39 protein-coding genes are annotated in these 41,065 nt (G+C 30.3%); 7 read left to right on the forward strand and 32 right to left on the reverse strand.

Going from position 1 to position 41,065, the window contains the following annotated elements; genetic code table 11:
- The 3 genes from RR409_RS15685 to RR409_RS15695 all read right to left on the reverse strand — a co-directional run.
- A partial coding sequence (locus RR409_RS15685) for an amidohydrolase family protein (RefSeq protein ID WP_332558714.1) occupies nt 1-1,262 on the reverse strand: 1,262 nt, incomplete at its 3' end.
- Between the two features lie 11 nt (nt 1,263-1,273).
- Nucleotides 1,274-1,705 carry a hypothetical protein gene (locus RR409_RS15690; RefSeq protein WP_332558715.1) on the reverse strand — a complete coding sequence of 144 codons (432 nt, stop codon included), beginning with the start codon at nt 1,703-1,705 and terminating at the stop codon, nt 1,274-1,276.
- Between the two features lie 256 nt (nt 1,706-1,961).
- A complete protein-coding gene (locus RR409_RS15695; protein WP_332558716.1) occupies nt 1,962-2,678 on the reverse strand; it encodes a ribonuclease H-like domain-containing protein in 717 nt (238 codons plus the stop codon).
- Nucleotides 2,679-3,064: 386 nt separating this feature from the next.
- On the opposite strand from RR409_RS15695, the gene RR409_RS15700 reads away from it, so the two are divergent.
- The 3 genes from RR409_RS15700 (at nt 3,065) to RR409_RS15710 (ending at nt 5,363) form a co-directional block, all read left to right on the forward strand.
- Entirely contained in the window at nt 3,065-3,292 is a 228-nt protein-coding gene (locus RR409_RS15700) for a ferrous iron transport protein A (protein ID WP_332558717.1), read from the forward strand.
- A gap of 2 nt (nt 3,293-3,294) precedes the next feature.
- The gene (feoB, locus tag RR409_RS15705; protein ID WP_332558718.1) at nt 3,295-5,070 is read left to right on the forward strand and encodes a ferrous iron transport protein B; all 1,776 of its coding nucleotides are present in this window, start codon (nt 3,295-3,297) and stop codon (nt 5,068-5,070) included.
- A 155-nt stretch (nt 5,071-5,225) separates the two neighbouring features.
- A complete protein-coding gene (locus tag RR409_RS15710) occupies nt 5,226-5,363 on the forward strand; it encodes a FeoB-associated Cys-rich membrane protein (RefSeq protein ID WP_332558719.1) in 138 nt (45 codons plus the stop codon).
- A 27-nt stretch (nt 5,364-5,390) separates the two neighbouring features.
- Here RR409_RS15710 and argS read toward each other — a convergent pair whose 3' ends face one another.
- The 3 genes from argS to RR409_RS15725 form a co-directional block, all read right to left on the reverse strand.
- Complete coding sequence (gene argS, locus RR409_RS15715) at nt 5,391-7,082, reverse strand: arginine--tRNA ligase (protein ID WP_332558720.1); 1,692 nt, start codon at nt 7,080-7,082, stop codon at nt 5,391-5,393.
- A 708-nt stretch (nt 7,083-7,790) separates the two neighbouring features.
- Complete coding sequence (locus RR409_RS15720; RefSeq protein ID WP_332558721.1) at nt 7,791-9,407, reverse strand: ATP-binding cassette domain-containing protein; 1,617 nt, start codon at nt 9,405-9,407, stop codon at nt 7,791-7,793.
- Nucleotides 9,408-9,676: 269 nt separating this feature from the next.
- The gene (locus RR409_RS15725; RefSeq protein WP_332558722.1) at nt 9,677-11,038 is read right to left on the reverse strand and encodes a DEAD/DEAH box helicase; all 1,362 of its coding nucleotides are present in this window, start codon (nt 11,036-11,038) and stop codon (nt 9,677-9,679) included.
- Nucleotides 11,039-11,352: 314 nt separating this feature from the next.
- On the opposite strand from RR409_RS15725, the gene lexA reads away from it, so the two are divergent.
- Nucleotides 11,353-11,952, forward strand: a complete 600-nt coding sequence (gene lexA, locus RR409_RS15730) for a transcriptional repressor LexA (RefSeq protein WP_332558751.1) — start codon at nt 11,353-11,355, stop codon at nt 11,950-11,952.
- Nucleotides 11,953-12,277: 325 nt separating this feature from the next.
- Here lexA and RR409_RS15735 read toward each other — a convergent pair whose 3' ends face one another.
- The 6 genes from RR409_RS15735 to miaB all read right to left on the reverse strand — a co-directional run bounded on the left by RR409_RS15735 (nt 12,278) and on the right by miaB (nt 21,114).
- Entirely contained in the window at nt 12,278-13,561 is a 1,284-nt protein-coding gene (locus tag RR409_RS15735) for a methionine gamma-lyase family protein (RefSeq protein WP_332558723.1), read from the reverse strand.
- A gap of 123 nt (nt 13,562-13,684) precedes the next feature.
- Complete coding sequence (gene hfq / locus RR409_RS15740; RefSeq protein ID WP_332558724.1) at nt 13,685-13,945, reverse strand: RNA chaperone Hfq; 261 nt, start codon at nt 13,943-13,945, stop codon at nt 13,685-13,687.
- Between the two features lie 69 nt (nt 13,946-14,014).
- Nucleotides 14,015-14,962 carry a tRNA (adenosine(37)-N6)-dimethylallyltransferase MiaA gene (gene miaA, locus RR409_RS15745; protein ID WP_332558725.1) on the reverse strand — a complete coding sequence of 316 codons (948 nt, stop codon included), beginning with the start codon at nt 14,960-14,962 and terminating at the stop codon, nt 14,015-14,017.
- A 19-nt stretch (nt 14,963-14,981) separates the two neighbouring features.
- Nucleotides 14,982-16,877, reverse strand: coding sequence for a DNA mismatch repair endonuclease MutL (mutL, locus tag RR409_RS15750; RefSeq protein ID WP_332558726.1), 1,896 nt, complete (start codon nt 16,875-16,877; stop codon nt 14,982-14,984).
- A 22-nt stretch (nt 16,878-16,899) separates the two neighbouring features.
- Entirely contained in the window at nt 16,900-19,605 is a 2,706-nt protein-coding gene (mutS, locus tag RR409_RS15755) for a DNA mismatch repair protein MutS (protein ID WP_332558727.1), read from the reverse strand.
- Nucleotides 19,606-19,770: 165 nt separating this feature from the next.
- Nucleotides 19,771-21,114, reverse strand: a complete 1,344-nt coding sequence (gene miaB / locus RR409_RS15760; protein ID WP_332558728.1) for a tRNA (N6-isopentenyl adenosine(37)-C2)-methylthiotransferase MiaB — start codon at nt 21,112-21,114, stop codon at nt 19,771-19,773.
- A gap of 421 nt (nt 21,115-21,535) precedes the next feature.
- Here miaB and RR409_RS15765 point away from each other — a divergent pair, with 421 nt between their 5' ends.
- Entirely contained in the window at nt 21,536-21,697 is a 162-nt protein-coding gene (locus RR409_RS15765) for a hypothetical protein (protein WP_332558729.1), read from the forward strand.
- 19 nt (nt 21,698-21,716) lie between these two features.
- The gene (locus RR409_RS15770) at nt 21,717-22,913 is read left to right on the forward strand and encodes a pyridoxal phosphate-dependent aminotransferase (RefSeq protein ID WP_332558730.1); all 1,197 of its coding nucleotides are present in this window, start codon (nt 21,717-21,719) and stop codon (nt 22,911-22,913) included.
- A 90-nt stretch (nt 22,914-23,003) separates the two neighbouring features.
- Here RR409_RS15770 and RR409_RS15775 read toward each other — a convergent pair whose 3' ends face one another.
- From RR409_RS15775 to RR409_RS15825, 11 genes are all read right to left on the reverse strand, one after another.
- Nucleotides 23,004-23,864 (reverse strand): GNAT family N-acetyltransferase, encoded by an 861-nt coding sequence (locus RR409_RS15775; protein WP_332558731.1) that lies wholly within the window; start codon nt 23,862-23,864, stop codon nt 23,004-23,006.
- Nucleotides 23,865-24,059: 195 nt separating this feature from the next.
- Nucleotides 24,060-24,440: an adenosylmethionine decarboxylase gene (gene speD / locus RR409_RS15780; RefSeq protein WP_332558752.1), complete on the reverse strand. Its 381-nt coding sequence runs from the start codon at nt 24,438-24,440 to the stop codon at nt 24,060-24,062.
- Between the two features lie 337 nt (nt 24,441-24,777).
- On the reverse strand, nt 24,778-26,700 hold the full coding sequence (locus RR409_RS15785) for a bifunctional 4-hydroxy-3-methylbut-2-enyl diphosphate reductase/30S ribosomal protein S1 (protein ID WP_332558732.1): 1,923 nt from the start codon (nt 26,698-26,700) through the stop codon (nt 24,778-24,780).
- A gap of 25 nt (nt 26,701-26,725) precedes the next feature.
- The gene (cmk, locus tag RR409_RS15790) at nt 26,726-27,388 is read right to left on the reverse strand and encodes a (d)CMP kinase (RefSeq protein WP_332558733.1); all 663 of its coding nucleotides are present in this window, start codon (nt 27,386-27,388) and stop codon (nt 26,726-26,728) included.
- Nucleotides 27,389-27,561: 173 nt separating this feature from the next.
- Nucleotides 27,562-27,915, reverse strand: coding sequence for a chorismate mutase (aroH, locus tag RR409_RS15795; protein ID WP_332558734.1), 354 nt, complete (start codon nt 27,913-27,915; stop codon nt 27,562-27,564).
- 1 nt (nt 27,916) lies between these two features.
- Nucleotides 27,917-29,140 carry an NAD(P)/FAD-dependent oxidoreductase gene (locus RR409_RS15800; protein WP_332558735.1) on the reverse strand — a complete coding sequence of 408 codons (1,224 nt, stop codon included), beginning with the start codon at nt 29,138-29,140 and terminating at the stop codon, nt 27,917-27,919.
- Nucleotides 29,141-29,430: 290 nt separating this feature from the next.
- Nucleotides 29,431-30,783, reverse strand: coding sequence for an NADP-specific glutamate dehydrogenase (gdhA, locus tag RR409_RS15805; protein ID WP_332558736.1), 1,353 nt, complete (start codon nt 30,781-30,783; stop codon nt 29,431-29,433).
- Between the two features lie 210 nt (nt 30,784-30,993).
- Nucleotides 30,994-31,878: a MurR/RpiR family transcriptional regulator gene (locus RR409_RS15810; protein WP_332558737.1), complete on the reverse strand. Its 885-nt coding sequence runs from the start codon at nt 31,876-31,878 to the stop codon at nt 30,994-30,996.
- 120 nt (nt 31,879-31,998) lie between these two features.
- Nucleotides 31,999-32,178, reverse strand: coding sequence for a DUF4264 family protein (locus RR409_RS15815; protein WP_332558738.1), 180 nt, complete (start codon nt 32,176-32,178; stop codon nt 31,999-32,001).
- A gap of 41 nt (nt 32,179-32,219) precedes the next feature.
- Nucleotides 32,220-32,762 (reverse strand): class I SAM-dependent methyltransferase, encoded by a 543-nt coding sequence (locus RR409_RS15820; RefSeq protein ID WP_332558739.1) that lies wholly within the window; start codon nt 32,760-32,762, stop codon nt 32,220-32,222.
- Complete coding sequence (locus tag RR409_RS15825; RefSeq protein WP_332558740.1) at nt 32,755-33,480, reverse strand: pseudouridine synthase; 726 nt, start codon at nt 33,478-33,480, stop codon at nt 32,755-32,757. The genes RR409_RS15820 and RR409_RS15825 overlap by 8 nt, the downstream gene beginning before the upstream one ends.
- Before the next feature lie 387 nt (nt 33,481-33,867).
- On the opposite strand from RR409_RS15825, the gene RR409_RS15830 reads away from it, so the two are divergent.
- Nucleotides 33,868-34,863 carry a sulfide/dihydroorotate dehydrogenase-like FAD/NAD-binding protein gene (locus tag RR409_RS15830; RefSeq protein ID WP_332558741.1) on the forward strand — a complete coding sequence of 332 codons (996 nt, stop codon included), beginning with the start codon at nt 33,868-33,870 and terminating at the stop codon, nt 34,861-34,863.
- A gap of 313 nt (nt 34,864-35,176) precedes the next feature.
- Here RR409_RS15830 and RR409_RS15835 read toward each other — a convergent pair whose 3' ends face one another.
- The 9 genes from RR409_RS15835 to RR409_RS15875 all read right to left on the reverse strand — a co-directional run.
- Nucleotides 35,177-35,317 (reverse strand): aspartyl-phosphate phosphatase Spo0E family protein, encoded by a 141-nt coding sequence (locus RR409_RS15835; protein WP_332558742.1) that lies wholly within the window; start codon nt 35,315-35,317, stop codon nt 35,177-35,179.
- 109 nt (nt 35,318-35,426) lie between these two features.
- Complete coding sequence (locus RR409_RS15840) at nt 35,427-35,594, reverse strand: hypothetical protein (RefSeq protein ID WP_332558743.1); 168 nt, start codon at nt 35,592-35,594, stop codon at nt 35,427-35,429.
- Nucleotides 35,595-35,866: 272 nt separating this feature from the next.
- Nucleotides 35,867-37,738: a S8 family serine peptidase gene (locus tag RR409_RS15845; RefSeq protein WP_332558744.1), complete on the reverse strand. Its 1,872-nt coding sequence runs from the start codon at nt 37,736-37,738 to the stop codon at nt 35,867-35,869.
- Between the two features lie 130 nt (nt 37,739-37,868).
- Nucleotides 37,869-38,648, reverse strand: coding sequence for an N-acetylmuramoyl-L-alanine amidase (locus tag RR409_RS15850; protein ID WP_332558745.1), 780 nt, complete (start codon nt 38,646-38,648; stop codon nt 37,869-37,871).
- A gap of 2 nt (nt 38,649-38,650) precedes the next feature.
- The gene (locus tag RR409_RS15855) at nt 38,651-38,827 is read right to left on the reverse strand and encodes a hypothetical protein (protein ID WP_332558746.1); all 177 of its coding nucleotides are present in this window, start codon (nt 38,825-38,827) and stop codon (nt 38,651-38,653) included.
- Nucleotides 38,828-38,840: 13 nt separating this feature from the next.
- Entirely contained in the window at nt 38,841-39,038 is a 198-nt protein-coding gene (locus RR409_RS15860) for a hemolysin XhlA (protein WP_332558747.1), read from the reverse strand.
- A 97-nt stretch (nt 39,039-39,135) separates the two neighbouring features.
- The gene (locus RR409_RS15865; RefSeq protein ID WP_332558748.1) at nt 39,136-39,864 is read right to left on the reverse strand and encodes a nuclease-related domain-containing protein; all 729 of its coding nucleotides are present in this window, start codon (nt 39,862-39,864) and stop codon (nt 39,136-39,138) included.
- Nucleotides 39,865-40,156: 292 nt separating this feature from the next.
- Entirely contained in the window at nt 40,157-40,600 is a 444-nt protein-coding gene (locus tag RR409_RS15870) for a GNAT family N-acetyltransferase (RefSeq protein ID WP_332558749.1), read from the reverse strand.
- 130 nt (nt 40,601-40,730) lie between these two features.
- Nucleotides 40,731-41,065, reverse strand: a 335-nt coding sequence (locus tag RR409_RS15875; protein WP_332558750.1) for a DUF6273 domain-containing protein, incomplete at its 5' end; no start/stop codon positions are given.

Genomic DNA, 41,065 nt, shown 5'->3' on the forward strand with positions numbered 1-41,065 from the left:
AAAACTCCTATTTTTAAAATATCTTTACCATTTAATTCTTTAATCACAGAATCTTCAAGAACTGCTTCTCTAAGAACTTTTATAGTTTCAAGAGACTGAGGTTTGCATTTTATCACATTTATATTTCTACCATCACATTTAATTTTGAAGCTATCTTCAGAAACAAAATCCATATTAATGGAATTTTTCACTTTAAAGGAACTTTTCTTAGTATTTTTAATAACTTCAATATCCATTCCGTTTTTTATTACTTTTACTATATCTACCATCTTTAGATTCTCAATAACTACTAAATCACCTTTATATCCAGGAGCTATAGCCCCTCTATCTTTTAATCCAAAACATTGTGCAGCATTGTAACTAGAAATAGTGAAAGCCTTAATTGGATCCAATCCCTCCCTCATAGCAATCCTTAAGGAATTGTTAATTGAACCTTCTTCCATTAAATCTTCTAAATGTCTATCATCAGTACAAAATAAAAATCTATTATAATTATCATTATTCACAGCTTTAATTAAGGAAGTAAGATTTTTAGCTGCAGAGCCTTCTCGAATGATAACGTACATTCCTTTTTTTACTTTTTCAAGAGCTTCCTCCGGTGTAGAACATTCATGGTCCGTTTTTATTCCAGCAGTTAGGTAAGCATTTAGGGATAAGTCATGTATAGATGGCGCATGTCCATCAATATTTTTATTACTAGACATAAGGATTTTTTTTAGCATATCTTCATTTCTATTCAAAACTGCTGGTACATCCATAACTTCCCCAAGTCCAAGAATTCTTTCATGGTTAATTAAAGGTTGTAACTCTTTGTATCCTAAGGTGTGTCCATTATCTTCAAAAGGTGTGGCTGGCACACAAGAAGGCAACATATAAAATATGTCTAGTAGTGCGTTTCTAGAATTTTCAAGCATGAATTCTATTCCCTTAATACCTTCCACGTTAGCAATTTCATGAGGATCTGCCACCACTGTAGTAACTCCATTTCTAAGGGCTACAGTAGAATACTTTTCTGGTATAATCATTGCAGATTCTATATGCACATGAGCATCTATAAACCCAGGCACTACATATTTATTTACGCAATCAATCTCAATGTGCCCTTCATATTCTCCAATACCCACAATGGTATCCCCACAGATACCTATATCTCCATTTTCAAGTTTTTGTGTAAAAACATTAATAAAGGTAGCATTTTTAAGAACGAAATCACATTTTTCTTGTTTCAGTGCTACTTTAATTTTCTTAGATAAATTTCTCATGCTTTACCCCTTTAACTATTTTGCAATATTTTATCTAGTTCATCTTTATACACTTTTACAATATTATTTTCTTTTAACTGATGTAATTCTTTTGGTATATGTTGTAACACCTTATTTTTTATAATGTTTAATATAGTATTTTTATAAAGATATTCTACCGGCTTTCCAATAACTAAGTTTTCCACTTCGTAAACTCTAAAAGCCCTCTCATTATTTTTCTTGACGCTAAGTTTATATTCCTTAACCTTATTTTCTTCCTTTAATAGATGAATAGTGATATTAATCTTTGGGGTTAATAAATCTATATTAGTATCCAGTTCTAAATATCCTTTGTTTTCACATTGTTTTTCCAGGGTTGATGTAATACATTCTTGTTTCTGCTCTCCATTTGTTAAGTCCTTATTAACACCCTTATTTCCTTCCGTAAAAACCGTAAAATTCAATAAAATGACCCCCTATCACATCATGTAGCATTTAATTTTTTCTAATAAATATGTTATTAATATGTTATTATGAAAACCTTAAATATATAACTGATAAGTGACATTAATAAATTTATTAATTTTTAAAGTTCTAATGGTATAAAATTACCTTAAATAAACTTATATTAAGAGAACTCAATGAAGAAACTACACATTTATCCAGTTTCTTTATTCCATTACATAAAAAAACTGAACTAGAATTGTCCTCTAGTTCAGTTCAATTAAAATTATCTTTAACTGTGCTATCTTCTACTTTACCCTCGATATCTTTCTCAATAATAGCAGGCTTAACTACATATTTCTTCCAGTTTACATATATGTAAAATAAGCTTACTACATCCTGCATATTGTAAAGTAGAATTTTCTCTTTTTTCTCTAATGGCATTCTAGAGAAGTAATCTTCATCCTTCATTATCTTACCAAAGGTTTTAGCTAAGTTTGAACCACTTATAAGTTCACTCTCTCTAGCAATTCCAAAAATACCTTCTAAATTTTTTAATCCAATGGAGCTTCCAATATCTTGCTCATATTTCTTTTGAAGATCAATTTGAGTAAAATTTTCACTTATTTTATAGCCAATGTTGTGTTTGTTTAATAAGTAATTTATTACTATAAAGTCATTGTTACCAGAAAATGTCACAATATATTTTTTATTATATTTCTTTTTCATTTGTTCAAAGTAATTTTTACTCATATTCAAGAGGTTTTTTAGTTCATATTTATTTTCAAGCATATATTGTGTAGCTTTAAGCTCATTTGTAGTTGTATCGTAATAAGCTGCACCAAACACTCCTATACAAACAGGTTTCTTATATACATAATGCTCTAAATCAAAAAAAATAGCATCTCTAAAAAATTCTTTATTTCCTTGTATGTCCAAACTATTTTCCACACTAAACTCTTCAACACTTATGGTTTCTTCTTTTATAATCACTATATCACTCTTTTCTAAATTATATGTCTACACTTAATGTAACAAGAGAATTTGGGTATCTGAAAAAATAACAATTCGTAGATGAAATAGATATTATGCCTTCACCTGACAGGTCATAATGACAAGAAAACAAGCACCATGCAGGTTTGTCACAAAATATTCTAACATTCTTAAGGTTATTTTTAAAGATGCCTTACTAAGATAAACTTAATTATACCACATTTTAGCACTTAGTTTCTATAACTACCTATAGTAATTATATTAGTATTTTCAGAAATTATTATTCATATTAGTTTTTTTCGCTATGATACTTAAAACCTATTGACAATTATTCTCATTAAAATTATAATAATATTGAGAATAATTATCAACAAGGAGTGAATTTCATGAGCATATTCGATTTAAAACCTGGTATGAAGGGTTATATAAAATATTTAAATTGCGATGAAAAATTAACCAAAAGACTTTTAGCTTTAGGTTTTATAGAAGGCACAGAAATATCAGTGAAGAATGCAGCACCACTAGGTGATCCGATAATAATAAATTTAAGAGGAACAGATTTAGCAATTAGAAAGAAAGATGCTAAAAATATTCATATTATGGAGGCAATTTAGGGATGAAAACTATAGCATTGTTAGGTAATCCTAATGTAGGTAAGACAACCCTTTTCAATGCATTAACTGGTTCAAATCAGTATGTAGGAAACTGGGCTGGGGTAACCGTAGAAAAGAAAGAAGGATTTCTAAAAAAAGACATAAACATCGTAGACTTGCCAGGTATCTATGCTATGGACACGTTTTCCAATGAAGAAAAAGTATCAAAAGAATTTTTGAAAAGTGGCAATGTTGATCTCATTGTAAATATAGTAGATGGTTCAAAGCTAGATAGAAATCTATACCTAACCTCCCAACTAGCACAATTTAACAAGCCAATATTATTAGTAGTTAATATGATAGATGTAGCAAAATCAAAAGGAACTCATATTGATTATAATACTCTATCTAAAGAGCTTGGTGTTACAATAATGCCGATTTCAGCTACTAAAGGTGAAGGAATTGATAAGTTAAAAGCCTTTATGGAAAAAGGGGATTATTCTTCCTTAGATATGTCAATAAATAAAAAACATAAATTTGAATCTATGGATGAGAAAGCTACCTATACTTACATAGGAAACATATTAAAAACTTCAGTTGAGGGCACCAAAATCGGTATTGAAACTGCAACAGAAAAAATAGACAAACTAGTTCTTAATAAATTTTTAGCTTATCCTATATTTTTAGGACTTCTATTTTTAATATTTAAGTTTACATTTGAATGGGTAGGAGGTCCACTTCAAGAGCTTCTTGATGGCTTCGTCAGCGGAACTTTTGTTTCTTGGGTAGAAATACCTTTGACAAATTCAAGCGATTGGTTTAAGTCATTAATAATAGATGGTATTATTGGTGGAGTTGGTTCCGTTATAGTTTTCTTGCCTATTATATTAGCACTTTTCCTTGGAATAACCTTCCTCGAGGATAGCGGTTATATGGCAAGAGCTGCTTTCATTATGGATAAATTAATGAGAAAATTAGGCCTTTCTGGAAAAGCTTTTATACCACTTATAATGGGCTTTGGATGTTCCGTTCCTGGAATCATGGCTGCAAGAACACTTGAAAGTGAAAAGGATAGAAAACTAACATCATTAATATTACCTTTCATGTCTTGTAACGCAAGACTTCCTGTTTATGGATTGTTTACAGCAGCTTTATTTTCAGCTAATGAAGCCTTAGTGATATTTGGGCTTTATCTTCTTGGAATCTCAGTTGCATTTATAATTGCTCTTATTTTTAAGCATACTATATTTAAAAAAGATGAAGAGCCATTTATCATAGAGTTACCTGAATATAAATTACCTGAACTTAAAAGCTTATTAATACACACTTGGGAAAAAGGTAAAGGCTTCTTAAAAAAAGCTGGAACATTAATTTTCTCAATATCTGTATTAGTTTGGTTCTTATCAAACTTTAACATGAGTGGAATGACTGATATTAACACTAGTTTTTTAGCAGATATAGGTAGATTTATTAATCCAATATTTGTACCTCTTGGTTTTGCTTCATGGCAAAATTCTGTAGCGCTTTTAACTGGGCTTATGGCTAAAGAAGTAGTAGTTAGCACACTTGGTGTACTGTATACAGGAGAACTTGTTGATCAGATTGCAGCAAACTTTACTACAATCACAGGATTGTCCTTCCTAGCATTTACATTGCTTTATACACCATGTGTTTCTGTAATAGCAACAATGAAAAAAGAGTTTAGTAGTAAATTTGCACTTTTCTCAGTGGTTTATCAATTTGCTGTGGCATGGATAGTATCATTCTTAGTTTACAACATAGCACAGTTCATACTTTAACTTGGGCTTCTACTAAAAAAATCTTAAATTGATCCATAAGTTATTCATTAACTTTATGGGTCAACATTTTATAGCAATGGAATTTAGTTGTGCTAAGGTACCTTAAAGAACTTATTGAAAATAAATTGTTTATTAATTAAAAGAGGTGAATATTTATGGAAATACTTATAACTGCCATAATTGTAATATCTGCAGGAGCAATTCTTTATAGAAATCTAAAGCGGAAATCAAAAGGTAACTGTGAATGTGGAAGTTGTACCTCAAAGTGCCCTAAATATGAGGAAAGAGATTAAAAGTTAAACTTTTAATCTCTTTTTTTATTACATCTTTTCTACTACATCTAGACCGATTAATTTTAATCCATTGCTTATTACTTGTAGAGTTGCTTTTACTAAGTTTATTCTTGCATTTTTAGTAACTTCATCTTCTGAATTTGCTATATTATGAGCATTGTAAAATTTATTGAAGGCTTTAGCAACTTCAATTACATATCTTGTGATCATTGAAGGCTGAAGCTTATCTATTGCTGCATTAATAGCCTTATGGAAACCTTCAAGCTCTTTTACAAGTTCAAATTCTTCTTTTGAACTAAGCTTACTATAGTTCAATTCTCCAACAGTGTCTCCAACTTTTCTTAAAATGCTCCTACCTCTTGCATAAGTGTACTGAACATAAGGGCCTGTTTCACCTTCAAAGCTTAACATTTCATTCCAGTCAAAAACTATATCTCTTTCCCTGCTATTTTTAAGATAAGTGAAAATCATTGCACCAATTCCAACCTTTTTAGATACATCTTCCTTATTTTCAAGGCTTGGATTCTTTTCATTAATTACATCTAGAGTTTTAGCCACAGCTTCATTTAATAATTCATCTAGTAAAATTACATCTCCCTTTCTTGTAGAAAGTTTCTTATCAGCAAATCTTACAAGACCGAACTCTACATGCTTACAATCATCAGCCCATTCATGTCCCATAAGTTTTATTGTGGTGAAAACTTGTTTGAAATGCAGCGATTGATCTTTTCCCACAACATAAATATTCTTGTAAAAATCGTAGGTTTTCTTTCTATAGAAAGCAGCGGCTAAATCACGGGTTGCATATATAGTTGCTCCATCTGCCTTTTTGATGATGCATGGTGGCATATTGAATTCTTCAAGCATTACGACTTTAGCACCATTACTTTCAGTTAACAATCCCTTTTGGAAAATTTCATCTACCACTGTATCCATCTTATCACTATAGAAGCTTTCTCCCGCATAAGAATCGAAGTTTACATTTAATGTTTCGTAAAGCTTGCTAAACTCCTTCAAGCTTAATTCTCTAAACCTAGTCCAAAGTTCAACTGCTTCCTTATCTCCATCCTCGAGTTTTTTAAAGTATTTTCTTCCTTCATCTTCTAACTCTGGATTAGCTTCAGCTTCATCATGAAACTTAACATATATCCTTAGAAGTTCTGCTATAGGTTCTTTCTCTAGAGCCTCTTCGTCACCCCATCTCTTATATGCTGAAATAAGTTTACCAAATTGTGTTCCCCAATCACCTAAGTGATTAATTCCAATAGCATTATATCCTTGGAAGTTAAATATCTTGTAAAGGGAATTTCCAATAACAGTGGTAAACAAATGTCCTACATGAAAGGGTTTCGCAATATTAGGTGAAGAGTATTCTACGATAACATTCCTTCCCTCTCCAACCTTAGAAGCTCCATAATTCTCACCTTCTTGCAAAATCCTTTCAATTGTTGTTTTAATAAAGGCTGACTTATCTACAAAAAAGTTTAAGTATGGTCCAAAGGTTTCGATTTTTTCGAAGCCTTCACTTGGAAATTTTTCTTTTAAATCTGTAGCTATGGCATTTGGAGCCTTTCTCATTGTTTTTGCTAATTGAAAACATGGAAATGCAAAATCTCCCATTTCAGGTTTAGGTGGAATTTCCACTAATCTTTCAATAGCTTCCAAATCCATATCTATATATTTGCTTAAATTTTCTACAATTAGATTTTTATAATTCATTTTATCTCCTCCTATTTAATTAAAATTACTTTTATTCTAAATCCTCACAAAAATTTTGAACTCCTTGATTTAACTTCGTTAATATATTTTTCATTAGAATATATCATTTCACCATTTGCAACCCTTAAGCTTTAAGTATTTATCCCAAAGCTTTTATAGATAAGGACATAAAAAACCCGTCTCTAAAAAATAGAGACGGGTTTATCCGCGGTACCACTCTGATTGACTAAAAATAGTCCACTCAAAAACTTAACGCTTATCAGCGACTAACCCTATACAAGTAACACACTCTTTCAGGTAGCTTCTCCAAGGTTCTCTTCCTACATAAATATATAACTTATGCACTTATATGTTACCACATTCGCTTCTTATGTTCTTACAAGGCTTCCACTCTGTCCTTGCTCGCTTTAAGACTTATAAGAAAGTACTGTCCTTTTCATTGAATTTTATTAATTATTAACTTATATTTATAAATGGTATTATAAAAGCTACTTTATTAATTGTCAATAGCTTATCCATGTATCAATAGATTTTATTATTCCATAAGTAATTTCTCTAATAAGATAAAATTCCATCAACATTAAAATTATAATAACAAAAGAATACAGTATGTTTAACATATGCATGTTTTATAAAAGTATATAATAAAACAAATACTAATTTAAATTAGTATTTGCCTTATTATATGCAAAGTTTTCACATATGAAACTAAATTTTATACATTTCTTGAACTTTTTTCTGGATTTCATCATTTTCAAGGTATTCATCATAAGTCATAGTTTTATCCATAATTCCATTAGGTGTTATTTCAATTATTCTATTTGCTATAGTTTGAATAAATTGATGGTCATGAGATGTAAATAATATAGTTCCACTGAAACTTGTAAGTCCATTGTTTACAGCTGTAATTGACTCAAGATCAAGGTGGTTAGTTGGTTCGTCTAAAATAAGCACATTTGCACTACTTAGCATCATTTTAGATAACATACAACGAACCTTTTCTCCTCCAGATAAAACAGATGCTTCCTTTAATGCTTCTTCTCCTGAGAATAACATTCTGCCTAAGAATCCTCTAATAAAGCTTTCTGCCTTTTCTTCTGAGAATTGTCTTAACCAATCTACTAAGTTAAGCTCACATCCATTAAAATACTCAGAGTTATCTTGTGGGAAGTAAGCTTGAGATGTGGTTATTCCCCATTTGAAACTTCCACTATCTGGCTCCATTTCTCCCATTAAGATTTTAAATAGAGTTGTTTTAGCTATTCCATCACCGATAAAAGCTATTTTATCTCCCTTATTAACCATAAATGTTACATCATCTAATATCTTAACTCCATCTATAGTTTTGCTTAAGTTTTCTATCATTAATAAATCATTACCAGCTTCTCTTTCAGGTTTGAAACCTACAAATGGATATCTTCTTGAAGATGGTTTTATATCATCTAATGTTAATTTATCTAGTTGTTTTTTTCTACTAGTTGCTTGTTTTGCTTTAGATGCATTAGAACTAAATCTCGCAATAAAGGCTTGTAAATCTTTAATCTTCTCTTCTTTTTTCTTATTTTGATCTTTAGCCATTTGAAGTGCTAATTGACTAGACTCATACCAGAAATCGTAGTTACCCACGAAAACTTGAATTTTACCAAAGTCAACATCTGCCATATGCGTACATACTTTATTTAAAAAGTGTCTATCGTGTGATACAACAATTACTGTTCCTTCAAAATCCATTAAGAAGTTTTCAAGCCATGAAATAGATTTTATATCTAAATGGTTTGTAGGCTCGTCTAGTAAAAGGATATCCGGATGTCCAAATAAAGCTTGTGCAAGAAGTACCTTCACCTTTTCTGAACCATTTAAATCCTTCATCTTCTTATTGTGAAGATCATCTGTTATTCCAAGTCCCATTAATAGAGTTGCAGCTTCACTTTCAGCTTCCCATCCGTTAAGTTCTGCGAATTCCCCTTCAAGTTCAGAAGCTTTCATTCCATCTTCATCTGTAAAGTTTTCTTTAGAATATAATGCATCTTTTTCATCCATAATTTCAATTAATCTAGAATGTCCCATCATTACTGTTCTTAAAACTTCAACTTCATCAAATTCAAAGTGGTCTTGCTTTAGTACTGCAAGTCTTTGGCCAGAAGTAATAGACACATCCCCAGTATTAGCTTCAATTTCACCAGATAATATCTTTAAAAAAGTTGATTTACCAGCTCCATTAGCTCCAATCAAACCATAACAATTTCCTTCAGTAAATTTTATATTTACATCCTCAAAAAGCTTTCGCCCACCATATCTTAAACTTACTCCAGTTGTACTAATCATAATTTTCCCTCCATATATCAATAAAAAAGTTTTACCTGTGACTAGGTAAAACCTTTTTAATTTTCTTCAGTTACACACATAGAATTTATTATAACACATTGCTCAGAATTATTCTACGGTAATTACTAAATTATTTTAACTTTTAAAAATACTACCTTTACAAGTAATGAATCACAACGATAAACTTGATCAATTGCACTCATTAGAATAAAAATTCCTAGAATTTATTTTTTCTAAAAACATAGAAATTATAATCCTACAACTATTACTTATTTTTGTTTATTTTTTGATTTAAAACTAGGTTTGTTATTGGATTTATTTCCTTTAAAGCTACCATTCTCATTTGTACTTTTTCTAAATGACTCACTTGCATTACTTGTTTTATTGTTCTTAAACTTATCCATATTACCTTCTAACTTATTATTTTTATTTTCCAAATAAGATTTCTCACGAGTTTGCACTTTAGAAGTTTCAAGGGTAACCTTTGGTATATACCTTGCATCCATAACCTTACCATGAGACAATTCTACATAATCGATTTTTATATTAAATTGATTCTCAATCTTTCTAATTTTAGGTACTTCTTCATCAGTTACAATTGAAATTGCTATCCCTTTATTGTTGGCTCTTCCAGTTCTTCCTGTTCTATGTAAATAATCCTTAGGCTCATCTGGTATGTCTATGTTAATTATATGACTTACTCCTTCTATATCCAATCCCCTTGCTGCAAGATCAGAAGCTACCATTAGGTTTATCTTTCCTGATTTAAAATCATCCATAACTTTTTTTCTTTCGTTTTTAACAAAAGCTCCGTGTATTCCATCAGCTCTAAGTCCATGAAATTTAAGTTTAGACGATAATATTTCAATTTCATCTGTCTTGTTTATAAATGCAATGGCCTTTGTTGGCTTTAGTGCTGCCATAATTTTTCTCAGCAATAGAATTTTATCACGCCTGTCACAAACCATGAAAACATGATCTATATTTTCACTTACTTTAACATTTTCGTCTTCCTTAATAACTTTAGGTTCTTTCATAATAGTATTTCCTATTTCAACCACCTCTTGTGATATAGTAGCTGAAAACATTAAGATTTGACGTTGTTTTAAAGTAGTCTTTATAACAGATTTTACTGTATCAATATTGTTCTCATCTAGCAGTCTATCACACTCATCAATTACCACGGTTTTAACTGTATGAGCCGATATTTTTTTAAGCTTTATTAATTCTAAAATCCTTCCTGGGGATCCAATAACAAACTGTGGCTTTTCCCTTAAAGCTTCCACTTGTCTTTTTATATTTACATTTCCGATAATTACAGTAGAAGTCAAATTTAGTCCTGAATTATCTTTAATACTTTGTATTACGTTATTTACTTGAACTCCTAATTCATGAGTAGGTGCTAAGATTATAAATTGATTTTCTCTTTTCTCATACTCTACTTTTTCTATTAATGGCAATAAATAAGCTAAAGTTTTCCCACTTCCTGTTTCTGATTGCGCAATAATATCTAAATTCTCAAGTATACTTGGAATTGTTGAAGTTTGTATTTTTGTTGGTTCCGTAATTCCTACCTTTACTAATGCCTTAGTTACTTCATCGTTTATTTTTAAGTCTAAAAATCCTGACATTTTATCATCTCCATTTATTATATTAAATTCATTACATCCAAAACTTTTGAATAAGCTTTCAAATCTATTTAAGTATAAAGTAACTTTAACTTATTTAAAAGAACATTATTTCCAATGAGCAGATTTAAGTGCAGCTTATAAACCAATATGCAAAGTTTTTATCCTTTATAATTATTTACAAATTTGACTAAATTTATTTCCATGTGTATTATATTAATTCAGTTGGCAAAAATTCAAAATATAGAACATAAGTTTGATATTTACTCACAACTATGATATAATATACCTGAATGAGAGGTGTTCTTATGATTGAAATGAAAAGCAATAAGCAAAGTGAAATATACGAATTTATAAAACAACAAGTTGCTAGTAAGGGATATCCACCTTCCGTTAGAGAAATTTGTGAAGCTGTTAATTTAAGTTCTACTTCTACTGTACATGGTCATCTTTCAAGATTAGAAAAAAAGGGACTAATAAAAAGAGACCCTACTAAACCAAGAGCAATAGAGCTTCTTATGGAATCACCAATAAGAAAAGAACTTATTGATATACCTATTGTTGGTAAGATTACTGCAGGAGAACCAATTCTTGCTCAAGAATCTATTGAAGATTTTCTAACCTTGCCACTTAACTTTGTGAAAAGTAGTGCCGAATTATACATACTAAGAGTTTCAGGCCAAAGTATGATAGAAGCAGGAATTTTTGATGGAGATTTAGCTATTATAGAAAAAACCTCTACCGCAGTTAATGGTGATATAGTAGTAGCTCTAATAGAAAATGAAGCTACTATCAAGAGATTTTTTAAAGAAGATGGATACATAAGATTACAACCAGAAAACTCTTCTATGAATCCAATTTTAGTTAAGGATTGTCAAATCCTTGGTAAACTTTCAGGATTATATAGAAAATATTAAGAAGCTGTTTTGCAGCTTCTTTTTCATTGCTAAAAACTTCAACATCTATTGCCTTTAGCATCTATTTAAAAGTTCAAATAAATAGATATATAAGTGTTGAAGATAACACCTTAATTTATTCATCTTCAAAAGCCTGTGATATTTAAAGTGAGCTCATATATAAGGCAAGTTTTGATTTTGTTTCCCAATAATTACATATAAAAATATAATTTTATATACAAAAGCGTACCAATGCACGCTTTTGTTCTATCTTATAGATAATAACTATATTGCTTAGGCTAAAAATCAATGATTATTTTCACAAGTAAATTAAGATATATTGTGCCTAATTTAATATCTTAGATAAAGATATTAACACACCGATTTTTCCGTGATCGAAGGTTAATCCGCCTTGAAGATATGCAATATATGGTTCTCTTATAGGTGCATCTGCTGATAACTCAATGGAGGCCCCTTGAATAAATGCTCCAGCTGCCATGATAACTTCATCTTTATAGCCGGGCATATCCCATGGTTCACATTCCACAAAGGAATCAATAGGAGAGCCTGCTTGAATTCCTTTGCAAAATTTAATAAGCTTTTCCTTATCATTGAATTTAATAGCTTGAATAATATCACTTCTTTTATCATCATATTTAGGCAAAACTTCAAACCCAGCAAGTTCCATTATTCTTGCGCAAAATATAGAGGTCTTAACTGCTTCCATAGCTACATGTGGCGCTAAGAATAACCCTTGAAAGAAAGATCTCATAACTCCAAAGGTTGACCCACATTCTCCCCCGATTCCAGGTATGGTTAATCTATAGGAAGCTTGAGTAACATACTTTTCTTTTCCAGCAATATATCCACCTGTTGGAGCTATTCCTCCACCAATGTTTTTTATTAAGGAACCTGCTACTAAATCCGCCCCCACATCAGTAGGTTCTATAGTTTGGATAAATTCACCATAACAGTTATCAACAAAGCAAATAATTTCTCTATCTATAAGTTTAACAGCATCAATAATTGGCTTTATTTCCTCCACAAGAAGTGATTTTCTCCAACCATAGCCAGTTGATCTTTGAATATGTACTAATTTTATAGTAATATCTTCTTTTAAAACTTTTATCATGTACTCGATATTAACTTTTTTATTTTCATCAAGTTCAATTTGTTTATAATTAACTCCATACTCTTTTAGTGATCCTATATTTTCATCACCACTTATGCCAATGATATTATGTAAAGTATCATATGGTGTTCCACAAACACTAAGCATAGTATCTCCAGGTCTTAAGTTGCCAAAAAGTGCTGCGCCTATGGCATGAGTACCATTCACAAAGTGCGGTCTAACTAAAGCACTTTCTGTGTTAAATATTCTTGCATACACCTTATCTAGTGAATCTCTACCTATATCTCCATATCCGTATCCTGTAGAATTAGTAAAATGCATATCACTTATTCGCTCCATTTGAAGAGCATTAAGCACTTTTAATTGATTAAATTCTCTTATATTATCTAAAATATGAAATTGCTCATTTACATCTTCAATAGCTCTTTCATATAAGTCCAAAGCCTTGGTATTGATTTTATATTGTTTTTGTAAAAACTCTTTAGTTAATTCTAACATTATAATTACTCCTTTTATAGAATTTCCTAAATATACTATCATATAATTGCATATTAATCAAATTTTAAAGGTATTTTGGAAAAGTGCGTAAAAAAATACACCCTAGGGTGTATTTTTAAAGAACTATTCCTCATTTTGTTCAGAAGGATTATTGAATAATATTGCTTTTAATGGTGTTATAGTAGATATAGCATGCTTGTAAATAAGCATTTGTTGCTTTCCATCATTATTTGAAGTCACACATAAAACTACTGTAAAACTGTCAAATCCAGTTACCGTACCTCTAATTTGAAACCCATTAGTCAAATGAATTGTAACAGGAATTTTATTTTTTCTAGCTCCATTTAAAAATATGTCTTGTAAATTGTTTGTAGATTTACTCATACCCGCGCACCTCCATAACTATAATTAACTATTCTATAACTGACGAAAAAATCCTCTTTATGTTAGAAATTATTTACAGTCATTAGACCTTTTTTCATTGAAGTCTTTTATTATATATTCTACAATTTCATCTTCACTAGAAAACTTGTCTTTATCAACCCAATTAACCCTTGGATCTTTCCTGAACCATGTTAGTTGTCTCTTTGCATAATTTCTACTAAATTGTTTTATCATCTCTATAGATTTTTCAATAGTAATATCACCATCTAAGTAGGCTAAAATTTCTTTGTATCCTATACCTTTCATAGATTGCATATCAGAATTATATCCTTCTTTGCGTAATCTTATAACCTCATTTAATAAACCTTTTTCAAACATTATATCAACTCTTTGATTTATTCTTTCATAAAGTTTCTCTCTATTCATATTGAGAACGTAGTAATGAACCCTGTATGGAATATTATACACATCTTCTTCTTTTGCAAATTCTGTTATAGGTTTTCCTGTTACTTTATAAACCTCTAAGGCTCTGATTACTCTTTTTAGATCATTTGGATATAATTTGTTATAGCTTTCTATATCTATGTCCTTTAACAAACTATGCACATATTCATTACCTTTTTGCTGCGCAAGATCTGAAAGTTCTTCCCTATACTTTTCATCTCTGTTTGTGTCAGCAAAGTTATAGTTATAGATTAGTGAGTTAATGTAAAACCCTGTTCCTCCTACAATCATTGGAAGCTTATTTTTCGCACTTATATTTTCAATATCTTTTTCTGCATATCGCTTAAACATCGCAACACTAAACTCTTCACTTGGGTCTACAATGTCAATCATATGATGAGGTATTCCTTCCATTTCTTCTTCAGATACCTTTGCTGATCCAATATCCATTTTCTTATATATTTGCATGGAGTCTGCGGAAATAATTTCACCATTAAGACTCTTTGCAAGTTTAATAGAAATCCCCGTCTTACCTACTGCTGTAGGCCCTGCTAAGATAAAAATATCTGTCATAAATTTGTTCCACCTTACTTTATTGTATTCTTTTAAATCTTTTCTCTAATTCATGTAAAGTAAATTTAATTATAGTTGGTCTACCATGAGGGCATGTGAAAGGTTCCTCTAAATATCTCATCTCCTGTGTTAGGGCTTCCATTTCTTGTTGAGATAATTTATCATTTGCCTTTACTGCTGCCTTACAAGCAAGAGATGCTATTTTATTATATTTTACTTCTGTAGTCTTTCCACTGCCAAGAGATTTTATATTTTCAATGATTTCATAAAATAAGTTCTTTAAATCTGGCTTCCCCAAAAACATTGGAACCTCTCTAATTGCAATAGAATTTTCCCCAAAAACTTCTATGTCAAACCCACAGTTTTTAAAAATATCTTCATTGTCAATATAATAACTATAGTCATCATAGGTCAATTCTATAACAAGAGGAGTTATTAAGATTTGGCTTATTACCTGGGCCTTCGCTATGGATTTCTTATATTTTTCAAAAAGCATTTTCTCATGAGCTGCATGCTGATCTATTAAATAAAGTTCCCTATTATATTCAGCAATGATATAACTATTATTAAACTGTCCAATAACTTTAACTTGCGGAAACTTAGGTTCAACTTTTTCATTATCTCTTATAATTTCTTCCTCAGGTTTGTTATTATATATTCCCTTGTGAGCAAAATCTTCATATACCTTTAACTCATTAGGATTTTGAAAACTTTCCTTATAATCTAACTTCTGAAATTTTTCCTCTGCGACTTCCTTGTTTCCATTGTTTTCTTTAAAATAACTATGTTGAATTTCTTCGGGTCTTTCATATTTTATACTATTAAAATCTATAGGGAGTTGCACAGTAGTATTTTCCTTATACTGCATATTTTCATTTTTATATTGGTATTTATCGTCATCAGCTTCTATGTTAAAAGTGGATCGTAGACTCTCCTTAAGTGCACTATGTACCCCATCAAACACTAATTTGAAAAGAGTTTTTTCATCAAAGAACTTTATTTCAGCTTTTGTAGGATGCACATTAGGATCTATGTAATCAGGAAAAATATCTATATAAGCAACGAAAAAAGGAAACTTATTTACCGTAATAAAGGATTTAAAGGCATTTTCAACAGCTGCAGTTATTAAACTACTTTTTATTAATCTTTTGTTTACAAAAATACTTTGTCTATTCCTACTTCCTCTACTTATTTCGCTATTCCCAATAAAACCATGAATAGATATAATATCACTATGATTTTCAAAAGGAATTACATTATCATATACTTGTTTCCCATATAAAGTTCTCACTGTATCTATTAAATCGCAGGTACTTAAGCTTTTAAAAACTTCTTTCCCATTACTAAAAAATTTAAAAGTCACACCATAATTTCCTAGAGCTAATCGTAACATCAAATCGTTGATTAAACTATTTTCTCTTTGGGGTGATTTTAAAAATTTTTGTCTTGCTGGAACATTATAAAATAAGTCTCTAACTTCAATAATAGTTCCAACATTGCATCCTACATCTTTTATATATTGAATTTTACCACCTTCAATATACATTTCTTTACCAAAATCAAACTCCGCTATTCTGCTTATAATTTTAACCTTAGAAATTGCAGCAATACTCGGTAGAGCCTCTCCCCTAAAACCAAAAGTACTTATAGCAAATATATCATTTATATTTGCTATTTTACTTGTACCATGAGGCATAAAGGCTTTTTCTATATCATCAGGATGAATGCCTTGCCCATCATCACTTATTCTGATAATACTACTTCCACTTTCCTCAATTTCTATTGTTATATTTTTACTTCCTGCATCAATACTGTTTTCTACCAGTTCCTTTACTACAGAACTGGCTCTCTCAACTACTTCTCCAGCAGCTATTTTATTTGCAGTATCTTGGGTCAGCAAATTAATTCTTTGCATTAAATCACTTCCTTCAAAAGTGCTAAATCTCTTTTGCTTTTTTAATGAATTCATAAAGCTTATTAAAGCCTTCCATAGGGGTCAAATTCAATACATCTATGGCCTTTAAATCTTCAATTAGTTTTCCTTTAGCAATATCCTCAAAACCCATTTGAATTACTTCTGTTTTGTTTTTCTCCAAAGCTGCCATAGCAACTTCCTGATGAACTCTATCTAAATTACTATCATATTTTTCTTCATAAGCCTCAAATGAATTTCCATTATCCTTTTCAAGTTTTTCTTTCTTTTTAGGTTCATATTCATCTCGATTAATTTCTTTAAAATTTTCACCTTCTAAATCTTGAAGGATTTCTCTAGCTCTATTTATTACCTCCTGTGGAATTCCAGCGAGTTTTGCTACCTCAATTCCATAGGACTCGTCTGCTGCACCAGAGATTATTTTTCTTAAAAAAATAATTTCGTTCTGAATCTTTCTTACTGCAATAGAATAATTCTTTACACCTGAAATTTCCCCTTCTAATCTTGTAAGTTCATGATAATGTGTAGCAAATAAAGTTTTGCATTTTATTTTAAAGGTATTGCATATGTACTCAATTACTGACCACGCAATACTGAGCCCATCATAGGTACTTGTTCCTCTACCTACCTCATCTAATAGCACTAAACTCTTAGTAGTGGCGTTCTTTAATATATTAGATACCTCCCACATTTCAACCATGAAAGTACTTTTACCTCCTGCTAAATCATCCGAAGCACCTATCCTTGTAAAAATCTTATCACAAATAGATATATTAGCGCCTTTTGCAGGTACAAAAGAACCAATTTGAGCCATTATTGTTATAAGTGCCACCTGTCTCATATAAGTAGACTTTCCAGCCATATTAGGACCTGTAATGAGCATTAATTGATTATCTAAAGTATCAATGTTAGTATCGTTATCCACAAAGGTATTAATAGGAATCATCTTTTCTACAACTGGATGTCTTCCACCTTCTACATTAATAAATCCATCAGTATTAATTTCAGGTCTGCAATAATTATTTTCTTTTGCTATCATTGCCAAGGAAGATAGCGCATCTAATTCAGAAATCAATTTAGCAGTATCTTTCATCCTATGACTTTGAGTTTCTATAAAATCTCTAATTTCAACGAAAATTTCATATTCAATTGCAATTAGTTTATCTTCTGCGCCTAAAATTTTATCTTCCATTTCCTTAAGTTCTGGTGTTATAAACCTTTCAGCATTTGATAAGGTTTGCTTTCTAATATATCTTCCTTCTGGTATAGAGCTAAGATTTGCTTTTGTTATTTCTATAAAATATCCAAAAACTTTATTATAGCTTATCTTTAAGGATTTAATACCTGTAGTTTTTCTCTCATCACTTTCAAGGGACGCAAGCCATTGCTTTCCATTAGTCTTTGAGGCTCTTAATTCATCAACTGTGTTATTGTACCCATCCTTAATAATGTTGCCTTCTTTAATGGAAAGTGACGGGCTTTCTATCAATGAATCATCTAGTATTTTAAAAACATCTTGTAAATCATCTAAATTCTTAAAAATATGACTTAGTAAATTTGATTTACTACATGAAATTAAATTTTTGATGAGGGGAATTTTCCATATTGAGTGCTTTAACCCAATAAGTTCTTTAGCATTAATACTTTTAGAACTTATTTTTCCCACTAATCTCTCTATATCATAGATTTGCTTTAATCCTTCTTTTAAATCTTCTAATAATGAGGTGTTTGTTATGAGCTCTTCAATAGCCTCTTGGCGACTTTCAATTTCACGTTTTAACATCAGTGGTTGTTCCACCCATTTTCTAAGCCTTCTAGCTCCCATAGCTGTATTCGTTTTATCCATCACCCAAAGTAAAGTACCCTTTTTAGATTTATCCCTTAATGTTTCTGTTATTTCTAAATTTCTTTTGGAGTTTGCATCCAACGATAAATACTGGGAAATTTCATAACACTCTATAAAATCAATATGAGTTAAAGAAGCCTTTTGAGTATCCAATATATAGTTTAACAGCCCATTGCAAGCCCTAATTGCTGCATTACCCAGACTTGTATTATTAAAGTTTTTAAATTGAGCTCTTAGCATGTCAGAATCATCATTAAAATTACTTTTATCAAATATAGAAATTGATGTGGAAGCTCTCTCCTTTATATCTTCAACAATAGATATTGTTAAGTTTTCTGGTACCACAATTTCCTTAGGCTCAAATTTATAAATTTCATCTATGATTATAGCGTCTTCACCATAACCTTCACTACAATAGAACTCTCCAGTAGATATGTCACAAAAGCATACTCCAGCACTATTGTTTTCGTCAATATATAAGGACATAATAAAGTTATTTTTGCTTTCTTCTAAAAAAGAACCTTCTGTATATGTACCTGGTGTTACTATCTTAATTACATCTCTTTTAACAATGCCCTTAGCAAAAGCTGGATCCTCTACTTGTTCACAAATTGCAACTTTATATCCTTTTGAAACCAGCCTTGATATATAGTTCTCTGCCGCATGAAAAGGTACTCCACACATAGGAGCCCTTTTTTCTAATCCACAATCTCTTCCAGTTAATGTTAGTTCTAATTCCCTTGAAGCAACTTCTGCATCTTCAAAGAACATTTCGTAAAAATCTCCCAATCTAAAAAACACGATGCAATCCTTGCACTTTTCTTTAACTTCAAAGTATTGCTTCATCATAGGGGTTAAAGCCATATTATCTCTCCTTCTAATCCGTGGTTAAAATATTTTATAAAAAAAGCGACAAAGTCGCTTTTTTATAAATTAGATATATATTTTAGTTTCTTGGAACTGTAAAATCCTAATACTATCAAAACAATCATTGAAAATCTATAAATAGGTTTATACACAACCTATTTTTTATATTTCTTCACCTATAAGTGAAAAAGATTGAGCTTTTGTAATTTTTACATTTACTAATTGCCCTATACTTTCCTTATTTCCAGTAAAGTTTACTAATTTTCCTGTTCTAGTTCTTCCTGTAAGTTTAGTTTCGTCACTCTTACTTTCTCCTTCAACAAGAACTTCAACTATCTTGCCATCATACTTTTTGTTTTTCTTTGCGCAGATTTCATTCACTGCATCTACTAGCTTATTAAATCTTTCTTTTTTAGTAGCCTCATCTACATGATTTAGCATCATGTCTGCAGGAGTTCCTTTCCTTCTCGAATATAAGAAAGTGAAAGCTGAATCATATTCTACTTCCTTTACAAGACTTAAAGTATCTTCGAAGTCTTCATCTGTTTCTCCAGGAAAACCAACTATTATATCTGTACTTAAAGCTACATTAGGAATAGTTTCTTTTATTTTTCTAATAGTTTCTAAATATTTTTCCCTATCATAATGCCTATTCATCTTTTTCAAAAGCCTTGATGATCCAGATTGCACTGGCAAATGAATATATTCACATAATTTATCACATTCTGCTACAGCAGTTATTACGTCATCACTTAAGTCCTTTGGATGAGAAGTCATAAATCTAACTCTCTCTAACCCTTGTACCTCATTGATTTTTCTTAAAAGTCCAGCAAAATCTATTGCTGGTTCAATCCCCTTACCATAGGAATTGACATTTTGTCCTAAAAGAGTTACCTCCTTATATCCTGCTGCTACCATTTCTTTTATTTCTTTTATAATTTCTTCTGGCTGTCTGCTTCTTTCTCTTCCTCTAACATGAGGTACTATACAATAAGTACAGAAATTATTACATCCATACATTATAGTTACAAAGCCTTTAGTTGTACTTGCTCTATCAACAATAGCTCCTTCTACGATGTCAGCTTCCTTATCCCATACCTCTACGATAGGTCTTTCCCCACCAAGAGCTTTGGTTAGGTATTCTGTAAATTTATAGGCATTATGTGTACCTATTATAATATCTACGAAGGGAAACTTTGTAATTATATTTTCCGCCATTCCTTCTTGTTGCATCATACAACCTGTAATTGCTATCACAACCTCTGGTCTTTCCTTTTTTAGCTTCTTTAATGCTCCAACATTTCCTTCAACTTTTTGCTCTGCATTTTCTCTTACACAACAAGTATTAAAAATAATTATATCTGCATCTTCTTTTGAAGTTGTTCTTATATATCCTAATGGCTTTAGGCCTCCTGAAAGTTTTTCTGAATCTTCTTCATTCATTTGGCAACCCCAAGTCTCTATATAGTATTTCAAATCTTTTTTCATTAGCTGTATCTCCTCCATTTAAATTATAACCATTTATTAATTATATATAAAGATCATGAAATATTCAAAGATTATTTTTAATATAACATATTTTTTATATTATAATAGCTAACTACAAATGTGACACAGCTTGAATTATTTTAATTAATTTGGATTCTATATATTTGTACTTAAAATATTGTAAGTTATACTAGACTTTATTTTTATAAGGTTTACTATAATTGAACACTTTATAAAATACAACATATATATTTTACTGAACCAAGATGATTATTAATTTTTAATCCCATGTATTATGTGTTTATAGTACTACTAATTGAAGTTACGTACAAAAGCAGCGATATCAAATCCAGATTTATATAATAAGTAACCTATACTTACTATAAATAACATAAAAATTCTCCTTTTAGGCAAAAATATTTAAAAAGGAGGGTTTTCTATGTATGATGCAAAAAAACAAAATGCAGAAAATGAAAATTCATTTAAATCAGATTGTGTAAAAGAACGAGGTTACTTTACTAACATAGACAACAGTGTTTCCATAGCTACCAAATTATCATTTGTTCCTATAGAAAATCTAATCCAGGATTTTATTAGTTAATTGATGGGAGGATTTTAAAATGAAATTTTCAAACAGAATTTTAGCAATGGAGTATTCTCCAATTCGTAAGCTTGCTCCTTATGGTGATGCTGCAAAGAAAAAAGGTATTCATGTTTATCATTTAAACATCGGCCAACCAGACATTGCAACACCCGATCAGTTCATGGAAGGGATTGCTAAATACAAGAATAGTGTTTTGGCATATGCCCAATCTCAAGGCTTAGATGAAACTATTGAAAGTTTTATAAAATACTACAAAGAATGGAAAATAGGCTTCGAAAAAGATGAGCTAATAATTACAAATGGTGGATCAGAAGCTATATCTCTTGCCCTTACTGCAATATGTGATACAGGGGATGAAATAATTATACCTGAACCATTTTATACAAATTACGGCGGGTTTGCACAATCTGCTGGAGTAAGAGTTGTTCCATTTATAACTAAAGCTGAAGAAGGTTTCCATCTACCAGCAAAAGAAGTTATTACTAATAAAATTTCTGATAAAACTAGAGCTATAATGGTTTCCAATCCTGGGAATCCAACTGGTGTTGTTTATACTGAGAAAGAAATCAGAATACTTGCAGACATTTGCAAAGAAAATGATTTATATCTAATAGCTGACGAAGTATATAGAGAATTCGTATACGACGGCTTAAAATACACTTCAGCACTTTACATGGAAGATATTCAAGATAGAGTAATATTAATAGATAGTATCTCTAAGAGATATAGTGCATGTGGTGCAAGAATTGGTCTAGTTGCCTCTAAAAATAAAGAGCTTATAGCTCAAATAATGAAAATCTGCCAAACAAGACTATGTGTACCTACTCTTGAACAACTTGCCGCAGCTAACTTGATTAATACACCAAGAGAATATTTTGAAAAAGTTTTAGCTGAATACGAAGCAAGAAGAGATATACTTCATGAAAAGCTTTCTAAAATACCAGGAGTTGTTTGTGAAAAACCAACTGGTGCTTTCTATGTAGTTGCTAAGCTTCCAATTACAAATGGAGAAGATTTCGCGAAGTGGATGTTAACAGATTTTAACCATAATAATAAAACGGTAATGTTTGCACCTGCTGAAGGCTTCTATGCTACTGAAGGGCTTGGTGTAGATGAGATAAGACTATCCTACTGCTTAAATACTGAAGCATTATCGGATGCTATGGATATTATAGCTATAGGACTAGAGAAATATATGGAACTTCATAAATAAAATCAAGGAGGCATTGATGCCTCCTTGATTTTTATATAAAAATTAGATTTACGTTGTTTTATAATTATTAAGAATACTAGTATAAGCGCTTCAGTTTATTTTGTATAATTCATAAGTAGTATCAAAATGTACAAAGCCCATTGATTTATATAAATTCAAAGCATTAGAATTCTTTTCATTGCATTTCAAATAGATTTCTTTATAATTTAATAAATAACAACGATTTAATAGATATTTTAAAAGGATTTTGCCAAATCCTTTATTTCTATACTCTTGCAGTATTCCAAAATTCACTATATAGGCTTTATTATTATCTGTGATAATCTGACCATATCCAACAGGGGTCCCTTGGTAACTTATAAATACACAACCTTCATTAATATAGTATTTTTGACATTGCTCAAAGTAAATATCTTCCTCATTAATTGGAGCTCTAGACAAGTCAGAAAATACTTGATTTTGTATTTCGCATCTAAGTTTTTCGTCTTTGTTTTTTATAAAGTTCTGAAAGCTTAGCATGGATTGTTCAGAAAGAGTTTCTAAACCCTTTAATGGTTTACTCATTTCCAGTATAACTCTTCTTTTTTGAAAGCCTAATCTTAAAAAACTAATATACTCTTGTTCATGCTCCTTACAATAATATGAAACAGTAGAATTTTTTTTAATTGCATCAAGTAGCAATGAATAGTGCTCAATACTATTAAAAGCATCCATTACTTTAATACTATTAATTTTATAGCTAGTTCTATCTGTTTTTATAAACCATATAAAACCTATATATTCATCCCTAACTTTTAAAAACTTTATATTTTTCCATAAAAGTATTCTTTTTAAAAAATTATTTGAGTTAAGAACTTCTTTTATATTAGGTTTAAACTTATATTCATCAGCAAAATGAATATCTTTTAGTAATTTAATGTTTGCGTTATTTAGTCCCTCTAACTTATACATAGATTCCTCTTAACTAAAATATTTTTGAATCTATATATAGTATACTACATTTATGGAAAAAATAACCATAAACTCATAATATAAGATGAAAAGAACAACTTACGCATCAAGATTATTTTCTATATTTCAAAATCATATTTGAAATTCCTGATAAATATAGTAAATCAAAATAAAAAAGCCATCTTTAAGATGACTTTATATATTCGAAGCTTTAACAGCTACTGGATGCTCAAAAATACCTCTTTTAACTTCTGTAGCAGTCATATTTTTAGCTTTTAATAATTCTGTTAAATAATTGCATGCATCCCAAGGGTTTATTCTGTCTCCACAAGTAAATACATCAACAGCAGCATAACCAAGTTCTGGCCAAGTATGAATAGTTAAATGAGATTCAGATATTATAACTACTCCACTTACTCCTTGTGGACTAAATTTATGAAAGGCAACCTCTCTTACTTCAGCTCCAGCCTTTAGTGCAGATTCAACCATGTTTTTTTCTATCAATTCTTTATCATTTAATATTTCAGCATCACATCCATAGATTTCAGCTAAAATGTGGCGTCCTAATTCGTTCATCAACAGTTTACCTCCCTTAACAATTTTAAACAGATAAATAAATTTTATCAAAAATAAACAAAAAGTCAACATTAATACGTTGGCAGTTGGTGATTCGCATTTACGATGTTACTCTTTGCCATGATAAATTAGTATTTATCTATGTTTATCACAGTATAAAAGTAATGCATATATGAACAATATATAAGCATTACTTTTAATATTCCACAAGTTAATTTATTTAGTCCTTCCGGGTAGATTTCATTATGAGTAAATTAAAATTTTCTTACTTTACTACACTTTAGTTCAAATAACACTAAGTACAAATAATCATTTTCCCAATTAAGGTAAAGGAATATTAGATTTCTTCCACGGCCTTTATACTAAGAGCTACACGTTTTTCCTCTTCGTTTACATCTATTATTACTGCTTTAACTTCCTCGCCTATTTTCAGCACTTCATCAGCCTTCTCAATTCTATTTTTACTTATTTGAGAAATATGAATTAATCCATCAACTCCTGGCTCTAGTTCTACAAATGCTCCAAATTTAGCAAATCTTACAACCTTACCAAGTACAATATTACCTACTGGATATTTGTCTTTAATATTATTCCATGGATTTTCAGATAGCTTTTTAATACTTAAAGAAAGTTTTTTATTCTCTTTATCTATTTCTAATATATAAACCTTTATTCTTTCTCCAACTTTTAATAACTGATTTGGATTATTCACTTTATTCCAAGACATTTCCGAACTATGAAGTAGCCCGTCTACCCCATTTATTTCTACAAAGGCACCAAAATTTGATATTCTTCTAACTATACCCTCAACAACTTGATCCTTTTCTAAAACATCCCAAGTTTTATTTTCTGTAGCATCCTTCTCTTCTCTTAAAATGTCTCTTCTAGATGCTACAATTTTCATTCCAAATTTTTGTCTTGCAAACTCTATAAGTTGAACTTTTAAAGATTTGCCTATATATGATTTTAAATTATCTACTCTGTTAAGTTCTAAGTGAGAAGCTGGTATAAATATCTTAACACCATTATAGTTTGAAATTACTCCACCTTTCACCTCATCTTTTATTTCTACTTCAATTACTTCTTTATTTTCAAATATGTTCTGCAATACTTCATATTGTTTTTGCCTTTGTATTTCAATTGTAGAAATTACAACAAGACCATCGGTGTTTTTTCTATTAATAACTTTTCCTAGTATTTTATCTCCAACATTTATAAATTGCTTTAAGGATGCATTTTCATCCTTTGTATATTCGCTAATAGGTAAAATTGCTTCTGATTTAGATCCGATTGTTAAATAAGCTTCTTTCTCATTAACTTTAAAAACTTCACCTTCTAATACCCTTCCAACAGAAATATGGGAATTATCATTTGTGTACTGCTCATAAAGATCCATTTCTTCTCCATTTACTTTTTTCTCTTCTCTCATTTTTTCAATAGCCTCCTTAATTATCCAGTCTGGTGTAGATGCACCAGCTGTTACACCGATCTTCTTTATTTTATTATCCTGTAAAACCTCTCGTGGTATTCCTTGAAGATTTTCAACATGATAAGTTTTTTCACAGTTGTTTTTGCAGATTTCAAATAACTTTGTAGTATTTGAGCTGTTAAATCCTCCAATAACTATCATAGCATCAACTTCTTTGGAAATCTCTTCAGCAGATTTTTGTCTTACTTCTGTGGCACTACAAATAGTGTTGAAAGCAATAATCTCTTTAGCAGAAACTACAACTTTATTTAATACTTTAGTCCAATTACTTTGCTTTTCTGTAGTTTGTGATACTACACAAACTTTTCTTGGTATATTATCAAAGTTACTACCGTTTTTAGAAATAATAGCCTCATTATTGCACCAACCATTTATACCAATTACCTCAGGATGGTTTTCATCTCCTACTATTATGATTCCATAACCTTCATTATGGTACTTTTCAACTTTTTGTTGTATATTTCCTACATAAGGACAAGTCGCATTTTCAACTATTACATTGTGTTCTTTAAGTTTTTCTATTACATTCTTAGGAACTCCATGAGATCTTATTATAATTACATCTCCAGGCTGAAGTTTATGTATTTCATCTAATTCTACAGAATGAATATCCTTGTGTTCTAAAAACTTTACAACATCATTATTATGTATCAAAGGCCCTAAAGTATATATTGGTTTATTATGTTTTTGTTTTAAACTTAAAGCTGAATCTACTGCCCTTTTTACTCCAAAACAAAAACCAGCTTTATTTGCAAGTGATATTTCCTTCATGATTTCACATCCTAATGTATAATACTTATAATGTAGCCAATAATTTATCTATATAAGTTGATATTAGATCAACCACACCGTATATGTCTAAATTAGAGGAATCTACTTCTATTGCATCCTCTGCCTTAACTAAAGGATCTGCTTCTCGATGAGTATCAATATAATCTCTTTTTATTATGTCCTCTAAAATATTATTATAATTAACTTCAATCCCTCTTTTATCAAGTTCTTCATATCTTCTTTTTGCTCTTTCCTCCGCACTAGCAGTGAGGAAAAACTTCAAATTTGCATCTTTTAGAACCACAGTGCCTATATCCCTACCATCCATAATAACACTATATTTTTTTGCAATATTCCTTTGCATTTCAACAAGTTTAGCTCTTACCTCTGGAATAGCTGCGTAATTTGAAACATTGTTACTGATTAGGGGCATGGTAATTTCATTTGTTATATCTTCAGCATTTACAATTAAATTATCTTTATCAAAGTGCATTTCTAATGAATTCACAAGATCACATATACTTTTAATCTCGTCAGGTTTTATTCCTTCATTCATTGCATAAAGTGCCACTGCCCTATACATTGCACCAGTATTTATATACATAAGCTTATATTTTTCTCCAAGAATTTTAGCGATGGTACTTTTGCCTGCTCCTGCAGGTCCATCAATAGCAATAGACATTCTCATTTATATCGTCCTTTCTACTCTTAGGTCATCTATATTATTCTTCAAAAGGATACAAATTCCTTTAAATATCTAAGTTTATATTCTAAACTATAAATCTTAAAAAGAAATTATTTTTTTTAGTAATTAAATTTCTTAAGCTCATTTATTTATTTATTTATTTACTTATTTGCTTATTATTTATTTAAGTCTTTTCTCAATTCTTTAGCTTTATGTAGGTAAACAAACTTTACCAAGGACTTCTCCTCATTAGAAAGAATTAACACCCTTACGCATAGTTTAATAGAATTTTCAACTTTCATTTCATTAAAATGCATAATTGAAATATTATTCATTTCAAAATATTCCCTTACAAAAGCTCCAGGATATGCTGCAGTAATGTCCTCAGTACAGGAAAATATCATTGTGTTTATATCATCTATATTTAATTGGTTAGTATTTATAATTTCACTAATTAATTCAATAGTTTTATTCCTAATTTCATCTAAACTATTAGCGTTTAAAGTTGTTGCACCTCTAATTGAAATCATTTTAATCACCTAACTTGCTTCCAGCAATGTATCCTGTAGAAAGAGCAATCTGAACATTATAGCCACCTGTATAAGCGTCAACATCTATAACTTCTCCGGCAAAACTTAAATTTTCTATTATTTTAGACTTCATTGTAGATGGATCAATTTCCTTAGTATTTACTCCTCCAGATGTAACTATGGCTTCAACTATGGGTCTTAACCCCTTAACTGTTAAAGTTAAATTTTGCATTAAATTCACAAAATCTTTCCTTTGCTCACGGGTAATCGTGTTAACCTTCTGTTCTTCTTTTATATTGCTTAAATCTATCATCACAGGAATTAACTTTTTAGGAAAAAGATCATTTAATGAATTTTTAAAATCCTTATTATTATACAAGTTAAAATCATTTTGTACTCTTTTATCTAATTCAATATCAGTTAATGCTGGTTTTAAATTTATAAGAATTTTATAAGGTCCTTGTTTTTTTATGGCACTACTTGCACTTAAAACTAATGGTCCTGAAATACCAAAGTGCGTAAATACCATTTCACCCATTTCTTTAAAAATAATCTTATTATTTTTATCCTTTAAAGTGAGTTCTATATTTTTTAGTGAAAGGCCCTGAAGTTCTTTCACCCATGGTTCTTCAATTTCCACAGGCACTAAAGATGGTTTCAACTCCATAATTTTGTGTCCTACTTCTGAAGCCATAGTTAATCCTTCTCCTGAAGATCCTGTTTGAGGATAAGAAACACCACCCGTACATAATATATAATAATCCGCTGATATTTTTTCCCCACTCTCAAGAATTACAGCTTTAATTTTATTACTTTCTGTTTTAAATTCCTTAACTTTTGATTTAAACAGAATTTTAACGCCCTTAGCTTTCAATTCATTTTCTAAAGCTTTAATAATGTCAGAAGATTTATCAGATTCAGGAAAAATCCTATCTCCCCTTTCAACTTTAAGCTTAACACCTCTTTTTTCGAAAAAACTAATAGTATCTTCATTCGTAAAAGTGTAGAGGGAGCTATATAAAAAATGTGAGTTTGTTGGTATATAATCAAAAAACTCCCCAATATTTTTTCCATTTGTAACATTACATCGTCCTTTTCCTGTAATGTAAAGTTTTTTTCCTAACTTTTCATTTTTTTCAATTAAGATAACTTCATGATTATCACTGGCTGTGATTGCCGCCATCATTCCTGCAGGCCCTCCACCAATCACTATTGTCTTCAACAAAAATCTCCACCTAACAATTATAATTTTTTCATAGATTTACAAATTAAACTCTATATTATAATTTAATACAAATACTATAATTATTCAACTTTTATATTATTTAAAATTTTGTTTCTTCAAATATACTATGTTTAATAAATAATCCCCTATTAGTATACATCATTACTACCAGAGTAATGTATTTAAGAAAAATTTTATATTTTTCTTAGTTTTATTATTATAAAAATTTAAAACAAACAAGAAAAAAGAGAGAATTCATTTAGAATTCTCTCTCATTATTTTTCTTAGGATTAGTAGTTTCCTTGTGCATGCATAGCTTCAGCAACTTTAACGAAACCAGCTATGTTAGCTCCTGCAACTAAGTTATAACCAAAGCCATAAGCTTCAGATGCATTTTTACAGTTATTGTAGATGTTAACCATTATTCCATGAAGTTTAGCATCTACTTCTTCAGCACTCCATGCTAATCTCATGCTGTTTTGTGACATTTCAAGAGCAGAAGTTGCAACTCCACCTGCATTAGCAGCTTTAGAAGGTCCTACAATTACTCCATTTTCTTGGAAGTATTGAACAGCTTCATTTGTACATGGCATATTAGCAGCTTCACAAACATATTTAACTCCGTTAGCAACGATTTGTTTAGCATGCTCTAATTGAATATCATTTTGAGTTGCAGCTGGAATTACGATATCAGCTTTAACATTCCATGGTTTTTCTCCAGCGAAGAACTCACAACCATATTTATCAGCATAGTCTTTAACTCTAGCACCTTTGTTTGTTTTTAACATTTCTACTAGGTAATCTATTTTCTCACCAGTAACTCCAGCTGGATCATAGATGTATCCGTCTGGTCCTGATAAAGTAACAACTTTTCCACCTAAATCAGCAACTTTTTTACAAATTCCCCAAGCAACGTTTCCAAAACCTGAAGATGCAACTGTTTTTCCTGCGAAATCAGTTCCTTCATGCTTTAACATTTCTTGACAGTAGTAAGTTACACCGAATCCAGTAGCTTCTGGTCTGATTAAACTTCCACCGTAGCTTAAACCTTTTCCAGTAAGAACTCCATTTTCAAAAGCTCCTCTGATTCTTCTATATTGTCCGTAAAGGTATCCAATTTCTCTTCCACCAACTCCGATGTCTCCTGCTGGAACGTCAACATCTGGTCCAATGTGTCTGTATAGCTCAGTCATAAAGCTTTGGCAGAATCTCATTATTTCAGCATCTGATTTTCCTCTTGGATCGAAGTCAGAACCACCTTTACCTCCACCTATTGGAAGACCAGTTAAAGAGTTCTTTAATATTTGCTCAAATCCTAAGAATTTAACAATACCTATATAAACTGAAGGATGGAATCTTAAACCACCTTTGTATGGTCCTATAACTCCGTTAAATTGTACTCTAAATCCTCTGTTTACTTGTAGCTTACCATTGTCATCAACCCAAGATACTTTAAACATTATTTGTCTTTCTGGCTCACAAAATCTTTCTAAAAGATTAGCATCTATGTATTCTGGATGCTTTTCTAAAACTGGTCCAAGAGAATGTAAAACCTCTTCTACAGCTTGAATAAATTCTGGTTCCCCACTGTTTCTTTTCTTAACATTTTCCAATACTTGTTCGATATAAGCTTTAGTACTCACGCTCACTACCTCCTAAAAAAATTGAAATTAAAATTTCAAATTTATTTTGTTATGCAAAATAAATTTCTTTTTGTTAATTATTTATTCTATGCAATCAAGTTTTTTCCTTCTTATTCATAAAAAATTTAAATCTTTTATGGACATCTTAAAAACGATTACATGAATCTATCTCCATGATATTCTATTAATTATAATAAATCAACCTATATTTTAAAATTTATTTTCTTCGTTATTTTTGTATGAATATATTTGATGTTCTTGCCAAATAGTTTCTAAATCACTAAAGGTTTTAGATATTTTTTCTTTTTTCTTAAGTCCTACAGCGATTATTAATGCATTAATAACACTTAATGGAGCAACTAATGAGTCTACAAAGGAAGCCATATTGCTTTCTGCTATAAGGGTATGATCTGCTCTTGTAGCTAAAGGTGATAATACACTATCAGTTATAGCTATTACATCTGCATTTCTTGATTTTGCAAAAGTTAAAACTTCTACGGTTCTCATTGCATATCTTGGGAATCCAATTCCTATTACACAGTCCTCTTCTGATAAGCTAAGCATTTGTTCAAAAATTTCACTCATTCCATAAGAAACAATCTTAACATTATCAAGAATAAGATTTAAATAAAAACCTAGAAAATCTGCTAGTGCTGTTGAACTTCTTAACCCTACAATATAGATTTTTTTAGCATTTATTATGCTATTCACAGAATTCTCGAAAGCTTGATAATTTATTTTTTCTAGGGTAGCTCTTATATTCTCAATATCTGATTTTAATACACCTTTTAATGCATTATCTTGAGTAATAAAATCATTAGATAACTCTATTCTTTGCACTGTTGTTAACTTATTTTTAATCAATTCTTGAAGAGCCTTTTGAAGTTCTGGGTAACCTTCATATCCTAACTCATTTGCAAACCTTACAACAGTAGACTCACTAACCCCTACGCTACTACCAAGCTTTGCTGCAGTCATAAAGGCAGCTTTATCGTAATGCTTCAATATATATTCTGCTATGAGCTTTTGTCCCTTACTTAATCTTGGAAACTTAATTTGAATCATTCTCATTAGATCAACATTATTTTTGTCCATCATAACACTCCTTCATACCCATGGATGAATGAAACGTGAAATTCATTTATCCTAAAAATGAAATATTTACATCATTTTAACATATAATGACATAACATTCAATGATATAATTCATTTGATCTATTTTTCTCCTAATTTTTCTTCTTTATAAATTGAAATCATATATTTGTCATCTTTTTCGCACATTCCGAAAATCAAATGTAAATCACTTAAATTTTTATTTAAAAAGTCTATTATTTTATACATTTCATCATATTCTTTAAATTCTTTAGTTGCAATCAGCTGTAACTTATCTTTCATTTTTACTCACCTTTCTTTATGATTTTTTTATATGACTTTCATTATTTCTTCTCAATTACAATTAAAAATGGAGCATTATCATTTCTATTTGCAAACTTATGAGTCATTACCCCAAAAATATCTTTGGAAAGTTGAGATATAAAAGCTAATAACTCTACACTCTCTTTTTTCCCTTCATCATGTCCCACATAAACTGCTATTGTAATAATTCCACCACTTTTTAATAATTCTAATGTTGAGTTTATACTTTTAATTGTACTTTCAGACTTAGTAGTTATATTTTTATCTCCTCCAGGTAAAAATCCTAAATTGAACATTGCTACATCTATTTCTTCCTTTATGTAAGTTGTAATATTTTCATGAGAGTCATTAATTAATATAACATTTTCTTTATTTTTTCTCGCATAATTCTCTACAGCAGTACGCTGTATATCAAAGGCGTAAACAGTTTTAAAGAGTTCGCTTAAAAAATCGCAGTCAAATCCATTTCCGAGTGTTCCATCCAGGGCAACATTATTGTTTTCGTAGTATGTTTTAATAATGTTATGCGCGATTTTACTTATATCTCCTACATATTTAAACATGAAGTTCTCCTCCATTTTTTAAGTAATCAACTTCAATTTGGTTTAGATATCTCCACTTCCCCTTTTCCAACTCTCCTAAGGTAATATATCCTACTGAAATTCTTTTTAGCTTGATTACCGGATGACCTACTGCCTGACACATCCTTCTTACTTGTCTATTTTTTCCTTCATGTATAGTAATTTTTAATTCAGTGCTGTTATTGTATTTTTTTAAAATTTCACATTTGCCTGGTGCAGTTATATAGTCTCCAATATCTATGCCTTTTTCGAAAGTTTTAATGATGCTATCATCAGGAATTCCCTCCACTAATGCAATATATACCTTATCTATGGCAACCCTTGGATGTATTATTTTATTGTATACTTCTCCATGATTAGTTAGCAAGATTAATCCTGATGTATCATAATCTAGTCTTCCAATTGGATATATTCTTTCTTTTACTAACACTAGATCCAAAATAGTTTTTCTACCTTTTTCATCCTTTACAGTAGAAACATATCCTTCAGGTTTGTTTAAAGCAATATAAACCTTTTGCTCTTCTGGTGTAATTACTTTATTATCTACAGAAACTATATCATTGCTAATATCTATTTTTGTTCCCAATTCCTTTATAGTTTCATTATTAACTTTTACTCTTCCATTTAAAATGATATCTTCACATTTTCTCCGTGATGCCACTCCACAAGCTGCCATGTACTTTTGTAATCTTTCTTCCAAAATATCACTCCTATAAATAAATTAATCTTTTACTGATAATTTTAATGGTTTAATGATAAACTTCATTTAAATAAAAAAGTATATATTAGCTACTCTTTAATATTATAAGCCTCGTTAAAATCAAACTCTAATATTCCCTTATAAGTAATAACTTATTGAGTTTAAAATATAAAATCAAATGTTACCTTGTTAAATTTCAATGATTTAAAAATCTTATTAACATAGATTGTTTGCTTCACCAACATATTTTATCACATTTTGTTCTCACTTTTTATATAATAACTTCATTTTATATTTTAAGATAAATATCTTCAACTATTTTATTTCCAGTAACAATTATAAATAACTTAAATATCCTAATAGTATAGTAAGTACGGAGGTCAAATAATGAGTTATGAGCCATATAATTGCATAGATTGTGGCAGCGAATATTGCCCATGTCATCTAGCTGAATCTGGTAATTGTATTCAATGTTCACATCTTGATGGTAAGGATTTTTGTGATTGTTGCAACTGGAACGGTGTATGCATATATCAAGAGTTTGTGCAAAATAACTACAGTGCAAAGCCTGGTCGTAAGTATCACAGTTGTAAAATATTGAGTAAAGAAAAAATAGAAGATGGTATTCTGATATTAAAAATAAAAGTAAGTGACCAATTAGTAAGCGAATTAGTTAATCCTGGTGCATTTGTATTCGTGAGAAGACCAGATAGTAATGCTACTTTTGATACCCCTATATGCATAATGGATGCCAATACCGATGAGGAAGTCCTTACTTTAGCTATTGAGTTAAAAGGGCTTAAGACAAAATCTTTAGATGCATTAAGTGTAGGTGAATCACTTCTTGTAAAAGGTCCATTTTGGAATGGAATACTCGGACTGAAATCTGTGTTAGAAATTAAGAATAAAGTTTGTTTACTTATTGCTAGGGGTATTGGTCAAGCTCCTATGGTGCCCGTTATGGAAAGATTAAAACAAAATGGTAATAAAATTATTGTAATTATAGATAAGAATCCTTTTAAGAAGATTTTCGTAAGCCCTGCCTTAGAAAGGTGTGCCGATGAAATTCTAGAGTGTACAACATTACTTACCGGAGGAATAATTAGTGAAAAATGCAGAAAATTACTTTGGGAAACCCTGTCGAAGGAAGATATTTCTTTAGTTCACTGTGATAGTGCAGATATTCTAAGTTATCAGATTATGAAGTTTGTGGCTGCCTTCGATAAAAATATTCACTTTTCATGTTGTAATAATGAAAAGATGTGCTGTGGTGAAGGTATATGTGGTTGTTGTACTATTATGAATAACGATGAAAAGCTTAGAAGGCTTTGTAAGATGCAAACTGAACCAAAGTATGTTTTTGAAGGGAGGCGACTATTTTGAAGGTTGTTATAATTGGTGGAGGATGGTCTGGTTGTGCTCACCATTCAGAATACCACCAGCAATTATGCTTATCTTTCTGAGGAGTTTCTACATATATAAATATATATCATAATTCCATCTTGAGCACAATTTAATAATAGTAGTTTTTCATTTAATTATTTAGTCCTTAAATGAAAGTTACTTCTTATACTATCCAATTCAAACTTAATATCAAGAATACTTATTTTTCATAATTCACTTTACTTTCTATTATACAAACAAAATAAGGTAGTCATATATTTGACTACCTCTCATAAAAAAATAAATATTAAATTTATTTTTTGTCATAACATTCTAGTATATATAAATCTAACTCCTGACTTACTCGTAGTACGTCATCATCTTCGATTCCTCTAATCTGAATCATTTCTTCTAATTTTTTTCTTAGTTTTTCTAATTCATTTACCTTACACAATGTTATCTCCTTATAAAACATTTTTTTACAACAAAAACAATTATATACATATACGATAAGTGAGTCAACAAAAATAAGGTAGCCTCTAGTTCCCTAGTGCTACCTTAAATTACTTTTCACTCTTAGTTATTTCATTTAATCTTTCTTCTATTTTATCTAGCTTATACACAATTGCAGCAAATGAATAAACAACTGCAAATGCAACCGCTCCATAAATAGACGCTACATATAAGCCTAAAATACTAAATACTACTACACAAATAAGATAATTTTTCAAATTTACTCCCCCATAATTTAGCTCTAATAAAATATACTTAATATAAAGACTAGAAGATCTAGGATCTTATTTTTTTACTTATATTTGTTTCTGTAATACTTTTAATTTAACTCTCTTCTTACTTATACTTATACTTATACTTATATATTTCTCCCTATTTATATTAAATCCTTTATTATTATGATTTTTACACAATAATAAAGGTAGTCTTTGACTACCTTATTAAAATAAGTTAACAATCTCGTTATTTAGCATAGTACACTTTTAAAAAGTTATTTTAAGTACTGAGAAACCTCTTTTGGAATACTAATATAGAGATGTCTATAGTTATCTTCTTTATTATTTCTTTGAGAAAATTTTTCTATATTTTCTTGCAATTTGCTAAGACTTAATTTTCCATATCCCCATTGTTGATTTGGATAAATAACTCCTTCTTCTCTCACAGTTGATGCAATTAGTAGGCTTTTTAACTTAGGTGGAGCTAAATCTAAATAATTCCTCTGCACAATTCCCCATTGATATACTAACGCTGCTGTTCCTGCTAGTATTGCTCCTCCCATAGCTGCGCCACTTGCAACAGTCAAGGAATTGTTAATTCCTACAGTTAGTATGTTAATCCCATCACAGGTTACAGAAGGTTCTATAATTCCGCTTCTGGAAAATCCTCTTCCTGATATTAATACTGCAGTATTTTCTATCTCATTGTAATAAGATGTTACTATGATATTCACAGCTGTGCATGGTGTTAGTAATGTGATTTCTGGATCGGGGTTCAGAAACCTGGTTTCTTCCATTAACAGTTGTTTTTGTGGTAACCACGCATCAAATCTACCTGCTACTAAAATATCCCCATTCAAGGTGATTTTCCAAACCCCTCCCACTGCATTGTTAATTCTCAGATTTATACTTACCGCTCCATTAGGTGTTTCATGTATGAAATACTGAAGGCTAATATTATTTTCTTCAATTGTTATATATCTTTCTTGAACTTCGCTTGAAGATATAGGAATCATATTGATTTGATTTCCATTAGGTGAAAGCACGGACATAAATATATTATTTAATCTTGAAGTATAAATAGCCATACTTACAACTTTTTGATTTGGATCCACATTTACAAAAATATTTTTTGGTGCATTAGAATAATCTATAATATCACTAGTGTGTGTTTCTCCTAACCCTTGGCTTCCTGTATTTGTTACTACAGAAAAATTGCTTCTCTGTGATAAATTATCAATATATCTTTCTAAAAACGAACTTCCATCTCTAGCACCAAAATTGGTGCCTAAAGGTAAGTATACAACCATGGGCTTTTTTAACTTTATTTGTAAGTCTGAAAGATATCTAATTGCAGTAGTAATATTTGATGCTTGGTATACATTTTTAGTATCTTTTGGAATGCCTGCATATTCTAACGTAGATTCTCTTGCCTCTATTAACTTTACAATTGCAAACTCACACTGCCCTGCCAAACTTCTAAAGAAATCATTATTGCTAAGTGTTCTCCCTCCTATAATACCAGCAATAGCAGTACCATGGCCCGTTTCATCTCTATGATCTACAATTTCATATGGATCTCTTCCAAGTGTGTAAGCACTGATAGCACTATTTAAATTTGCATTAGTATACTCAGTTCCATAAGACAAGTACTGAGGTTTTGGTCCTATTTCAGCTGTTTGGTCCCAAATAGCTACAATTCTACTTTTACCTGTAGGAGTTGAAAATCTTGGATTTAAATAATCTATGCCTGTTCCAATAATTCCAACAATTACACCTTCTCCATTCAATTGGATATTATTTGTATTTATAATTTGAAAATTTTCAGCTTGACTTGTTGTTAGTCCTGACAAAGTATAAGGATAATTTTGTTCGACGCTTATAATCTGAGGAACACGCTCTAACAAATTATTTATCATTCCTTTTTTTACATATAATAAAGCAAAAAACTTTCCAGTAAGGTACACATCAGCATAATCAATATCCTTTAATTCATTTTCTATATCTCCTGAATATTCTACTAGAAACGTATCATAGTCTCCATTTAAATGATTCTCTTGAAATTTTGTTCCTGTTGTATTATTCTCATTCGCATCAGCTGACTCCCTGACTTTCCCCTTATAATATCCTGAGTAATTATATTTCATTTTAAATTCCCTCCAATACACTTCTAATATAGTATATTAAGATTAAATTTAAGATTGCACATTTCTTGAGAAATTATAAAATAATGGATATGTTTAAATTTTGATTAACTTTAGGTATTTTATTTTTAGTTTATTCTTCTACCACACTATAAAACAAATTATCTAGCCTATCTTTAAGTACCATAGCTTTTTCTTTTGCTAGATACTGTGTTTCTATCCACAAACCTTTTGCATCACTTTTAACATATATTCTATCAATATCCATAAAGCATTTTTTAATTAATCCATTTATCTCCAATCCATAATTACTCTGATTTATATACTTTGTAACTACATAGAACTTTTTCTCCTCCACTTTATTTATATTAGGATCAATTCCATTAGCTATAGCAAACCCAATAGCTTCAGCACCTACTCTGTTATATATTTCTACATCTTTAGTTGCTTCAAGGAAGAAACACTCAACAATCAAAGCATCACATTTAGTATGAATTAATTCTCCTAGCTGCTTGTTCTCTTCTTTCATATATTTAATTCCTCTATTCTTAAACCCTAATTGATCTAAATTCATTAATATTCTTTTACCAGCTTCTATTGCTTTAATTGAGTTTCTATCATAAACCCACACCTCAGAACCAATTATACCCTCATATTTATCATATGCTTTATTTAAATGCACACTATAAAATAAATCTACATTGTTATCATTAACTTTTTTAATACCGTAATTTAAATCCTCTGACTGAACAGCTGGATTGTAACAAGGAGTGCAATCAATAAAAGCATTTTTTTGTTCAAGATACATCTTTGAATAAGAGAATATTTTTCTATCTTCTACAACTTCATCTAATATCCCTTTGGCACCTCTACACTTTTCATTATGTCCAGCTCTACCTGCAATTTTACTCATTACTATCTTACCTCCTTGTTTACTTGTCTTACTGTTGATTGTCCAAAGTAATATCCTATAATTAAACTATATATAGCTATAAACTCTGTGCTGGATACTACTTTACTAAAGGTTAAATATAAAAATCCTAGGGTAAGCCCTAATGCAATAAGTTTTTTTACTTGTAATAATTCTTTCATAATTATCCCTCCATTATTTTTTTAGTAAAAAAAAAGCCATTATAGCTGCAATTACCTGCCCTACAATGGCTCTAGAAATCCATGTGTTATTATCTTCTATTTTAGTGACTCTTTTTTCTAGGGTTAAGTACTTTTCTGTAGTGTTCTCAATCTTGCTTTCAATTCTTATAAGCCGTTCTCTTATTTCTTGAATTACTTCAATTTCAGACATCTTTTCACCTGCCTTTATAAAAATAAAACACCTACTAATTGTAGATGTTTCTTAATATAATTTCATAAAATATATGCTTGCTTAATCAAATAAAAATCTAATTTGAATTTATTCTCTTCACCGATTCAATATGCTCTCGTCTTGCAGTTACGTCAGTGATATTTGCACTAGAAAGCGTATCGTATATTTTTGAAATTTCATTTTCATTTAGAAGTTGTTTATTATTTTTCTTTAATATATGATATTTTTTCAGTATTGAATCTGATAAATTAGTATCATAAACTACCATAGTGTCAGATTCCGCAGTACGAAGATCTAAATCAATCTTAAGTTCACATCGTCTAGTAAATGAAATAACTGAATGGTACTCAATATCACCATAAGATTTTAGTAACACTTTTAGGGCTTTAATATGTCCCTCATTTTGTTTTATTGGACTATAAAAAGAGTTCTTTGATCCATTGATATATTGGTTCCAATAGTTGTACTTAGGACTTCCATAGATTTTACCTACATAATTTTTTGTTTCTATAACAAATAATCCAACTGGTGTAATTAGGACATGATCTATTTGTGTGAATCCTTTGTTTTTACTTATTAATATATCACCTATATATCTAAATTCATGTGATAACTGCTCCAACTGAAAATTAATTTTATATTCTCCCAGTTCACCTTTTCGATGAGACTTTACATTTTGCTCTTCAGCAGCTCCTTTACTTGCCCTTTTACTAAATGTCTTTTGTGATTTTTTCCTTGTGAATGAAGTATAAATTGCTAGGCTTACTATAAGTAAAAGAATAATAACTAGTATAATTACCCACATACTTGTTTCCCCTTAAAGTTGTATTTTTACAATAAACACTGCTTTAAGCAATGTAAATATATTGCAAGTATATCATGTTTGTAATCTTAGCAAAAGTTTAAATATTTTTTGTTTAAGTGAATTTTAAACAAAACCACAAATCAAAAACGACGTAAGGTTTACCTACATCGTTTAATTAGAAAAATGTGAAGAATCATAATTTAGAATCAATCGTACATAATAAAAACACCGTAAAATTCAATTATTTTCAGAATAATAAGGTATTTTTATAAATAATTCATTTATAACTTTTCTATTTTTGTTGCATATATAAGGTATTAGGATAAAATCCAAGCTTCTTATAAAAACATATCGTTGATTCATTCTCCTGGGACACAGTTACTCCAATCACTTTACAATTCATTTCCTTCATCCATTCTATGTGTATGGATGCAAGTTGCCTCCCAACTCCATTACCTCGATTACTCTCACCAACATGCAGTGATTGAAGCTCTCCCGTTCCATCCACTATAGTTGATATACAATATCCTATATATTTATCATTGTTTTTAGCCACAGTTATTTTCATTGTATCTTTATTAAACATAGAAAAAGCCTTTATTCTTTCATCAAAGCTGATGGTTCGATATGATTCTTTAAAGTATTCTGAACTATCCTCATGATACAACCTGTTCTTTTCCCAAAGGTTCTTGATTATATCAATATCATTATAAGAAATATCGAAAATCTCACTCATAATTATCTACTCCTTAATATATTTATTGCGTATAATTAATCAAAAGCGACGTAACTTTTTCCATTACGTCACTTAATAACAACTTTGCGTCTTCTCCAACACAAGTCCAACTTATTAGCCATAATTCAAATTATAGTTTCAGCCACAAAGCGGGTCGGACACCGCCTGTACATGTGCCATCGCTGATGTTGCCTTTCAATATATTGTTGCCTTGGATACCTATATTACCGTCAGTCCCGAAGATGTACACAGCTTTTACATTAACGCGGCCGGGCGACCGAAGCCACCACCACCAACACCATTCTTTACCCTGAAGTCTTGCTAATCGTTTACTGTTGTTTTCATCTTTTCTTTCAAACCAATATCTTTGATTTTTTCCTCGGTTTTTCAGTTTTGAACGGCTATCACCAAAATATTTGCACACTTCCTCAATGCTTAATAAAAATATACTGTCCTTCGTATCTT

This window comes from Clostridium sp. (genome assembly GCF_036642255.1).
Lineage (GTDB): Bacteria > Bacillota > Clostridia > Clostridiales > Clostridiaceae > Clostridium_J.

What these genes read in the sequence shown, in the direction of transcription:
- RR409_RS15845 (WP_332558744.1), bottom strand. Translation starts at nt 37,738, where the DNA reads ATGAAATATAATTACTCAGGATATTATAAGGGGAAAGTCAGGGAGTCA.
- RR409_RS15735 (WP_332558723.1), bottom strand. Translation starts at nt 13,561, where the DNA reads ATGTTAGAATTAACTAAAGAGTTTTTACAAAAACAATATAAAATCAAT.
- RR409_RS15830 (WP_332558741.1), top strand. Translation starts at nt 33,868, where the DNA reads ATGAGTTATGAGCCATATAATTGCATAGATTGTGGCAGCGAATATTGC.
- lexA (WP_332558751.1), top strand. Translation starts at nt 11,353, where the DNA reads ATGAAAAGCAATAAGCAAAGTGAAATATACGAATTTATAAAACAACAA.
- RR409_RS15785 (WP_332558732.1), bottom strand. Translation starts at nt 26,700, where the DNA reads ATGAAGGAAATATCACTTGCAAATAAAGCTGGTTTTTGTTTTGGAGTA.
- RR409_RS15775 (WP_332558731.1), bottom strand. Translation starts at nt 23,864, where the DNA reads ATGTATAAGTTAGAGGGACTAAATAACGCAAACATTAAATTACTAAAA.
- cmk (WP_332558733.1), bottom strand. Translation starts at nt 27,388, where the DNA reads ATGAGAATGTCTATTGCTATTGATGGACCTGCAGGAGCAGGCAAAAGT.
- RR409_RS15870 (WP_332558749.1), bottom strand. Translation starts at nt 40,600, where the DNA reads ATGAGTGAGATTTTCGATATTTCTTATAATGATATTGATATAATCAAG.
- RR409_RS15810 (WP_332558737.1), bottom strand. Translation starts at nt 31,878, where the DNA reads ATGGACAAAAATAATGTTGATCTAATGAGAATGATTCAAATTAAGTTT.
- RR409_RS15700 (WP_332558717.1), top strand. Translation starts at nt 3,065, where the DNA reads ATGAGCATATTCGATTTAAAACCTGGTATGAAGGGTTATATAAAATAT.
- argS (WP_332558720.1), bottom strand. Translation starts at nt 7,082, where the DNA reads ATGAATTATAAAAATCTAATTGTAGAAAATTTAAGCAAATATATAGAT.
- RR409_RS15770 (WP_332558730.1), top strand. Translation starts at nt 21,717, where the DNA reads ATGAAATTTTCAAACAGAATTTTAGCAATGGAGTATTCTCCAATTCGT.
- miaB (WP_332558728.1), bottom strand. Translation starts at nt 21,114, where the DNA reads ATGGAGGAGATACAGCTAATGAAAAAAGATTTGAAATACTATATAGAG.
- RR409_RS15725 (WP_332558722.1), bottom strand. Translation starts at nt 11,038, where the DNA reads ATGTCAGGATTTTTAGACTTAAAAATAAACGATGAAGTAACTAAGGCA.
- aroH (WP_332558734.1), bottom strand. Translation starts at nt 27,915, where the DNA reads ATGATTTCAATTAGAGGTGCAACAACTTTAAACGCTAATAGTTTAGAT.
- RR409_RS15765 (WP_332558729.1), top strand. Translation starts at nt 21,536, where the DNA reads ATGTATGATGCAAAAAAACAAAATGCAGAAAATGAAAATTCATTTAAA.
- mutL (WP_332558726.1), bottom strand. Translation starts at nt 16,877, where the DNA reads ATGCAAAGAATTAATTTGCTGACCCAAGATACTGCAAATAAAATAGCT.
- RR409_RS15820 (WP_332558739.1), bottom strand. Translation starts at nt 32,762, where the DNA reads ATGTTTAAATATGTAGGAGATATAAGTAAAATCGCGCATAACATTATT.
- mutS (WP_332558727.1), bottom strand. Translation starts at nt 19,605, where the DNA reads ATGGCTTTAACCCCTATGATGAAGCAATACTTTGAAGTTAAAGAAAAG.
- hfq (WP_332558724.1), bottom strand. Translation starts at nt 13,945, where the DNA reads ATGAGTAAATCTACAAACAATTTACAAGACATATTTTTAAATGGAGCT.
- RR409_RS15850 (WP_332558745.1), bottom strand. Translation starts at nt 38,648, where the DNA reads ATGAGTAAAATTGCAGGTAGAGCTGGACATAATGAAAAGTGTAGAGGT.
- RR409_RS15710 (WP_332558719.1), top strand. Translation starts at nt 5,226, where the DNA reads ATGGAAATACTTATAACTGCCATAATTGTAATATCTGCAGGAGCAATT.
- RR409_RS15860 (WP_332558747.1), bottom strand. Translation starts at nt 39,038, where the DNA reads ATGTCTGAAATTGAAGTAATTCAAGAAATAAGAGAACGGCTTATAAGA.
- speD (WP_332558752.1), bottom strand. Translation starts at nt 24,440, where the DNA reads ATGAACGAATTAGGACGCCACATTTTAGCTGAAATCTATGGATGTGAT.
- feoB (WP_332558718.1), top strand. Translation starts at nt 3,295, where the DNA reads ATGAAAACTATAGCATTGTTAGGTAATCCTAATGTAGGTAAGACAACC.
- RR409_RS15720 (WP_332558721.1), bottom strand. Translation starts at nt 9,407, where the DNA reads ATGATTAGTACAACTGGAGTAAGTTTAAGATATGGTGGGCGAAAGCTT.
- RR409_RS15855 (WP_332558746.1), bottom strand. Translation starts at nt 38,827, where the DNA reads ATGAAAGAATTATTACAAGTAAAAAAACTTATTGCATTAGGGCTTACC.
- RR409_RS15865 (WP_332558748.1), bottom strand. Translation starts at nt 39,864, where the DNA reads ATGTGGGTAATTATACTAGTTATTATTCTTTTACTTATAGTAAGCCTA.
- RR409_RS15815 (WP_332558738.1), bottom strand. Translation starts at nt 32,178, where the DNA reads ATGAAAGATAAGTTACAGCTGATTGCAACTAAAGAATTTAAAGAATAT.
- miaA (WP_332558725.1), bottom strand. Translation starts at nt 14,962, where the DNA reads ATGACAGATATTTTTATCTTAGCAGGGCCTACAGCAGTAGGTAAGACG.